This is a genomic window from Acidobacteriota bacterium, from assembly GCA_035471785.1.
Taxonomy (GTDB): domain Bacteria; phylum Acidobacteriota; class UBA6911; order RPQK01; family DATIPO01; genus JANQFM01.
Genome location: DATIPQ010000040.1, coordinates 1 through 57,671, shown reverse-complemented (window position 1 = coordinate 57,671; position 57,671 = coordinate 1). Strand labels below are relative to the sequence as shown.

The 57,671-nt window shown below is 61.6% G+C and carries 47 protein-coding genes; 15 read left to right on the top strand and 32 right to left on the bottom strand.

Annotated elements, in window-relative coordinates:
• The first annotated feature begins 22 nt into the window (after positions 1-22).
• From VLU25_06655 to VLU25_06645, 3 genes are all read left to right on the top strand, one after another.
• On the top strand, positions 23-1,678 hold the full coding sequence (locus tag VLU25_06655; GenBank protein ID HSR67605.1) for a DUF5666 domain-containing protein: 1,656 nt from the start codon (positions 23-25) through the stop codon (positions 1,676-1,678).
• A gap of 221 nt (positions 1,679-1,899) precedes the next feature.
• Entirely contained in the window at positions 1,900-2,235 is a 336-nt protein-coding gene (locus tag VLU25_06650) for a helix-turn-helix transcriptional regulator (GenBank protein ID HSR67604.1), read from the top strand.
• Positions 2,228-4,960, top strand: coding sequence for an ABC transporter permease (locus tag VLU25_06645; protein ID HSR67603.1), 2,733 nt, complete (start codon positions 2,228-2,230; stop codon positions 4,958-4,960). Before VLU25_06650 ends, VLU25_06645 begins: the two co-directional genes overlap by 8 nt.
• Positions 4,961-4,992: 32 nt before the next feature.
• Here the strand turns inward: VLU25_06645 and VLU25_06640 are convergent, their stop codons facing one another.
• Complete coding sequence (locus VLU25_06640) at positions 4,993-6,345, bottom strand: DUF3326 domain-containing protein (GenBank protein ID HSR67602.1); 1,353 nt, start codon at positions 6,343-6,345, stop codon at positions 4,993-4,995.
• A complete protein-coding gene (locus VLU25_06635) occupies positions 6,302-7,519 on the bottom strand; it encodes a hypothetical protein (protein HSR67601.1) in 1,218 nt (405 codons plus the stop codon). Before VLU25_06635 ends, VLU25_06640 begins: the two co-directional genes overlap by 44 nt.
• Positions 7,520-7,679: 160 nt before the next feature.
• Between VLU25_06635 and VLU25_06630 the strand changes: the two genes are divergently transcribed.
• Positions 7,680-9,140, top strand: a complete 1,461-nt coding sequence (locus tag VLU25_06630; GenBank protein ID HSR67600.1) for a pentapeptide repeat-containing protein — start codon at positions 7,680-7,682, stop codon at positions 9,138-9,140.
• 699 nt (positions 9,141-9,839) lie between these two features.
• Here VLU25_06630 and VLU25_06625 read toward each other — a convergent pair.
• From VLU25_06625 to VLU25_06570, 12 genes are all read right to left on the bottom strand, one after another.
• Positions 9,840-11,411: a peptide ligase PGM1-related protein gene (locus tag VLU25_06625; GenBank protein HSR67599.1), complete on the bottom strand. Its 1,572-nt coding sequence runs from the start codon at positions 11,409-11,411 to the stop codon at positions 9,840-9,842.
• Positions 11,412-11,491: 80 nt separating this feature from the next.
• Positions 11,492-13,336: a hypothetical protein gene (locus VLU25_06620; GenBank protein HSR67598.1), complete on the bottom strand. Its 1,845-nt coding sequence runs from the start codon at positions 13,334-13,336 to the stop codon at positions 11,492-11,494.
• A gap of 178 nt (positions 13,337-13,514) precedes the next feature.
• Positions 13,515-13,865 carry a hypothetical protein gene (locus tag VLU25_06615; GenBank protein ID HSR67597.1) on the bottom strand — a complete coding sequence of 117 codons (351 nt, stop codon included), beginning with the start codon at positions 13,863-13,865 and terminating at the stop codon, positions 13,515-13,517.
• 27 nt (positions 13,866-13,892) lie between these two features.
• The gene (locus tag VLU25_06610) at positions 13,893-14,054 is read right to left on the bottom strand and encodes a hypothetical protein (protein HSR67596.1); all 162 of its coding nucleotides are present in this window, start codon (positions 14,052-14,054) and stop codon (positions 13,893-13,895) included.
• A gap of 48 nt (positions 14,055-14,102) precedes the next feature.
• Positions 14,103-14,447 carry a mercuric transporter MerT family protein gene (locus VLU25_06605; protein ID HSR67595.1) on the bottom strand — a complete coding sequence of 115 codons (345 nt, stop codon included), beginning with the start codon at positions 14,445-14,447 and terminating at the stop codon, positions 14,103-14,105.
• 34 nt (positions 14,448-14,481) lie between these two features.
• Positions 14,482-14,784 (bottom strand): hypothetical protein, encoded by a 303-nt coding sequence (locus VLU25_06600; GenBank protein ID HSR67594.1) that lies wholly within the window; start codon positions 14,782-14,784, stop codon positions 14,482-14,484.
• Positions 14,768-15,187, bottom strand: a complete 420-nt coding sequence (locus VLU25_06595) for a MerR family DNA-binding protein (GenBank protein HSR67593.1) — start codon at positions 15,185-15,187, stop codon at positions 14,768-14,770. Before VLU25_06595 ends, VLU25_06600 begins: the two co-directional genes overlap by 17 nt.
• 85 nt (positions 15,188-15,272) lie before the next feature.
• The gene (locus VLU25_06590; protein HSR67592.1) at positions 15,273-16,337 is read right to left on the bottom strand and encodes a dipeptide epimerase; all 1,065 of its coding nucleotides are present in this window, start codon (positions 16,335-16,337) and stop codon (positions 15,273-15,275) included.
• A complete protein-coding gene (locus tag VLU25_06585; GenBank protein HSR67591.1) occupies positions 16,334-17,542 on the bottom strand; it encodes a DUF2252 family protein in 1,209 nt (402 codons plus the stop codon). The genes VLU25_06590 and VLU25_06585 overlap by 4 nt, the downstream gene beginning before the upstream one ends.
• Before the next feature lie 61 nt (positions 17,543-17,603).
• On the bottom strand, positions 17,604-18,674 hold the full coding sequence (locus VLU25_06580) for a calcium/sodium antiporter (GenBank protein HSR67590.1): 1,071 nt from the start codon (positions 18,672-18,674) through the stop codon (positions 17,604-17,606).
• Positions 18,675-18,727: 53 nt separating this feature from the next.
• Positions 18,728-18,988, bottom strand: a complete 261-nt coding sequence (locus VLU25_06575; protein ID HSR67589.1) for a hypothetical protein — start codon at positions 18,986-18,988, stop codon at positions 18,728-18,730.
• An 18-nt stretch (positions 18,989-19,006) separates the two neighbouring features.
• The gene (locus VLU25_06570; protein HSR67588.1) at positions 19,007-19,381 is read right to left on the bottom strand and encodes a carboxymuconolactone decarboxylase family protein; all 375 of its coding nucleotides are present in this window, start codon (positions 19,379-19,381) and stop codon (positions 19,007-19,009) included.
• A 106-nt stretch (positions 19,382-19,487) separates the two neighbouring features.
• Between VLU25_06570 and lptD the strand changes: the two genes are divergently transcribed.
• The 5 genes from lptD to VLU25_06545 all read left to right on the top strand — a co-directional run bounded on the left by lptD (position 19,488) and on the right by VLU25_06545 (position 24,958).
• A complete protein-coding gene (lptD, locus tag VLU25_06565) occupies positions 19,488-21,704 on the top strand; it encodes an LPS assembly protein LptD (protein ID HSR67587.1) in 2,217 nt (738 codons plus the stop codon).
• A 2-nt stretch (positions 21,705-21,706) separates the two neighbouring features.
• Positions 21,707-22,243 carry a 2-amino-4-hydroxy-6-hydroxymethyldihydropteridine diphosphokinase gene (folK, locus tag VLU25_06560; protein ID HSR67586.1) on the top strand — a complete coding sequence of 179 codons (537 nt, stop codon included), beginning with the start codon at positions 21,707-21,709 and terminating at the stop codon, positions 22,241-22,243.
• Positions 22,244-22,339: 96 nt separating this feature from the next.
• On the top strand, positions 22,340-23,053 hold the full coding sequence (lepB, locus tag VLU25_06555) for a signal peptidase I (GenBank protein ID HSR67585.1): 714 nt from the start codon (positions 22,340-22,342) through the stop codon (positions 23,051-23,053).
• Positions 23,054-23,071: 18 nt separating this feature from the next.
• Positions 23,072-23,872 carry a signal peptidase I gene (lepB, locus tag VLU25_06550; protein ID HSR67584.1) on the top strand — a complete coding sequence of 267 codons (801 nt, stop codon included), beginning with the start codon at positions 23,072-23,074 and terminating at the stop codon, positions 23,870-23,872.
• 75 nt (positions 23,873-23,947) lie between these two features.
• Positions 23,948-24,958 carry a DUF481 domain-containing protein gene (locus VLU25_06545; protein ID HSR67583.1) on the top strand — a complete coding sequence of 337 codons (1,011 nt, stop codon included), beginning with the start codon at positions 23,948-23,950 and terminating at the stop codon, positions 24,956-24,958.
• Between the two features lie 29 nt (positions 24,959-24,987).
• Here the strand turns inward: VLU25_06545 and VLU25_06540 are convergent, their stop codons facing one another.
• Both VLU25_06540 and VLU25_06535 read right to left on the bottom strand, forming a co-directional pair.
• Positions 24,988-25,233: a permease prefix domain 1-containing protein gene (locus VLU25_06540; GenBank protein ID HSR67582.1), complete on the bottom strand. Its 246-nt coding sequence runs from the start codon at positions 25,231-25,233 to the stop codon at positions 24,988-24,990.
• Positions 25,234-25,409: 176 nt separating this feature from the next.
• A complete protein-coding gene (locus VLU25_06535) occupies positions 25,410-27,551 on the bottom strand; it encodes a tetratricopeptide repeat protein (protein HSR67581.1) in 2,142 nt (713 codons plus the stop codon).
• A 293-nt stretch (positions 27,552-27,844) separates the two neighbouring features.
• On the opposite strand from VLU25_06535, the gene VLU25_06530 reads away from it, so the two are divergent.
• Positions 27,845-30,553 carry an ADOP family duplicated permease gene (locus VLU25_06530; GenBank protein HSR67580.1) on the top strand — a complete coding sequence of 903 codons (2,709 nt, stop codon included), beginning with the start codon at positions 27,845-27,847 and terminating at the stop codon, positions 30,551-30,553.
• Positions 30,554-30,709: 156 nt separating this feature from the next.
• On the opposite strand, the gene VLU25_06525 is transcribed toward VLU25_06530, so the two are convergent.
• The 3 genes from VLU25_06525 to lpdA form a co-directional block, all read right to left on the bottom strand.
• Entirely contained in the window at positions 30,710-31,576 is an 867-nt protein-coding gene (locus VLU25_06525; protein ID HSR67579.1) for a hypothetical protein, read from the bottom strand.
• A 182-nt stretch (positions 31,577-31,758) separates the two neighbouring features.
• Positions 31,759-34,521: an aconitate hydratase AcnA gene (gene acnA / locus VLU25_06520; GenBank protein ID HSR67578.1), complete on the bottom strand. Its 2,763-nt coding sequence runs from the start codon at positions 34,519-34,521 to the stop codon at positions 31,759-31,761.
• A 75-nt stretch (positions 34,522-34,596) separates the two neighbouring features.
• Positions 34,597-36,012 carry a dihydrolipoyl dehydrogenase gene (lpdA, locus tag VLU25_06515; protein ID HSR67577.1) on the bottom strand — a complete coding sequence of 472 codons (1,416 nt, stop codon included), beginning with the start codon at positions 36,010-36,012 and terminating at the stop codon, positions 34,597-34,599.
• Between the two features lie 739 nt (positions 36,013-36,751).
• Between lpdA and VLU25_06510 the strand changes: the two genes are divergently transcribed.
• Complete coding sequence (locus tag VLU25_06510; GenBank protein ID HSR67576.1) at positions 36,752-37,279, top strand: hypothetical protein; 528 nt, start codon at positions 36,752-36,754, stop codon at positions 37,277-37,279.
• 129 nt (positions 37,280-37,408) lie between these two features.
• Here VLU25_06510 and VLU25_06505 read toward each other — a convergent pair whose 3' ends face one another.
• The 8 genes from VLU25_06505 to VLU25_06470 form a co-directional block, all read right to left on the bottom strand.
• Complete coding sequence (locus VLU25_06505; protein ID HSR67575.1) at positions 37,409-39,673, bottom strand: von Willebrand factor type A domain-containing protein; 2,265 nt, start codon at positions 39,671-39,673, stop codon at positions 37,409-37,411.
• A complete protein-coding gene (locus VLU25_06500) occupies positions 39,670-40,224 on the bottom strand; it encodes a sigma-70 family RNA polymerase sigma factor (protein ID HSR67574.1) in 555 nt (184 codons plus the stop codon). The genes VLU25_06505 and VLU25_06500 overlap by 4 nt, the downstream gene beginning before the upstream one ends.
• Before the next feature lie 293 nt (positions 40,225-40,517).
• Positions 40,518-41,975 (bottom strand): M48 family metalloprotease, encoded by a 1,458-nt coding sequence (locus tag VLU25_06495; GenBank protein HSR67573.1) that lies wholly within the window; start codon positions 41,973-41,975, stop codon positions 40,518-40,520.
• A 12-nt stretch (positions 41,976-41,987) separates the two neighbouring features.
• A complete protein-coding gene (locus VLU25_06490) occupies positions 41,988-43,085 on the bottom strand; it encodes a VWA domain-containing protein (GenBank protein ID HSR67572.1) in 1,098 nt (365 codons plus the stop codon).
• Positions 43,086-43,248: 163 nt separating this feature from the next.
• Entirely contained in the window at positions 43,249-44,070 is an 822-nt protein-coding gene (locus tag VLU25_06485) for a TIM barrel protein (GenBank protein ID HSR67571.1), read from the bottom strand.
• Positions 44,071-44,324: 254 nt separating this feature from the next.
• The gene (locus VLU25_06480; protein HSR67570.1) at positions 44,325-46,019 is read right to left on the bottom strand and encodes a GMC family oxidoreductase; all 1,695 of its coding nucleotides are present in this window, start codon (positions 46,017-46,019) and stop codon (positions 44,325-44,327) included.
• Between the two features lie 14 nt (positions 46,020-46,033).
• Positions 46,034-46,651: a gluconate 2-dehydrogenase subunit 3 family protein gene (locus tag VLU25_06475; GenBank protein HSR67569.1), complete on the bottom strand. Its 618-nt coding sequence runs from the start codon at positions 46,649-46,651 to the stop codon at positions 46,034-46,036.
• A complete protein-coding gene (locus tag VLU25_06470) occupies positions 46,648-47,649 on the bottom strand; it encodes a DUF1080 domain-containing protein (GenBank protein ID HSR67568.1) in 1,002 nt (333 codons plus the stop codon). The genes VLU25_06475 and VLU25_06470 overlap by 4 nt, the downstream gene beginning before the upstream one ends.
• A 122-nt stretch (positions 47,650-47,771) precedes the next feature.
• Between VLU25_06470 and VLU25_06465 the strand changes: the two genes are divergently transcribed.
• Positions 47,772-48,899, top strand: a complete 1,128-nt coding sequence (locus tag VLU25_06465; GenBank protein ID HSR67567.1) for a SpoIIE family protein phosphatase — start codon at positions 47,772-47,774, stop codon at positions 48,897-48,899.
• A gap of 25 nt (positions 48,900-48,924) precedes the next feature.
• Here VLU25_06465 and VLU25_06460 read toward each other — a convergent pair whose 3' ends face one another.
• The gene (locus VLU25_06460) at positions 48,925-51,699 is read right to left on the bottom strand and encodes an ADOP family duplicated permease (GenBank protein HSR67566.1); all 2,775 of its coding nucleotides are present in this window, start codon (positions 51,697-51,699) and stop codon (positions 48,925-48,927) included.
• Positions 51,700-51,789: 90 nt separating this feature from the next.
• Positions 51,790-53,082, bottom strand: coding sequence for a serine hydrolase domain-containing protein (locus VLU25_06455; GenBank protein HSR67565.1), 1,293 nt, complete (start codon positions 53,080-53,082; stop codon positions 51,790-51,792).
• Positions 53,083-53,284: 202 nt separating this feature from the next.
• On the opposite strand from VLU25_06455, the gene VLU25_06450 reads away from it, so the two are divergent.
• Positions 53,285-54,340, top strand: coding sequence for a Fic family protein (locus tag VLU25_06450; protein ID HSR67564.1), 1,056 nt, complete (start codon positions 53,285-53,287; stop codon positions 54,338-54,340).
• 248 nt (positions 54,341-54,588) lie between these two features.
• Here the strand turns inward: VLU25_06450 and VLU25_06445 are convergent, their stop codons facing one another.
• The gene (locus tag VLU25_06445) at positions 54,589-55,746 is read right to left on the bottom strand and encodes an ATP-binding protein (protein ID HSR67563.1); all 1,158 of its coding nucleotides are present in this window, start codon (positions 55,744-55,746) and stop codon (positions 54,589-54,591) included.
• A 118-nt stretch (positions 55,747-55,864) separates the two neighbouring features.
• Here VLU25_06445 and VLU25_06440 point away from each other — a divergent pair, with 118 nt between their 5' ends.
• Complete coding sequence (locus VLU25_06440; GenBank protein HSR67562.1) at positions 55,865-56,035, top strand: hypothetical protein; 171 nt, start codon at positions 55,865-55,867, stop codon at positions 56,033-56,035.
• Between the two features lie 150 nt (positions 56,036-56,185).
• On the opposite strand, the gene VLU25_06435 is transcribed toward VLU25_06440, so the two are convergent.
• Entirely contained in the window at positions 56,186-56,512 is a 327-nt protein-coding gene (locus VLU25_06435; protein ID HSR67561.1) for a type II toxin-antitoxin system PemK/MazF family toxin, read from the bottom strand.
• On the bottom strand, positions 56,497-56,871 hold the full coding sequence (locus VLU25_06430; protein ID HSR67560.1) for a ribbon-helix-helix domain-containing protein: 375 nt from the start codon (positions 56,869-56,871) through the stop codon (positions 56,497-56,499). Before VLU25_06430 ends, VLU25_06435 begins: the two co-directional genes overlap by 16 nt.
• On the opposite strand from VLU25_06430, the gene VLU25_06425 reads away from it, so the two are divergent.
• Positions 56,870-57,490: a hypothetical protein gene (locus VLU25_06425; protein HSR67559.1), complete on the top strand. Its 621-nt coding sequence runs from the start codon at positions 56,870-56,872 to the stop codon at positions 57,488-57,490. The two genes, VLU25_06430 and VLU25_06425, sit on opposite strands and share 2 nt — an antisense overlap.
• Positions 57,491-57,671 lie beyond the last annotated feature (181 nt).

The window sequence follows — 57,671 nt, the reverse complement described above, 5'->3', positions numbered from 1 at the left end:
CCAGGGTGATGAGGAGAATTTGATGAAGCGATCAGTGCTTTTCTTGCTTTCGTTTTTCTTCACAAGTCTGGTTTTTCCAGCATCCCAGGTTGAATTTATCGCCGAAGTGCAGTCGGTTACGCCCGACGGCGGCACCACGGTTCTTGCCATGGCCTTGACGCCGTCGTTCAATATCGACGTGTTCGTCACCGCCGCTACCGAGATCAAGGACGAGTCCGACGATCCGCTGACGCCCGATCAGCTCATGGCCGGCATGGTCCTCAAGATCGAGGGACTCTTCGTCGAGGGCGGAATCCTGGCCAACGAGGTCGAGGTGACCGAAGACGAGGCCGAATTCGAGGTGAGAGGCCTCATCCAGAGCCTCACCCCCGACGGCCCCGAGAGCGGACGCATGACGGTGGCGGGATTCGACATCCTGGTACCGGTTGAAGCCGAGATCAAGAGCAGCGCCGGAGAGGTGCTGATCTTCGCCGACCTGATGGTCGACCAGTTCGTCAAGGTCGAAGGACGGGCCACCGCCGACGACCTGGTCGCCGACGAAGTCAAAGTCCGCGACGACGAGAGTCCCGGCAAGTTCGCAAGGATCCGCCTGGAAGGCGTGGTTTCCGAAATCGTCGACGAGGGCCAATTCCTCGTGGAACTGCCAGGCGAGGCCGCGGCACTGGTCAAGATCGACGAAGAAACCCGCATCATAGGCCCCGGGGAACTCGCCGTGGGCGCCTCGGTCAAGGTCTTCGGCACGCTGACTGAAGAGCTATGCGTTTTGGCCGAGCGGGTGCTGGTCAAGAAAGCCGTCGAACTGGCCCCCGACAAACTCAGGCTGGCGCTGCAAGAAAGCGGCCAGGTCTGCGTGGTCCTGCGCAATGCACGCGACGGCGACACGGTCTTCGAGATCGCCTCGCAAGACCCATCGCTGGCCACCGTTTCCACCAACATGCTCACCATTCCTGCCGGAATGCTGACCGCATGCTTCGACGTGACGGCCCTCGACCAGGAGGGGGAAACCAAGATCGATGTTGTGACAGAGGGTTTCGAAGGCTGCGTCGAAGTCGAGGTCGGAGAGCAGGAAGACGAAGGGCCCCAGGCTATCCGCTGGAATCCGCGGGTCATCCGCGCCGCTCCCGACCTGATCCGCGACGTCCGTCTGCGCCTGGCCGTTCCCGCCCAGGAAGAGACGACGGCCATGCTCTTCATCTCCGAAGGCGACATGGACCTGATCAACTTCCCCGCTGAGGTGGTCTTTCCCGCCGGCAGCCGCACCCAAACGGTACGCCTGGAGTTTCTCTCCACCCAGGTCACCGCCACGCTGACCGCCGAGCTTCCCGATGGTGAGGGCGCCGATCTCGACATCGACCTGCGTCCGCCCCAGATGGAAAAATTGCAATTGCAGTGGAGTCCCGATGAAGTCGAAGCCGGCACCGGCAAGGAAGTCACGGTCGAAATCTTCATCGACCGCCCCGCCCCATCCGACATCGAGGTGACGCTCAACCAGGTGGGCCGTCCGCTGCTGCAGGGCGTCCCCGGCTCGGTCGTGATCCTTGAAGGGACCCAGTCCGCCGAGGTCACCTTTATGACGGGTGAGCAGACGGGCAAGACCAAGCTCCGCGCCGCCCTGCCCATCGGGGTCGGCGGTCGCCACCAGGATCTCGACGTCCAAGTCGAGAAAAGCGGCGACTGAAGAAGCCCAAGCTCCAAACCCAGAGCCCCGGCGAGTCCCTCTTGCCGGGGCTTTCTTGCTTTTTCGCGCAGGCTGTCAGATTAAACCATCCAATGGCGCTATCTCGCGGCGGGCCTGCTTGAAAGGCTGGGTGACGCCCCGCTCCTGCAAGCAGCCGCGCCAGCTCATGGGGTGCGACTGCGGACTTGCTTCATATACGTTCTTGACGTATATTGTGCGGCATGACGATTGAACGGGAGTTGAAGCGGGGAAGCACCGAGATGATGATTCTGGCGCTGGTCGAAGACCGGGCGCGGCATGGCTACGAGATGCTCAAGCTGATGGAGGAGCGCTCGCGGGGCAAGCTGAGCTTTCACATCGGATCGGTCTATCCCATCCTCTATCGGCTGGAGAAACGGGGACTGATCAAGGGCGCCTGGAGGGAAGAAAAAGGCGCCCGCCGCAAGAAGGTCTATGAGATCACCCCCAAGGGACGCCGGGCCTTGAAGTCGCAAAGAGGACAGTGGGAGGACCTGGTTTCCGCCATTGGACGGGTGGCGAGGACGGGAGATGCGTGATTGGAAGCGATTCGTGGCCGGGCGCCTGAGCGGAGCGGACTGGGACTCCGCCCGCAAGGAACAGGTGGTGGAGGACCTGGCCCAGATGCTGGCGGACTGCGAGCGGGAAGCGCTGCGGGGCGGAGCCGGTCAGCGCCGGGCGCAGGCCGCGGCCAAGGCTCAGGTCCCCGACTGGAAAGAGCTGATTGAAGAGATCGAAGAGGCCGAAGCCTGGGCGCGCGGCGGTCGGCTCTCGCGCTGGATGCCTGGGTGGAATCACTGGAGAACGATGATGCTGTCAGGATTGGGAAACGACGTGAAGCTGTCGCTGAGGACGGTCCGAAAGAGTCCTCTCTTCTCGGCCGTAGTGGTGTTGACGCTGGCCCTGGCCGTAGGTGCCAACACGGCCATCTTCAGCATGGTGGACGCGGTGCTGCTGAGCCCGCTGCCCTACCCGGATTCCCAAGAACTGGTGCGTCTTTACAGCACTCATCCTAAGAAATCGATTGAAGAGGCGGGAGTCTCCACCGGCGACGTGGTGGACTGGCGCCGCCGCAACACCGTCCTGGAAGGGATCGGGGCCTGGTACGTAGCGGGGCGGACGCTGGCCGGCGAGCAGGCCGCCGAGGTGGTCAACGTGGCTCAGGTGTCGCGCGACTTCTTCCCGGTGCTGGGGGTGAGTCCTTTCAAGGGGCGCACTTTCACGCCCGAGGAGACGGCGCGGGCCGTCTTCAACAGCGCCAACTCTCATGTCGGGACTGACCCCGTGGCCGTCCTCAGCTACCGGTCCTGGCGCGACCGCTTCGGGTCGGACGGGGCGATACTTGAAAAGAGCATCGTCCTCGACCGGCAGCGCTGGCGGGTGATCGGCGTTATGCCGGCCGACTTCGACATGCCTTCGCCCGGCATCGAACTGTGGGTTCCCTGGAGCTTCGTGGGGAAGAGCACTCACGACCAGCGCTATCTCAGCGCCGTGGCGCGCCTCAAAGAGGACGTTTCGCTGGGGGAAGCCCAATCCCACATGAACGCCGTGGCCGCCGCCATGGCTGAGGACTACCCGGAGTCCAACAGTGGCTGGGGACTCTCCTTGCAGCCGCTGCATGAGGACCGGGTAGGAGACTCGCGGGCCACCCTCCTGATCCTGCTGGGGGCGGTGGCTTTGGTGCTTCTGATCGCCTGCGTCAACGTCGCCGGGTTGCAGCTTGTGCGGCTGGGCAAACGGCGCCGGGAGATCGGGCTGCGCCTGGCACTGGGGGCGTCCCGCCTGCGGCTGGCGCGGCAGTTTCTGGCTGAGAGCCTGTTGCTGGCGCTGCTGGGAGGGGCTCTGGCCGTCCCGGTCGCCTTTGCCGCGCTCAACATGGGCGGAGTCCTGCCGGCCGACGCCCTCCCCCGGCTGCACGAGGTCGAACTGAACCTGCGCGTCCTGGGCTATGCCGCCCTGCTCACCTTCGCCGCCGGCATCTTCTTCGCATTGGTGCCGCTGGCCTCGGGACTCAAGGACGACCTTTCAGCCGCCATCGCCGAGAGCGGCGGACGCACCCTGGGCGGCACGCTGCGCTGGGAGCGTTTGCGCAAGAGCCTGGTGGCCTGCGAGATCGCCCTGGCGGTTGTGCTGCTGGCCTGCGCCGGACTGCTGGTGCGCAGCTTCGTCCACCTCATGCAGGTGGACGTCGGCTTCCGTCCCGACCGGGTGGCGGTGCTGCCCATCACCCTCGACAACCACGAATACGACAGCGGAGCCAAGTCGCGCGCCTATTACGCGCGCCTGACCGAAAAGCTGGCTAGCGTCCCCGGCGTGGAGTCGGTGGGAGCGGTGACGGCCCTGCCGCTGAGTCCCATCGGACCCGACTTCGACCGTCCCGTGTGGGCCGAGGGGGAGACGCCTTCCGCGGCAGGATCGAGCCGCGCCGACGTGCGCATGGCCACTCCCGGATACTTCCAGACCATGGGCATCTCGCTGCTGCGGGGACGCACCTTCGAGCCATCCGACGCCCCTGACGCGCCCCGCGTAGTTGTCATCAACGAGAGCCTGGCCCGCCAAGCCTTTGCGGGACGAAACCCCGTGGACCAGAACCTGGTCATCGACTACAGCACGGCGGGCACCTATCCCTATCGGGTGGTCGGGGTGGTCAACGATCTGCGCTTTTACGGCATCCGCTCCCAGCCGCGGCCCGAAGTCTATCTGCCTCACGCCCAGCGCTCTTACCTGATGATGAACATGGCCGTCCGCACCGCAGTGGACCCCCAGGCGCTGGTTGCCGACTTGCGCCAGGCCGTCCTGGACGTCGATCCCATGCAGCCGGCCTACGGCGTGATTCCCTTGAAAGACCTGGTCGCCGACTCCGTCTCCCGCGACCGCTTCGCCCTCATTCTCATCGGCGCTTTCGGAGTGGTGGCCCTTGTTCTGGCCCTGCTGGGGATTTTCGGTGTCCTCTCCTACCACGTCGGCCAGCGGACGCAGGAAGTCGGCATCCGCGCCGCTCTGGGAGCCACCCGCCGCCAGATCATGACCATGATGCTCTCGGCCGGCCTGCGCCTGACCCTGACCGGCATCGCCCTGGGCTTGCTGCTGTCCCTGGCCTCCACCCGCCTCCTCACAAGCCTGCTCTACGGCGTAACCCCCTTAGACCCCTTAACCTTCCTCGCCGTGACGCTCCTCCCGGCCCTGGGAGCCCTGTTAGCCTGTTACCTGCCCGCCAAACGCGCCGCCCGCATCAACCCCGTAACGGCCCTCCGTCACGATTGAGCCAGTTTGTCACTTTCTTCTCCAAACGCTCCTCAGACGCATATCGGAGTCTGTTGCAGGGGTCTTCGAACGGAATATGGGTCTACGCCAGCCCGTAGGGCCGCTATTACCCCAGCTGCATCCCAGTAGTTCTCGACTTCAATCATCTGACCCCTTCCCCAGGGCAACAGATCCAGAGTGTTTCGCATGAGCGAAGTATTCTCCCGGACAACGATCACTCTTATCCCTTGGTAAAGGGCCGCCAAGGTAGCCAATCCTAGACAGCCCGCCGGAACGACGATTGCGGTTATGTCCTCCGCCGTAAGACTCTCTACAGAACCCGCATCTACACTGCTAGTGACAAGTCCCGGTGAACGCACAAGTCCTTTGAGCACACACTGAAGATAGGAGGAAGAAATCACTTCTGCGGCCATTCTCTCATCGACAACTCCAAAATCCGTCTCTGCAAGCTCAGGCGACCATTCGATAGGCGCATGGGCAGTGGGTAGGTTATGGATCAAGGATATGGCGTGAGTAAGGAGAGCCTCGGCACCCCCCCAGGGGTTAACCACCTCACCGCGGCTTTGAAAATACTCCTTATAGATTTTACCGCTTACTTCTACAGGCGAGGCTATCGCAACGGCATCGAACAGATCACGGTGCTGCGCCAGATGGGAGATCAACGGCGACAATCCACGGACTGTCCCGCTGGCGCGGCCGCTGTCAGTCTTTTCTGCGACGATCCTCAGTTCTGGAAAGCTGTAAATGCCCACGATTTCCGCACCGTAGCAGCTCCTAGCCGCGTTGACGGTATTGACAGTCAAAGCACGAAGAGACTCGTCCCTGGTTGAACCGATGATGACCACTAAGCGATTTCGGGCGGTAGGTATGAGCTTAGCCGTTCCCATAAGCAACTTAGTCAGCGTGCTTCCTTCAACATAGAGACCATTTGACGGAAGTTCATTTATGTCTGATCCGTTCACGACATTCGGATGCGTAATCAGACGGTCGCATACCCCTCCAAGAAGTTTTGCGACCGGGCCCGCATCACCTGCGTGCCCGCCGATAGCGGCCCCCACCCCCGTCGGGACGATTAGAACGATATTCGTTCTTTCGCCGCCTCGACAGGTCCTGCTCCGATACTCAAAGATACTTGGCGTCGAGTCTTCGCCTTGCCCACAAAGGTCGCGACAGATTGCGATCTCCGCGGAGAATTCCTCCTGCTTTCTCTGGAGCAGAGCTAGACGGAGAGGGAACTCGTTTGCCCCGCAGGCGCGCTCTACCTTCGATTTCAAGAAGGCGAGGGAAAAGGAATTGTCTTCAAGTTCCCGTCTGGAAATCGAGATTGCCCTTTCATAAACGTCAACCTGATGTAAGGTGCTTGTATCGGCGGAGCCAGTCGTCATAATCGTACTTCTTTCTAAGTTCAATCTGTCCATCTTCGTGGGCTATATAGATGCTGGGGAGGTTGACGCCGTTGAAATAGTTGGCCTTGACGAGACTGTAGGCGCCGGTTTCCAGGAAGCACAAGACATCCCCAAGGCGCAGCTCATCTTCAAAGTTGTAGATTCCAAAAACATCCCCGGCTAGGCATGTACAACCGGCTAGAAGGTAGCTCTCTCCCAACGGAACCTCGGAGAGTAGGGGATAGGTTATCCCATACTCGAATGCTTCCGGCAGGTGATTGACGGTCGTATCCAGGACAGCGATTGGAATAGAACTGGATGTCACGATGTCGGAAACAGTGCAAAAGAGTGATCCGGCGGATTCAATGAGTCCGGCGCCAGGCTCCATGAAGAACCTCTCGATGTTAAAGACAGAACGGTATTCATCTAATAGATCGCCCAATTGTGTTTGCCCGCTTGCTCCCGGCAGTCGATAGCCTCCACCTAAGTTGATCCACCTAGAGATCTCGAAGAGCCAAGGTGACCTGGATTGAATGGTTAGAAGCGTCTTGACGATCTGACCGAGATCAGTGGAATCACAGTTGTTGTGGAAATGAAAGCCGGTGATTCCTTTTCCCAGGGACTTTAGGAACGGCGGTGTCAAAACATCAACCGGGATCCCCAGCTTGGAATTCCTGCAGCAGGGATCATAGCGATCATCAAGGAGAAAAGAATGCCTTGGATTCACTCTTAAGCCGAGATTGGTAGACGTCAAACAGTGCGAATAGCGCTCGATTTGGGAGGGCGAGTTGAAGCTGAGGAAATCTATCTCATTAGAGGATGATAAGAGGCTATCGCTCAAGATCGGAGCCGTATAGTGGAGCGAGCCGTCGTTTCCTAGAATCTCTCTGGCGTAGCGGGCCTCGAAGGGAGAGCTGGCGGATAAGCCGTCGACGATCTCTGCAAGAACGCGCAGCGGATCCTTGGCGGCCTGGGCCTTGAGCGTATAGAGTAGTTCGATTCCCATCTCGGCCAGGATTTGACGGCTTTCGAGGGTCACCCGTCGGAGATGAGGAAGGTCGAAGACATAGGCGGGAGAGTGGAAGGGAACCTCGTCGGCTTGCAGCGCGGAAACCAGCTCCCACCAGCGCTCCTTATTCGCAGGACGCGAAGGGTTCTCCAAAGAACTGCTCATTTGGCGCGCGATACCTCTGAAGCTAGGTCCACGAAGCGGATCTCCAGTGTCCTCCTAATTGCCCACGACAAACTATGTTGCAGGCTCGCAAAGAAGTTGAACGGCGAAGGCAGATCAGGTACCATAACCGGAGGTTATCGCTTACTGGAGGGCAGTTAGAATGACGAAAAAGAGGGACACTGAATCCAGTGGCCCCGATGAAGAGGTCCTCGCCAAGCTGCGGGATGCCCGCCACCATGACTTCGAGCTCCTAAGTCTGGCGAGTTCAGAGCTCGCGGACATTCGAGTTTCTAACAAAACCTTCAAGCAGGTCGAGTTCGAATATTCCTATATCGATAACGTCGTCTTTACTGGCTGCAAATTTGAAAACTGCAACTTAAGTATGATTGACCTTCGAAACTCGACCTTCGCAGAGTGTGTTCTGACAGGGTGCGCTATCGACGAGTCTCTGATCGATAAGTGCTCCTTCGAGCATACGTCGGTGAATGAGTGTAGCTTCAAAGTAACCTCCCTGACTGAGTGCAGCTTCTCCAATTCTACTATTTGGAATGCCTTTCTCCAGCTAAGCACCTTCCTGCACAATGATTTTGAGCGCAGCCGCTGGGTCCAAATCGACTGGAGCGATTGCACCTTCTTGTACACGGTACTGCGAGATTCGGAGGTCGAGCGAGTTACCGTGAGCAACACCTCCTTCCGCAGCATATTTGGTCTCTCTCTGGCACACCTTGGCCAAATCAAGGTATTGACTGAAAATGGCAAGACGGCTGAAGAAATCGTCACCGGGGAATTAGCGACTAGAAAGGATCTGACACCGATTGATTCCCTTGTTCTTGGGATGAACTTCTGGGACGAGTCGAGACTCGGTGCCATATCCAAATTTCTTGTCCGCATGTCCAGGGAAAGAGAGCGCCGTCGCTACCGACAAGATGACTGGCGGTTTTTCCTTAAGATCCTCTTTCACCTCGCTCAGTCGGAACGGCTCCCTGTCCTTGCTGGAATCCAGGTCGGGGATTGGGTCATGCACGAGGTTGAGAAAATTGCGGAGGATAGTGCAGCCATGCTGAGCCGGAAGTTATTGCTGACGGAGATATCTGGCACTGTCATGCATCTTCTGATTGAGTTATTCCAAAACTTCGAATCGCGGTGTATTCCCATCTCAGAGTTTTCGGAGGACGAGCGCTGCACGGCGACGCTGCGATTCGCCAGGCCGCCGAACATTGAGTTGACCAAGTTCCTGAACGAGATAGCTGAGGCCAGTGGATTGGAAGTCGCTGGGGAGACTCGACTTCTGAGTCGGGCAAGCGGTTCATACTTGGAAGTCATCGAAACGTCGATTACGACTTTGTTTGGTCTTCAGATCGTTCTTTTCTTGCTGGACGGAGTTATTCTCCAGATTTCCCAGATCATATCGAGGCTCAGTCACCTACGAAGGGGAGCGATGCCAGTGAAGATCGAAACCAGCAGCCCCCTGGGTCGCCTTTTTCTTCCCGAGCACCTGAGAGAGCCTGTCCGCAAGCTAACCAGCTTCTGCAATCACTTACCGTGGGCTCACAAATCTGACAAGGTGGGCTTTTCTGGCGAAAACCTTAAGGAAATCGTGGCGAACATGGAAGACGGGTAGGGAGAGCACGACCACAAGGTTGGTTCCAAGATTCTCGTGAGGGAATAAGGCAATGATTTGTGGCCAGGAGGTTGATTTATGCAGCCGGTGCGTGATAACCTCCGGTTATCAACGGCCATTGTGAGTCCTCTGAGGATGGTTATCCTGGGTCGCGTCCGGAGTCCGGGGTGCAGGGAAAAGGGTCGAGGGGTTATTGGTTCTTGAGGGTATGGGAGTATGAGTCGAAGGCTTGGTCTATATCTCGGTAATCACAGGTTAACTCCTCCCCCGCTTCTATGTCTCGGAGTGCATTATAATACCATTGATCGCCGTCCCAAGCGATGCGGGTATTAGGCCGAAAGGAATGGTTCATGAAACGACTGTCGTCCATTGCGAAGGATAGCTTATCATCCCATACTGTACCGTAGGTATCAAAGAAATCCCGGATTTCTCTCGGGGCGCCCAAGAGCCTGCTCAAGGGAATTTCGAGGTCAATCAAAGCATGGGGTCGAAGGAGAACTTCGCCTTTTTCAATCGGTACTGACGCGAAGAGTCCGATGCCATGGATCGGACTGGCCCGCAATTCGGTTTCTACGACAATCATCACTCGCTACCGGCTCTGAGGCGCTCGCCAACCTAGCGTAAACTGGAATCGACCGGCGGTTCTGAGTGTAGGTTAACGCAGGCTGGGTTGCTTCGTCAATCCTCGAATTACAGGGGCTACTCTATCCTCCGCAGGCCTTTGTCGAAGGGGCGGTGGGGGACGGAGAGGGTGGCGCCGTCGGCTTCTTTGTCGAGCACTTCGACGGTTTGCTGGAAAAGTTCGTTGGCCTCTTCCCGGGAGTTGCCGATGCAGGTGACGCCGACTTTTCCGAACTCGCTCAAAGCGCCGATCATGTGGAAGATGACGCCGGTTTCGGTGGAGGGCATGAAGTGCAGGCCGTGCAGGGTGAGGATGTCCATGAAATCCTCGGGCAGCAGGCCCCGGTAACGGGGCGAACGCAGGCTGTCGGTGGCATAGTAGTACTTCTTTTGTCCGTGGTCGGAAATGAATTCGCCGTCGCCGCGCAACTCGCCGCCCGTCAAGAACTGCAGGGCCAGGAAGGGCGGGGTCGTCCCCCCCATGCGCAGGTTGATCTCGATGGCGCGGGCCTGCCATTGGGAGGGGTCGTCTTTGTCGGGAAAGACCACGAAATCGATGGCGAAACGGCTGATGACGCCTTTCTCCCTCAGCACTTTGCCGATCTTGCCCGCTTCCTCCTGGATGAGGCTGCGGTAGTCGTCCCAAGAGGGGAAGCGGCAGCCCTGGTAGGCCTGTCCCGTGGGTCCTCCCAGGACCTGGTCGTGAGAGGAAATGAGCTCCAGCGTCCCGCCGGGATTGATGCGCATCTGCACCGAAGGCGAACGGATGTCCTCGGCTTGCAGATACTCTTCGACAATCCCGCCCATCTCCTTGAGCTTGCGCAGGAAGTCCTCATAGGCTTCTTCGGCCGACCATTCCAACTGATGCAGGACGGCGGTGATGGAAGCCCGGGCGAAGCGCTTGTCCGAAGACAGGCCGGAGGGAAAGTTGAACATGGCGTTGCCGGCGCCGGCGAAGCTCTCGTTGAGCTTGATGACGGCACGCTTGAGTCCGGGACGCTGCTGGGACAGCTCAACCAGGGCCTCGATGATCTCCTCCTCGGTGTGGACGTCCTCGAATCCCAGCGGCAGGCCGACCCCGGCCTCCTTGAAGATCTTGCGAGAGCCCGACTTGCTGCCCAGATGAAGCACGTCGGGGTCGACGCCGTTGAGCGGTATGCCCAGTTCCATGGCCAGTTGCCGCTCCAGCCGGGTGGAATTGAAGCAGGTCAGGTAGGCTCGTTCGGGATCTCCGATCTCGTCGCGCAGCCGCTGCATCACGCGCGGACGCTCCAGGATTTTCTGGGTCAGCGGACGGTTGCTGGCGTCATAGACGCACATCAGCCGCAGCCGCGCCCGGGCGTGCGAGGACGGCACCCCGTAGAGATGCTGCAAGTAGTAGTCGACGATGTCGGGGTGGATGGGCTGGCTGGTCAGGTAGATGACCCGCGCACGGGGGTGGCGCAGCCTGATCAGGCTGAACAGCAGCCGCTCTTCGTAGAAAGGCCCTCCGGGGATCTTCTTGAGTTCCTCGGGATGGAAACTGAGCGAGGGCACCACCACCGAAGTGTGATCCCAGGGCAGTCCGCTTTCCAGGGCTTCCCAGATCTTGGGCAGGTGTGCCTGCAGTTCCTTGAAATAGGCCTGGCCGTCCGAGTCAAGTGGCGCCATCAGGCAATTGTAGCCTGAGAAACCCCGCCACGCAGCAAGAGGACCTCTCGGGCCTTAAGAGAATCTCTGGGTGACGGATGCTACTTGGCCCAAGGGTCCATGGACCGGAAGGCCTCCCGCAGTTGGTCGTCGGTGAGCAGATCCAGTTGCGGCAGGACGGGGCGCGACTGATCAAAACCCTGGATGCCGGCTTGGTGCTCCGTCATCCACTTGACCAGGCCCTTCATGATCCGCAGATTGGCCTGACCATGTGAGGAATCATCGCCGATATTGGCGGTCAGAATGCCGCCGGTCAAAGCGATTCGCGGATCTGGAGCCAGCGCCACTTCAGAGAGTTTGGCCCGGAACTCCTTCTCGGCCCCCGAGCGGAAGAAATTACGCATCGAATCCCGGAAGTCAAGGGCATGCCGTCCCTCGTGGGCAAAGATGGAAGAGGCCTGGATGCGCCGGTTCAGTTCATTGATGAAGGCCAACTTGAGATCGGGACCCTTCAGACCGCGCGAGCGCAGTTCGGTCAGCAGCTTCTGGCCCGCCTGCCGTCTCAACCGGAGTGCGAGTCCGGGCAGATAAGCGAATCGGTCGGTACGGGCCCTGAGGTCGTCCTCGCTCGTTTGTTCTTTGATCCGTTTGTCGATTCTGCGCCGCTCTTCGGGATCGGTCAGGCGGTTCCAGGCCCGGAGAGGACCGTCGGCATAGGACGGGCGGACTTGAACGATCGCCCCCTCTTCATCGACCCACCCTCCCGCCGCGGCCTCTCCGTCCCAAAACCAGGAGTTGTAACCGTTGGACACCATGGAATCGAGTACGATCAGGCGGACCTCCGCTTTGTGTCCGTACTGCTCGACAAGCTGCCGACTGTCCACGATGCGGTGACCCATGTTGAGCGACCGGATGTCGCCGTGGGTCTGGAAATAAATGTAAGCGCCAAAACGCTCGCCGATCTTCTTAACCAACTGCCCAAGGCTGAGGCGCGCTGGCGAATCATCCCCGTGGAGACTCTGCCAGAGCGGTCGTGCCGCTGCCATCAATCCGTCTTGAAGCTCGCGGTTGGCCCCCTTACCAAGGGCGCGTCGCCGATAGTACTCGTTTGCACTTTCTTCAACCGCCGCCAGGAACCGGTGATAGGCGACGACCTCAGAGAAGTGGATGCTCTCCTCAGGGGGCAGGCGCGGGTCGGTGGCCAGCCACGCCGCTTCATGAAAGAGCCTCGCATCTGCAAGCGCTTTAACCACCGCAGCGCGGGCGTGTAGGGGAGAGTCCGGCCCAGCCCAGTGGGGGAGTTGCTTTGAAAGCACCGAATGGGCGCCAGACAGCAGGGGGTAATCCCAATCGGTTGTCGCCCCTTCATTATCCGGTGAAGCCTTGAAGTTGGCGGGAACCCAGTAATAGGAACGCCAGGCATCCAATGCGGCGGCTCCGTCGTCGGAACGCAGAGCCAGACCGAGTACCAGGCGGGAGATTCCCAGACGGCCCCGGTTCTCTTGCATGAGGGGCGACAACTGGGCAAGGGTCTCCTCCACGGCTCTTTGGGACGCCCGGAACTCTGGCCCTTGATCCCCTTTGCCCTCTGGTGGAAGCAGCAACAGCCGACCAACCATGGTAAGGGCTTCGATTCGGTTTTCGCTCGTCTCGGCTTGGGAAAGAGCCTGTCTGGCGGTAGCGAGAGCCTGCTTGAGGTGCTGCTGGCGCCGCAAGATTTCAGCTCGTTCCAGGGTGGCGGAAAAGGTTCGGCCATCCAGCGTCTCAGCTTTCTCGAGATAGGAGTGGGCCTGCTCCCAGTCACGGTAAAAACGCCATTCGATTCTGGCCAGGGCGAGGGCAGCCTCAGCCCTCTCTCGATCCGGCGAGCCGACGTGTTCCAGGGCTTTTTCGAATGCCTGCCTGGCGGCAGCCAGGTCGCGCCTGAAGTAAAGGTCTTTTGCCACCTGCAGGGGAGACGTCTGGGTTGCGTCCGCAGTTTGCCCGGCCTTCGGCATACAGGCCACAGAGGGAAGAGCCAGACCTAGGATAAGCAAAGCCCGAACTGCCTGAAGCAGGGTCGCGCAACCCATGTCAGAGCGCAAGCCTTCCCGCTGATGACCCGAGTCCTGACGGCATTCCTTATTACCTCGCAGCATGATTTCGGAGCAGCCGGGTCAAGTTCTCTTTTAATTCAGCCCGGGTGGATACGATGGTCCGGCCCCAACTGATCATTTCTGCCTCGCCGTCCCAGACGGCGTCTGAACCGTAGAGAAAGTAGGCGTCCCACTCGACGTGCCCTTGCTGTTTCTTGGTAACGTTCTCTCCATACCAGAGACCTGCGATGCGGGACTCATCCCAGAAATGCTGCACGCGAGGATCGGTAAGCAAATCCTCGGGCCAGCCGGAACGGGAGTCGCTGGACAGCATGTTGAACCAGACGGCGTAGACCTCAAGTTCCTCCTCGGGATGCTCTTCTAGAATCTCTGTTTGCACCCACCGGGCGCCGGCAACGCAAACCGGTCAGGTGGGGGAAAGCAACAGTACAACTCGGGGTTTGCCCCGCCCTTCGTTGAAGGTGGCGGCCAATTGGTCGATCTCGGTCAAGTCGCGCAGATCTCCCGATTCCGCCCCGGTGCTGGATGCGGCACCGCTCGAGCAACCTGCCAAGATTGCCAAAACCATCCCACTTGCCATTGCAGTCTTCATTGTCCTTGCCTTTGTCGAAGGTTCTTAAAGGGCCCAATAGATCACCCAGTGGCCCCAATAAGGAACTGTAATCATCCCCAGCGTAATCAGGGCGGCCACCCAAAGGGTAATTCTCCGTCGGCGTAGACTCCTCCGGGAGGCGCATCTCCCTTCGGGGCAGGAACGCTCGGGGCGGTACAAGGCGTAAAGAGCCAGAACCCAAAGGACGATGCTGAGGCCTATCAGATAAGGCCGCAGCGGGCCCAGCGTCGAGGCCAGGGCTCCGCCGGCCCCCAGTGCCCCCAGACCGAAGGGAAGACAGCAGAACCATGCCGCCGCCGATCCCACCGATGCCGCGATGGAACCCGAGATCGAAATCTTGCTGTCCATGTCAGCGACCCACTCTCCCTTTCCGCCGGGCGGCTCACTCCAGAGCCTCTCGGATGGATTTCACCGAAGGAGCCCCGGCGAGCCGTCCGTCCTCGTCTTGGTAGAGACGACATTGCTGCGTCTCTCCAGGTGAGGCCTCCGCAACATCATGGCCGTTGATCAGAATGGTCGGCGAGCCGCACTGCCGGGCATGGGGAGGGACCTGTTGCGATCCCCGGTCCCATTCGCGCCAGACTGCCGCCAATCCGGCTGAGGCCAGGGCCTGCCTGAGATGCTTCCTGGCCAGCTCGGCGTTGGGGCAGTCCGGGTCGAAAATGAGTTCAATGTCGGGCTTCATGCTCCTCCTCGCACGCCAACGCTTCCAACAGGGGACATTCCTCCGTCGGATCGCGTTGCCCGCAGGACTCAACCAGCTTGGCCAGAGCCGCTTTCACGCTGGCAAGATCCCGAATCCTTGCCTCGATGTCCTCGATTCTTTCTTGGCCCAATCTCCGCACTTCGTCGCAGTTGGTTCCGGGACTGACCCGCAGCGTCAGAAGGCTGCGGATCTCTTTGAGGGAAAAGCCCAGTTCCTTGGCACGTTTGATGAACTGAAGCCGGGCTACTGCCTTTGCTGGATAAATGCGATAGCCGCCCCGGGTTCGTGGCGGATCCTCGATCAGCCCCACACGTTCGTAGAATCTGACCGTCTCCCGCCCGACTTCGGCCGTCCGAGCCAGTTCCCCGATGGTTAACGCCATTTGGCCTCCTCATCTTACATCATGCACCCTGTACCCTACTACAGTGTCAAGAGCTTTTTTGCTTTTGGACGATGGGTAGCGGTCATCATGACGCGGTGCCGAGGCCGGAGTGCGGGGACGGGTAGAGGACGCCGTTACTCAGGGTCAGGCAATTGGGAAAGGGATCGTTTTGGAGGCCGATGTGGCCGTCCAGGTCGGCGTAGTGGACGTTGGGGCGGGCCAGGGCGAAGGCCAGTCCGGCGGCGATGCCCAGAGCCGACTCGTCCATGCAGCCCACCATGCTCTCCAGCCGGGCCGAGCGGGCCACCGAGTCGATGTGGAGGGCCTCGCTGATGCCCCCAGCTTTTTGCAGCTTGATGTTGACCATGTCGGCCTGCCCCCGGCGGGCCAGGCGGAAGGCGTCGCGGTGGTTGATGAGGCTCTCGTCGGCCATCACCGGCATGGAGGGAGCCCCCCGCGAGACCTCGCCCAGCAGGTGGGGATGAGCCTTGGGAGTCGGCTGCTCCAGGATTTCCACCCGGGCCGGACGCACGGCCCCGACGAAGTGCAGGGCCTCCTCCACGCCGTAGCCCTGATTGGCGTCGAAGCGCAGCTCCACCTCGTCGCCCAGCTCGCGCCGCACCGCCAGCACCCGGGCGATGTCGGACTCGACGTCCTTGCCGCCCTTGAGCTTGAGGCTGGTGAAGCCCTGAGAACGCCAACAGCGGGCCCGTTGCAGCGTCTCCCGCTTATCCAGGATGCCGATGGTGATGCTGGTTCGGATGCTCTGGCGGTAGCCGCCCAGCAGCCTCCACAGGGGCAGTCCGGCGGCTTTGCCCATCAAGTCCCAAAGCGCCATGTCGAGCGCCGCCCGGGCGGACCGTTGGTCGCGGATCGAGGGAACGATGCGGTGCAGCAAGCGGGCCGGACGCAGCGCGTCCTGGCCGCTGATCTGGGAAGCGACTGTGTCTTGCAAGGCCTCCAGCACGCCTTGCGGAGTCTCCCCGGTGACGTTGGGATCGGGCGCCGCGCATCCGGATCCTTCGATTCCGCGGTCGGTTTCCAGCCGCAGCATGACGTTGACGGCCGTATCGAAGCTCTGGTAGGCGACCTCATAAGGTTCGTCCAGCGGCATCTCCACGATCCAAGCCGACAGCTTCTTGATGATCATGGCTGCTCGGACTGCAGGCGGCGGTTGAATTGCTTCCAGGCCAGGACCACCGACTCGCTCAGTTGTCGGCGGGCCGTGCGGATGGCGGTGAGGCGCCGGTCCAAAAAATCGAGCATGGTACGGCGCACTTGCTCGTCAAAGGGCGCCGCGATCATCTTGGGATGCCCCAGCCCCAGTTGGAGGCCCACGTCATAGGCCAACTCGCTCAGGTCGCGGGGACGTTTCAAGGTGTCCCGGATGTCGACCTCGCGGTAATTGTCCACCCAGCGGTGGGCCCACAGAGTGCGCCGTCCCATCTGAGCGTATCCCAGCAGATCGAAAGGACGGTAGGCGATCCGCGCCTGGCTGACCAGAATGCGGAAGGGGTCGTTCTTAGCCGCCTGAATGCAGGGAATGCCCGTCAGGTTGCGGACTTCCTTGAGTTCCACGATGACGTCGTCGAGGGGACCCTCTGCGGGCCCGGCGAAACGGATCAGGTATTTGACGTCGAGGGCGCTGCCGATGCCCATGCGCAGGCGTCCGGCTTTGACCACCTCGAAGTACTCTCGGCCCTTGGACGGGTCGGCCCGCAGCATCGACTGGGTATAGGGTTCGATGGATGCCAGCAGCTCCGTTTCCGTGTCCGAAGTCAGCGGATCCATCATCTCCCCCACCCCTTCCAGATAGCCCTGGCGGTCGTCGCTGAAGCCGTCGCGCAGGCGCTCCACGAAGGCGGGTTCGGCCGCTTCGCTGTCAGGATCGCTCAGTCCCTTGCGGTAGCCGTCCAGGAAGGTCTCGAAGATCTTCTCCGAGCGTCCGTCCCAGCCGTGGGCGCGGGCGGCCAGGTCGAGAGACACGCCGAAACGCAGCAGGTCGATGAGTCCCGGACCCTTGGCCGAGTCGTCGAAGTCGGTGAGTCCGCGGCCCAGGTCGGTGACGGCGTACTGCTCGACATGGGCGTCGCCGTGCAGGTTGACGGGAGGCAGTCCCACCATCAGTGCGTCGTAGTGCTCGCACACGTAGCTTCCGAAGGGGATGTTGATGAAGCGGAAGTAGCCGTGCGGTCCGCTGCGGATGCGCTCCAGCAAGGCGGGGTTCTGGCTGAAGTCGTAGGACGCGGGATCGACGAAAAGCGCCGAGTCCTGGGCCGCCAAGCGGCCGCCTCCTGCCCCCACGAGCAGGAAAACCAGCCCCTTCACCGCCGCGCTCCCGACGAACCCTTGCATGACCTTCGATTTTAGCAGTTTCCAGAAGGGGACGACTGCCGGCTCGGCATCCAAGCTGACGTCAGCGGCGTCGCGCCCTGACGGAGGGTGCCAGCGAGGCCCCGGCCAGCAAGGCAGGAGCGGCGATGAGAAGATAGCGGACGTATCCCAGATTCGAAGCGTCCCCGTCTGAGGCCAGCAATGCCGCGACATAGGCCAGGTAGAGGAGCAGCAGAGCTCCTCCCTCCCAGCGATCGATCTGCCAGGCGGTCAGGAAGATAGGAGTGCAGACAAGAGCCGTGGCCACCACGAAGGGGAGGTCCAGCAGCAGCGCCGAGGGTGCCACCTGTAATCCGCCGGGAGCCAGCACGGCAGTGGGGCCGAGGACGCCCAGCAGGTTGAAGAGATTGCTTCCCACCACGTTGCCCACGGCAATGTCGCGCTCGCCCCGCAGGGCGGCTATCAGCGAGGTGGCTACCTCAGGCAGAGAGGTTCCGGCGGCGATGATCGTCAATCCGATGGTCAGTTCGCTCAAGCCGGCCCAGCGGGCGATTCGGATCGATCCGTCCAGCAGCCACTGGGCGCCCACCAGCAACAACAGCAGCCCGACAGCCGCTACCGCGATTTGCAAAAGGGCGCCGGAGGCGGTGGGAGGAGGGGGGCCGAATTGCTGGGCGTACTCAGCCTTGACCTTCTTCGATTCGCGACGGCTCTGCCAGACCGCGAAGGCGATATAGGCCAGCAGTCCGCTCGACAGGATGCCGCCCTCCAGCCGCCCCAGTCTTCCGTCCCAGGCCATGACCAAAAGCAGCAGGGAAGCCCCCGTCATCAGGGGAACATCGATCCGCACCAGACGCTGGTCGACTTTGAGCGGAACGATGAGGGCGGACAAGCCCAGTATGAAGAGGACGTTGAAGATGTTGCTGCCCAGTACGTTGCCCACTGACAGGTCGGCATGTCCGGTCCAGGCTCCCCGCATGCTGACAGCCAGTTCGGGAGAACTGGTGCCGAAGGCCACGACGGTGAGTCCGATGATCAGCGGCGAGATGCCCAGCGCCGCCGCCAGACGCGAGGATCCTCGCACCAGCAACTCGGCTCCTCCGAGAAGCAGCAACAACCCCAGCAGGAAGAAGACGACAGACCAAGCCTCCATAAGGGCAATGATACAACGGAACGGCGACCGGCCAGCCACGGTAGAGCAAACCTTCAACGGGCCAGGCCGCCGCGACGGTGGGCGGTGAGCTGGTCGAGCAGGAACTCCTCGGTTTCCTCGGGGGAAGCGGCCAGACGGGCCAGTTCGGCTGGGCCGAGAGCGAAGCTGAAGTCGTGGACGCGGGAATGGCTCAGGCTCACCTCCACGCCTCCGTCCTGCCCGGCCTGGAACTCAAGCTGGGCGTCCACTCCCAGGTGGAAGAGGAGGAAAGACTGCAGGCGGCTGCGAAAAGTCTGCTGATCGTCGCTGGGCATTCTGTGAGGATGGCGGGCTCAAGGGAAGTGAACCAGTTTGAGGGCCTCCGAGGCCAGGTCGGTCTGGTCGACGGCGGAGGCGGCGGCCACGCCCATGGTGATGGCGATGGCTTCGCTGATCTCCTCTTTTGTGGCGCCGTACTCGATGGCCTTCTTGATGTGGCCTTCCAGGCATCCCTTGCACTGGTAGCCGAGCGAGGCTCCGATGGCGATCAGTTCCTTGGTCTTGCGGTCGATCTGGCTGGAGCGGTAGGTCTCGCGGTAGAACTGAAAGTAGATCTTCCGCATGCGCGGCTCCACCATGGTGTAGGAGGGCCACTTGTCGTCCCTGTTGCGGGACGGCGTTTTAGATTCCTTCTCGGTCTTAGATTCTTTCTCGCCTTTATCCGACATAGCTCACAGCGATGTTAGCACCATTGAACTGGCAAAGTCCAAACGCGCTTGGCGGGCCTCGGCGAAGAAGCTTGGGCTTGAGCCGGGACTCTGCTATCTTTACGCGGTGTTGAAGCCCGCCACCATCGCTCTCCCGGTCCTCTTCCTTTGCCTGTGCGTGGCCACGGCGCAGCAGCGCCCCCGCTCCGAGCTTCCCACCGATGAGGGAGTGGTGGTGCTGGAAGCCGACACCATCGACGTGCAGGGAGACGTCTACCGTGCCGTCGGCCAGGTCGTGATCACCTACCAGGACCTGACGCTGAGGGCCCACCAGGTCATCTACGATCCCAACACCCGCATGGCCCGTCTGGAGAGCCGCCCGGGAGCGGGCCGCGAGGTGCGCTTGACGCGGCCCGGCAAGGAATTCCTCAACGCCGTGCGGGGCGACATCGACGTCGAAGCCAAGACCGGCACCCTTTACGACGTGGACGGATTCACCGAGCAGGAACTCTTCATCCGGGCCGCCTCCTTGAGCAAGACCGGACCCGACGAATGGGTGCTTCGCGACGGCGTCATCACCTCCTGCGACGAGGCCGTCCCCAAGTGGAGCTTCACGCTGGACCGGGCCCGCATCATGGTCGACTCCTGGACGCGCAGCAAGAACACCATCTTCAAACTCAAGCAGATCCCCGTCTTCTATCTGCCCTATTTGCAGTTCCCCTCCACCAAGAGGGAGCGCCAGAGCGGGTTCCTGCTGCCCTCGCTGGGCAACTCCAACAACAAGGGGAGGCGCTTCAGCCAGAGCTTCTACCTGACCCTAGGACGCAGTGCCGATCTGGTCTACACCCAGGACTATTTCTCGGAGCGAGGATTCGGCTTCGGGGCCATCTTCAGGGCCCGTCCCAATCAGTTCACCCGCCTGGAACTGGACGCCTACGCCGTCAACGACCGGCTCGACCAGGGAGGCGGAAGCCTCAACGGCGAAGCTGAAACCCGCTTTGGCGGCTACCGCGCCGTAGCCAAGTTCAACCTGGTCTCCAGCTTCGACTTCCGCCAGGTCTTTTCCGACAACTTCTTCACCGCCGTACGCTCTACAGAGGCCTCTCAGGTCTTCATCAGCAAGAGCGTCAAGACCCGTTCCGTCAACTTTCTGGCCTCGCGCGAAGAGACCGCCTTTCCGGGTCCCAATGCCGTGGTGCGGGCGCTGCCCTCATTCTGGTTCCGGGTCAGCGGTCATCGGCTCTTCGACAGTCCTTTCTTCGCTGATTTGGACGCTTCGGCCACGGGGTTGAGCCGCTCCGACAGCCAATTGGAAACGCCCGGACTCACCCAGCGTCTCGACCTTTTCCCGCGCTTGTACTTCTCCGTCCCCCTGGGGCAAGGACTCAAACTCACGCCCAGCCTGGGCTTGCGGGAAACCTTCTACAGCAACAGCCTGCTCCAGGATGAAGAAGGCAACCTCTCAGTCAGCGGCCAAGACTTCAACCGCGAGTACCTGGAGTTCACTCTCGACGTGAAGGGATGGGGACTCTCCAAGATTTACCGCGACAAGCAGGGAACTCCCACCTGGAAACACGTCGTCGAGCCCTCCCTGCGCTACCGCTACATAGGCGGCATCGGCCGCGACTTCGCCCGCACCCTGCTCTTCGATGAGAACGACGCGGTGGCCGACACCAACGAGGTGGAGGTGAGTCTCACAAACCGCTTCTTCGTCAAGCGGCGGGGTGAAACCCGCGAATGGCTTTCCCTCAAGGTGGCCCAGAAGTACTTCTTCGACACCGACTTCGGGGGCGCCCTGGAGAACGGAGAGGTCAACCAGTTCTTTCCGCTCTATTCCTTCACCGGCTTCCAGTATCTGGCCTTTGCCCGCAACTCCTCGCCGGTCACGGCGCTGGCCCGCATCACCCCCTTCCGGCGCGTCAGCTTCGACGTGCGCACCGACTACGATCCCGATTTCGACCGCTTCCGCAATTTCTCCATCACGGGCAACCTGGCCGCGGGACCGCTCTACCTGGGAACCACTTACTTTAAAACCCAGGAGCTCGAGATCGGCACTTTTCGACGCAATCAACTGCAACAACTGTTTGCCTGGGGCGACCTCCAGGACGGGCTGTCCTTCTCGGGACGCTACAGCTACAATCTTGAAAGCGACCGCTTCCTCAACTGGCGCGTCCGCCTCAACTATTTCAAGGGATGCTGCGGCGTTTCCGTCCAGTACGAAGGCTTCAACCTGGTAGGCGACGACGGCCGCCGGCTGCGTGACGAGCAGGCCTTGCTTTTCTCCTTCTACCTGAAAGGACTGGGCTTCTTCGGCAACATCGAGCGTCCCGACCGGATTTTCTGAAGATGCCTCCTGAAGAGCTTTCTGATCGAGAGGCCGAGCGGCCCAACCGGGGCGACGAAGCCATCTTCCTGGCCTTCGGATCGAACCTGGGCCGCCGCCGGGGCTGGATCGAGCAGGCGGCTCAGGCACTGCTGCGGCGGGGAGTGGCATTGCAGCGCTGCTCCAGCCTCTACGACACCGCTCCCCGCGAGGTGACCGACCAGCCGCGGTTCCTCAATCAGGTCTGCCGGGCCGCCTCCGCGCTCTCGCCGTTAGGTCTGCTGGAAGTCTGCTTGCAGGTCGAGCAGGCCTTGGGTCGCCGTCGGCGGCGCGATAAGGGGCCCCGCAACATCGATATCGACATCCTCTACTACGGGGGACGCAAGATCGATCATCCCCGCCTGCAGATTCCACATCCCCGCTTGGCCGAAAGGGCCTTCGTAATGGTGCCCCTGGCCGAGATCGCTCCCGATTGGGTCGATCCGACAAGCGGCCTCGCCGTGCGCCGGATGCTGGAGCGGCTGGGTCCCCAAGACGAGACGCTGCACCGCCTCGACTGAACCCCTTCCCCCCTCTCGATTCGCCCTGCGATTCGTCATACGGGGGGTGCGCCGGTTCTGATATCCTATGGTCTTTCGGCAGGGATGTTGAAGGTCATGGCCAAGAAGAAAAGAAAAGCGGAGGCCGACGCCCAGCAAGAGGGGCAGGAGCAGAAGAGCAAGCACGGCGTTTTCCGCGAGAATGCGGTGAGCCTGATCATCTGCAGCATCATCGCCTTCTTCATCACAACCTACGTCGTCCATCCCATGACCGTGCCCACCTCCTCCATGGAGCCAACCATATTGGTGGGAGACAGGGTACTGGTCGACAAGTTTACGGTCAGGGCCGATTTCGGGATGGGTGTTCCCGGAGTTCCTCAGCATGAAATCCGGCGTGGCGACATCGTGGTCTTCAAGCATCCCGTGCAGACCGACGTGCTGTGGGTGAAGCGCGTCATCGGGCTGCCCGGGGAGCAAGTGGAAGTCCGCGGGCATCAAGTCTTCGTCGATGGCCTGCCGCTGGAGGAGCCCTACGCCCAGTGGTCGAATCCCTACTCGAAAAGCGATTTCTACGGCCCCGTGACGGTGCCGCCGGGCAGCTTCTTCGTAATGGGCGACAACCGCGACAACAGCCAGGACAGCCGCAGTTGGGGTTTCCTGGAGCGCAAGTATCTGGTGGGACGTCCGCTGATCACCTTCTGGTCTTACGAAGACGCTCCCAACGCCCACCAGATCACGGGACTGGGACCCCGCCTCAAGCTCTATGCCGAGCGGGTCTTTTATTTTTTTCCCCGCACCCGCTGGGAACGCATGGGACGCATCATCCGCTAGTTGAGGAGAGCTTCGGATTTGGCTGAAGAACGCGAACTGACGGAAGCAAGCGACCTGGTCCCGAACCAACAGGACCAGGACTCGCAGCAAAGTGCGGCCCACGGCGATGAAGCTCGGGAGCCGGATCAGGCCGAGGCCATTCAGCACAGCACCCTGCGCGAGTACTTCATCACCATCGTGGTGTGCGTCATCTTCGCCCTTTTCGTGACCACCTTCGTCGTCCACCCCATGACCGTGCCCACCCCTTCCATGGTTCCCACCATCCTGGTGGGAGACCGGCTGCTGATCGACAAGTTCAGCTATCGCAACCACTTCAGGGAGGGCTTGGGGCTGGCCGCTTCGCGCCTGATCGAACGGGGAGACGTGGTGGTCTTCAAGTACCCTCAAGATCCCCAGGTCCTCTACGTCAAGCGGGCCATCGGCCTCCCCGGCGAAACCGTCGAGATCCGCGACAAGCAGGTCTTCATCGACAATCAGCCCATCGACGAGCCCTATAAGTATCACTCCGAGGGAGATGTGCGGACGGGCGGCTTTCACAGCTTTTCAAGCCGCGACAACTTCGGCCCGCTAACCGTGCCGCAAGGTCAGTATTTTGTCATGGGCGACAACCGCGACGACAGCCGCGACAGCCGCTACTTCGGGACGCTGGAAGAGAGCATGATCGTGGGGCGTCCGCTCTTTGTCTTCTGGTCCTACGAGGACGACGCCGACGCCTACCAGCGCAGCAGTCCCAGTGAACTTGTCAAGCTCTACGGCGAGCGCATCATCTACTTCTTCACGCGCACCCGCTGGAGCCGTTTCGGTCACGTCATCCGTTGAAGATGGCAGCCTCGGCACCGAACCCCTCTCTCTATCGATTTCGATGAGCAATTGAGACAGACAGGAGTCCGATATATGAGACGCACGCTTTTCTTTATCTCGACCTTTTGGTTCTTCAGCGCATGGGCTTGGGCCGACCAGGTCGTCCTCAAGAACCAGGACCGCCTGACCGGAACGGTGGCGTCTCTCAAGGACGGCAAGCTCATGTTCACGACCTCCTACGCGGGAGAAGTTGCCATCTCCTGGGCCGAGGTGGCCTCGCTGCAGACCGATCAGCCCCAGGAGATCGTTCTCAGCGACGGGCGGGAAACAACCGCCTCGGTCGCCCCCGCCGGGGAAGAGGGATTGGCCCGCTTGCAGGTTCCGTCGCGGACCGACCAGGTGGCCTTGGCCGACATCGTCTCCATCGGCATCGAATCGCCGGAACCGCCCACCTGGTGGGAGCGCTGGGACGGCACCGCCAACTTCGGCTTCGACCTGTCGCGCGGCAACACCGACCGCGAGAACCTCAGCCTCAGTTTCCGTCCCCGCCGCCAGGGCGAGGACTATCGTCTGCAGGCGGCCTATCAACTCGACTTCAGCATGGAAACCGGCGTGGAAGACAACCGCATCCAGGACGGCTCGGCACGTTACGACCGCTTCTTGGGGGAGAAGTTCTTCTACTACTTCCTGGGCGGATTCACCACCAACCAGCGACAGGAACTCGACCTGAGGACCCGCGAAGGGGCCGGGTTTGGATACGAGTTCTCGCGCGGGGCGGCCTCCCTTTCCGTCTTCGGCGGCCTGACCGCCGTGCAGGAGAAGTTCGAGGGCCTGCAACGCAGCAACGACCTCCAGGGCCTGGCCGGCATCGAAATGGCCTCGCCCGTCCTGGGAGGAGGCGAAGTGGCCACCAAGTTCGAGTACGAACCCCGCCTGACCGATTCCGGCCGCTACCTGATGCGCTGGATCGCCCAACTCAACTACCCCCTCTTCCGGGGCCTGACGGTAGGAACCGAGCTTTTCGACTACTTCGACTCCGACCCCTCCTCCGGCAACGAGCGCAATGACTTCGGCCTCAACATCGTCTTCGGATGGAAGTTCTAACTCGGCGACCCTGGTATCGACCTCAAGAACTACTCTTCGTCGGCAAGCTCACCGAGCCGCCGTTGACGTTGCATGCGCCGGCGGTATTCGACCAGGTCCCCGAAACGCCTTGAAGTCTCCTCCAGGGCCTCCCTTCGGCTCATTCCGTCCTTGATGAGTTGATTAATGCTGTCTTCGAGGTGGGATGCCAACTCGGCATCGATCTCTTCGATGATCGTTCTATCATCCTCAGGCTGGGCGAACGCCCGCTTCAGACGGGGGAAACGGTCCCGCATTTGACAGTGCTCCCGCGAGTCAGTTCAGTCCCCCAGAACTCCCTTGAGAATGTCGTTTAAGCCTAGCAATCAACATCAAAGATGTCAAGTTTCTTACTCACTCAATTTCAACGCGGTTAGTCCCTCAGCGATGTAATCGGTTCTTCGATATTCTCGGAAAGAAAAGACTTCTTTCGTTACTTGGCCTTCTTATCGTGCAGGTCTTTCAACAATGATTGAACTCTCTCGCGCATGGGCGACCCCAGTTCTGTGAACAACGCCAGGGATCTGCGGAACATTTTTTGGGCTCGGCCCAGCTCGCCTCGATTCTGGTGCACCACGCCCAGGTTACCGTAGGCGCTGGCCATTCCCTCCTTGCGCCCCAGCGCCTCTTCAATGGTCAACGCCTTGCGGAACATCTCTTGGGCGCGGTCCAACTCGTCTCGGGTTTGGTACACCACGCCCAGGTTACCGTAGGCGCTGGCCATTCCCTCCTTGCGCCCCAGCCCTTCTTCGATGGTCAATGCCTTGCGGAACATCTCTTCGGCGCGGTCCAACTCGTCTCGGGTCTGGTAGACGATGCCGAGATTTCCGTAGGCGCTCGCCATTCCCTCCCTGCGGCCCAAGGCTTCGTTGATGGCCAACGACTTGCGGAGCATTTCTTCGGCGCGTTCCGACTCTCCCCGGTTCTGATGCAGGAGGCCGAGGTTACCGTACTGGTTCGCCATTCCTTCTTTGCGGCCAAGGTCTACTTCGATGGCCAGCGCCTTGCGGAACATTTCTTCGGCGCGGTCCAGCTCATCTCGGGTCTGGTAGACGAGGCCGAGATTGCCGTAGTCGCTCGCCATCCCCTGCTTGCGTCCCAGGGCTTCTTCGATGGCCAGGGACTTGCGGAGCATCTCTTCGGCGCGGTGCAGGTCGCCTCGGGTCAGGTACAGGTTCCCAAGGTTGCCGTAATGGTCCGCCATTCCCTCCTTGCGGCCCAGCACATCGTCGATGGCCAGGGCCTTGCGGAACATCTTTTCGGCGCGGTCCAACTCCCCTCGGGTCTTAAGCACGAGGCCCAGGTTGCCGTACTGAATCGCAATTCCTTCCTTGCGTCCCAGAGCTTCGTTGATGGCCAGTGCCTTTCGGTACATCTCTTCGGCGCGGTCCAACTCCCCTCGGGTCTCGTACAGGTTCCCTAGATTGCCGTATTGATTCGCCACTCCTTCCTTGCGGATCAGCGCCTCTTCAATGGCCAGTGCCTTTCGGTACATCTCTTCGGCGCGGTCCAACTCCCCTCGGGTCTGATACAGGACGCCGAGATTGCCGTAGGTTCTCGCCATCCCCTCTTTGCGGTCTAGCGCTTCGTTGATGGCCAGCGCCTTGGTGTACATCTCTTCGGCGCGGTCCAACTGCCCTCGAATGCGATACACACTACCCAAACGGCGATACGCTCTAGCTTTTTGCGAAGGGCTCGCCTCCGAATCATAGATCGTCAACCATCGTTCTATTGACTTCTGGGCCGAATCCAAGTCGCCGGTTCGATAAGAGAATTCATAGGCGAGTTGAAGGACCTGCGGGTCTCTGGCTTCCACCACTAAGGTCGCAAGTTTCTGGCGGGCGAACTCGATCTTGCCCTCCATCGACAAGGCGACGGCGTCTTGAGCTATCTGCAGTTGCATCTCCTCGATTTTGAGTTGAGCTGCTGCTTCCCTGTCGCGGGCCTTCTTGGCCTCTTTCACTCTTTTCTGCGCCTCTTCCTTAGCCTTTGCGACCTCTTCGACTGCCTCAACAGGAAAGACGATCATCTCGCGCTCCCGGTCCGCCTCGGGCAACCTGCCTTTCACATAGTCTCTCAGATGCCTGTCCACTTCGTCCTTGAAAGAGTCTTCATCGTCAAAGTAGCGGAACAGCACCTTCCTGCTTTCTTCCAACTGTCTCCTGAAAGCCATCACTTTTTCAAGCTGCTTGCCGGGGTCTGCTTCCGACTCGGCATCCACACGCTTGAAAAAAACGAAGATCTCAGGCGCCCCTTCCTTCTTCCAGCGCTCCAGCGCACGGTGGAACTCTTCCTCGGTGTAGGAGGAATAGGGCTTCGCGTCGGGCGCATCCTGCCCCCATCGCCGGTACAGAGCCAGAATAAAAACATCGCAGCGGTCAATGTCTGCGTTGACTGCGGCCTGGCTTCGGCGCCCCGTAACGGCCAAAGCATCTTCCCAGCCTAGAGGCTCGAATTCGACGCCGACGCCATCACCAAAGCCGATGTTCAGTAAGTCAATCGTCTCGCGGAAATGGCGGCGTTCTTGGGCAAGGTCACCTGGTGAAGCGATAAAAACGGATACTTTTCTCTTCATTGGTACAGTGTTCTCTTCGTCGGCTACCCAGCGCTCCAGAGTCAAAGCTGGAATTTGAACGCAGTCTGCGGCCAGAATCTTAGTTGCGCAGCGCACATCTGTCAACAGATTTGCAACAGTGATTGCGGGCTGTGGATTCTGTCGCTCGCGTGATGCAGGCGGCCAAGTTGCGCGCTACCCGGGGTTGTGCGCTGGTGCCCGTGCCCAGTGAACAGTTGCGAGAAGGGGCGAGCAGTTTTTTGGGGCAGGGGTTGACAGGGGTGGCGGGGGGTGGTGTGTAATCGAAGTGTTGAATGAAGGTTCGGCTGAAGCATCGCAAGCTTGCCGCCGCATTGGCAGAGTCCTCCATCAGCCTTAACCGGTGGGCTCAGAAGATCGGCGTCTCCAGCGGCCACTTGTCTCAAATGGTCAATGGCCGCAGGGTCTATCTGCGCGCTGAGACGCGGCGCAAGTTGTTGGATGCGCTGGGGTTGTCCTTTCAAGAGCTATTCGAAATCGAAGAAGAGCGTCGTCGCCACGGGCTGGGTGGCTTGCGGCGGGGACGCTTGAGCTGGTCGCGCGGATGGGGCCCGCTCATTCCCGAGGAAACGACGGCTATGAAATGGATTTCCCACTTCCGCTTCGCGCTGCGCCAGATGAGGCGCCGCAAAGGATTTACCGCCGCGGCGGTCTTGACGCTGATGATCGGCATCGGGTCGGGAACGGCCCTCTTCAGTCTGGTCAATACGATTCTGTGGAAGCCCTTCCCCTATCAGGACCCCGAAGAGATCGTGCGCGTTCTCGGCACCGACCAACGGAACGACCGCCTCAACTTTTCCTATCCCGACTTCGAAGAACTGCGGGACGGCTCTCAGGCCGTTTTCTCCCACGTGGCCGCTCATGATTGGGAACCTTTCAGTCTGGCAGGAGGCGATCAGCCCATCCGGGTGGGCGGCGGACAGGTTTCGGCCAGCCTCTTTCAAGTGCTGGGAGTGCAGCCGATAGTCGGCCGAGTCTTCGGACCCGACGAAGACCGTCCCGGAGCGGCCCGGGTATTGGTGCTCCGTGAGGCCCTGTGGCGGACTTACTTCGGCGCCGATCCCGACATCGCGGGCAGGACGGTTCAGCTCAACGGTCAGCCGGCGACGATCTTGGGCGTGTTGCCCGATGAAGCTCAATATCCCCACCGCGTCGATCTCTGGATACCTTTGGGGCAAGTGGCGGGGGAATCCACGCGCGGGGCCACATTTTTGCAGGTCACGGCCCGCCTCAACGAAGGGGTGTCTCCCCAGCAGGCCGGTCAGGCTCTGGAGTCCATCGCCGCCTCCTGGCGGGAGCGCTTTCCCCAACTCCATGAGAACCGCGGAATTTGGGTGCAGCCGCTGCGCGAAGAGCAGGTGCGCAACATGAAGGACATGTCGGCGGCACTGCTGGGGGTGGTGGTTTTCGTGCTGCTCATCGTCTGCGCCAACGTGGCCAACCTGTTGCTGGCGCGGGGAGTTTCGCGAGAACGCGAGTTCGCGGTACGCAGCGCCTTGGGGGCCGGACGCATGAGGCTGGTCCAGCAGCTCTTCTGCGAAAGCCTGTTGCTGGCCGGACTGGGCGGCTTGCTGGGCTGTCTGGTGGGCTTGGCGGGCGTACGCCTGATGATGGCCGCCATCCCCGTCTACATCCCGGCCTGGGTGAACGCGAGCATGGATTGGCGCATCTTGGCCTTCGTGCTCTCGGCCAGCCTCTTCTCGGCCCTGGTCTTCGGACTCTTGCCGGCCCTGCAGGGCACCCGCCAGGACCTCATCGCGCCCTTGCGCGGGGAAAGAGCCTCAGGCGGCGGACGCAAGCGGCTGCGCTCCATGCTGGTGGTGGGCGAGGTGGCGCTTTCAGTGGCCTTGTTGGTGGGAGCCGGACTGATGATCCGCCAGGTGCAGCAGCTTTCCTCAATCGATCCCGGATTCGAGACGGATGGGCGCCTGACGGCCGGGATGGATCTGCTGACCTGGCTGGACCGCAGCGACGAAGAGCGTACGGCGCACGTCCACCGGCTGATAGAGCGGCTGCAAGCCCTGCCCGGAGCCGAGGCCGTGGCGGCTGTCGACCGCTTGTCCTTCAAGGGCTCTACCAACATGCGCAGCATCTGCGCCCAAGGGCAGAGCAGCGAAGAGTGCGATGACAATCCCGGGCCGATCGTGCAGGTGGTCAGTCCTGATTATTTCAAGGCCATGGGAATCCCCATCCTGCGCGGACGCACCTTCGACGGCTCGCTCAATCCCTCGGGCCGGGAAGCGATCGTCAGTCAGAGTCTGGCCGAGGCCCTGTGGCCGGACGAAACGGCCTTGGGACAGAGTCTGCGGATGCGCGGGAGCGGGACGGAAGACGAATGGATGACGGTGGTGGCCGTGGTGCAAGACAGCCTGCAAATGCAGGTCCTTCAGCGTCCCTGGCCACTGCTTTACCTGCCCTACCAGGACAATGCGTTGGGCCGCATGAGCTGGGTCGTCAAGGCCCGTCCGGGCGTCGATCCGCTCTCTCTGTCCGAACCCTTGCGGCAGGCGGTGGCCTCGGTGGATCCGCTGCAGCCCGTGCACGAAGTGATGACCCTGCAGGAGGTCTTCGATGTGTCGATCTGGAGCTGGCGGTTCTTCGGCTCGCTTTTCCGGGCTTTTGCGGGGGTGGCTCTGATCTTGGCCGCCGTGGGACTTTACGGCGTCATGGCCTACTCGGTCAGCGAGAGACGCATGGAGATGGGCATCCGCATGGCTCTGGGGGCCAAGCGACGCCAGGTCATCACCCACGTCCTGCGCCAGGGGGGGATTCTGGTGGCTGTGGGTTCGGTGCTTGGCCTCTTGATGGGATTGGGGGCCGGGACGCTGCTTTCCAATATTCTCTATCGTGTGGCTGCCTTTGAGCCGTGGGTTTATCTGGCGGTGGTCGCGGTGATGTTCTTTACTGCCTTGCTGGCGTTGTTTTTGCCGGCCCGGCGGGCTTCTCGCTACGACCCGGCTGTGGCGCTTCGGGCGGATGGGTGAGGAGTTGCCAGGTTCGGGGCGGGAAGGCGGCCTTCCACGAGCTCAGAATCGCCGCAAGGATGCGCCTCCCACCAGACGTGGGGCTTTCCGCCATTGTGGACCACACTAGAAACTGGGGGCCATAACAGAGATGAGGCCATGCCCGAGGTGGGATTTTTAGAGCAGGAGGTAGGAGAGGGCTGCTAGCAGGAGGGTGGCCCAGGCGGCGATACGCAGGGGGGAGCGCGGGACTTCGGCTTGCAGGCGTCCGCTTTGGGCGTCGACCAGGGCTCGCCAGTGGCCCTCGCCGTAGGGGAAGGCCAGAATCCACACCGGCATCAGCAGCAGCTTGAAAGCCACGTCGGAATAGGTCATGTGCAGTTGGCCGGGCAGGGCGTAGCTGCCTGAGGCCTCGCGCTGGTCTCTCTCCAGTCGCCTCTGCGCCACCCGGCCGGCTTGCTGGAAAGCCTCTTCCCAGTCGAGGGAGTAGTGCTCCTGGTAGAAGTGAGAAAAGTGATGCCCGCTGAAGGGCTGGACGGATTCAAGCGTCAGCGGCCGCAAGTGCTGCAGTTCTTCCTGCGAGAGGGCCTGCGAAGCGGGCACCAGGAGATCCTTGAAATGCCGCTGCACGGTTCCGCCCGGCGCCTCTGCGTGAGATGGATAGCGGGCGGCGGCGGTGAAGTCGAAAGTCCAAAAAGGGATGAGGACGCCCCGCAGGTTGTCTTCCCGCCGCCCTTCCCGGCGAATTCGGCCGGGAGCCAGCCAGGACCAGCGCAGACGCTTGCCCACGATCTCCAGGGCCTGAGCGCGTGAAACGCGGGGCGGGACTACAGCATAGGGCCGCAGCACCTTCCCGTGGGCCCGCCGCACCTCGGTGCTGCCGGTGAAGGGATCGACCATGGGCGACCCGTTGAGCGACAACGTCCGGTAGTCCGATTCGGGGCGGTAATAGAGGTCGGTTTCGCGGAATCCCTCGGCCTGGGCCAGACGGGACAGCAATTCCCCGACCTCGCCGTGCGCGGATTGAGTCGTTTCTTCGCCCATCTGCCCATCGCTCCGCCGCTTAATGGCTTAGAGCCTTGAAAAGGTAACTTCTAGGCGCGGCCCCTGGCGGCCGGTCTCAGCGTTGTTCCTCCTCGACGTAGCCTCGACTATGCCTGCGTCGGCGGCCTTGATCTCGACCACAATGGCCTGCCTATAACCAAAATCCCCCAGCTCACAAAGCCCTAGCTGTCAAGAAGACTGCGCAGGACGTAGTGCAGGATGCCTCCGTGACGGTAGTACTGCATTTCATTGGCCGTATCGATGCGGGTCACGACCTTGAAGCTCTTTTCCTGACCGTCCTTTTCGGCTGTGACGGTCAGTTCGCGGCCCGGCTTGAGGCCGTCGTCGAGTCCGCTGATGGTATAGCTTTCCGAGCCGTCCAGCTCAAGGCTCTTGCGTCCTTCGCCCTGCTTGAACTGCAGGGGCAGCACACCCATGCCGATCAGGTTGCTGCGGTGGATGCGCTCGTAGCTCTCGGCGATGACGGCCTTGACACCCAGCAGAAGGGTACCCTTGGCTGCCCAGTCGCGGGAAGAGCCGGTGCCGTATTCCTTGCCGGCGATGACGATCAGCGGGATGCCGCGCTCGCGGTAGCCGTTGGCGGCCTCGAATATGGAAACGGGTTCCTCTTCCCAGTCGACCTTGGTCCAGCCGCCTTCCTTCTCCACCAGCAGGTTGCGCAGGCGGATGTTGCCGAAGGTGCCCCGGACCATCACTTCGTGGTTGCCGCGGCGCGACCCGAAGGAATTGAACTCGTGGGGCTTGACGCCGCGCTCGATCAGGTACTGCCCGGCGGGACCGTTCTTGGGAATCGATCCGGCCGGAGAGATGTGGTCGGTGGTGACCGTATCCCCCAGCAGGGCCAGCACGCGCGCGTCCTTGATTTCGCTGACGGGTTCGGGCTCGGGTCCCATGTCGGCAAAGAAGGTGGGCTGACGGATGTAGGTCGATTCCTCGCTCCATTGGTAACGGTCGCCCTCGGGGATGGGAAGCTGTTTCCACTCCTCGGTTCCGCCGTAAACGTCGGAGTACTTCTCGGCGAACATCGAGCTGTCGAGGCTGCTCGCGATCGTCTCCTGAATCTCCTTGAGGCTGGGCCAGATGTCCTTGAGATAGACGGGTTGGCCGTCGCGGTCGTTGCCCAGGGGTTCGTTGTAAAGGTCGATGTCCATGCGTCCGGCCAGGGCGTAGGCCACCACCAGCGGCGGCGAGGCCAAGTAATTGGCGCGGGTGTCGGGATTGATACGTCCTTCGAAGTTGCGGTTGCCCGAGAGCACCGAGCAGACCACCATGTTGTGTTCGCGCACGGCTTTTGAGATGGGCTCGGGAAGGGGGCCGCTGTTGCCGATGCAGGTGGTGCATCCGTACCCCACCAGGTCGAATCCCAGCAGTTCCAGGTAATGCGTGAGTCCCGATTTGTCCAGGTAGTCGGTGACCACCTTCGATCCGGGAGCCAGGCTGGTCTTGACCCAGGGCTTGCGGTTGAGGCCCTTTTGGGCGGCTTTCTTGGCCAGCAGTCCGGCGCCTACCATGACGGTGGGGTTGGAGGTGTTGGTGCAACTGGTGATGGCCGCGATGACGACGGCGCCGTCCTCAAGCTCGAACGAGGCTGGCTGGCCGGCGTTTTCCTCGGCGCTCAGCTCCACCTTCGTGCAGGTCTTGACGGGAGATTCCATGACGGCCGTTCCTCCGCCGTCGCTGCCTTCTCCCACGGCGATGCGGTAGGTGTCTGAGAAGGTGGTCTCCAGTTCCTTCTCGAAGGCCTGTTTGGCCGAGCTGAGTGCGATGCGGTCCTGGGGACGCTTGGGTCCGGCGATGCTGGGGACCACGTCTTGCAGGTCCAGTTCCAGGCTGTCGCTGTACTCGGCGTCGGGACTGTCCTCGGTATGAAAGAGTCCTTGAGCCTTGCAATAGGCCTCGACCAGCGCAATGCGGTCGTCGCCCCGGTTGGTCAGGCGCAGGTATTTCAGGGTTTCCTCATCGACCGGAGAGATGGCGCAGGTCGATCCGAACTCGGGGGACATGTTGCCCAGGGTGGCCCGGTCGGCCAGCGAGAGCTTGGGCAGGCCCTCTCCGTAGAACTCCACGAACTTGTTGACCACGCCTTTCTTTCGCAGCATTTCGGTGACGGTGAGGACCAGGTCGGTGGCGGTGGCCCCTTCGCGCAGCTTGCCGGTCAGCTTGAATCCCACCACCTGGGGGATGAGCATGCTGATGGGCTGTCCCAGCATGGCGGCCTCGGCCTCGATTCCGCCCACGCCCCAGCCCAGCACTCCCAGGCCGTTGATCATGGTGGTGTGGGAGTCGGTGCCCACCAGGGTGTCGGGATAGGCCAGCCATCCGTCCCCGGTGTCCTTGCCGAAGACCACGCGGGCCAGGAACTCCAGGTTGACCTGGTGGACGATTCCGGTGGCCGGGGGAACCACCTTGAATCCCTCGAAGGCGGTCTGGCCCCAGCGCAGGAAGGCATAGCGCTCGCGGTTGCGCTCGTACTCCCGCTCGACGTTGCGCAAGAAGGCTTCGGTGCTGCCGAAAACGTCCACCTGCACGGAGTGGTCGATGACCAGCTCGGCGGGAACCATGGGGTTGATCTTGGACGGGTCGCCTCCCAGGTCGTCCATGGCATCGCGCATGACGGCCAGATCGACAACGGCGGGGACGCCCGTGAAGTCCTGCAGGAGCACCCGCGAAGGGGTGAAGGCGATCTCGCGGTCGGGCTTGGCCTTTGGATCCCAGTTGATGACGGCTTCGATGTCTCCCCTACTGTCCTCGCCCCCCTCGTGACGGAGCAGGTTCTCCAGCAGGATCTTCATGCAATAGGGCAGGCGCGACACCTTGCCGCCGGTTTGCTGGTCGAGGGCCGTCAGGTCGTAGTAATGGTACTTGCGGCCTGCCGCCTCCAGGGTCTTTCGGATGTTGAAACTGTCTTGGCTTGCGGTTTGCATATTCAAACTCCCTTAAGAGACGGTAAATGCGCGCCGGCGGCAGATCTCTCAGGCCGGCGCGGGATCAGGATTCGATTACTTGCGGCGGTAGATGTGGGTGGCCTGTCCCATGAAGGACTCGGCGGCTTCCATGATCGTCTCCGAGAGGGTGGGGTGGGTGTGGATGGTGGCGGCCAGGTCTTCGGCCACGGCGGCCATCTCGATGGCCAGCGTGCCCTCGGCGATCAGTTCGCCGGCGCCCCGGCCGCAAATGCCCACGCCCATGACGCGTCCGCTCTCGGGCTCGAATATGATCTTGGTGACGCCGTCGGGCCGTCCGATGCTGTGGGCGCGTCCCGAGGCGGCCCAGGGGAAGCGGCGGACTTCGATCTCGATGCCTTCTTCTTTGGCTTCCGTCTCGGTGATTCCCGCCCAGGCCAGTTCAGGATCGGTGAAGACCACCGCCGGAATGGCCACGTTGTCGAAGGCCGCAGGTTCGCCGGCGATGACGTCGGCGGCCACCAGGCCTTCGCGGTTGGCTTTATGGGCCAGCATGGGTTCTCCGGCCACGTCGCCGATGGCGTAGATCTTGGGATCGGACGTCCGGCAGCGGTCGTTGATCTTGATGAAGCCCTTGTCGTCGACTTCGACCTCGGTGTTGTCCAGGCCGATGTCTTCGGAATTGGGCTTGCGTCCCACGGCCACCAGCACTTTCTCGAACTTTTTCTTGCCCTCAACCTCGCCTTCGAGCTCGACTTCGATGCCGCCCTTGACCTCTTTCAAGCCCGTCACTTTGCTCTTGAGGTGGATGGCTTCGAATTGATCGTCGAGGGCCTTCTTGAGGGGCCGCACCAAGTCCTTGTCCACGCCCGGCAGAATGTTGTCCATGAATTCCACCACCGTCACCTTGCTGCCCAGCGAGGCGTAAACCGAACCCATTTCCAGCCCGATGTAGCCGCCTCCAACCACCAGCAGCGTCTTGGGGACATCGGCCAACTCCAGAGCCTCTTTGGAGGTCATCAACCGGTCGCTCTCCAGTTCGATTCCGGGGACCATGGCCGAGCGCGACCCGGTGGCCACGATGCAGTGCTTGTACTTGACTTCCCGCGTCTTGCCCTCTTCGTCTTCCACGGCCAACACATCGGAACTCTTGAAGCTGCCCCGTCCCAGAATCCATTCCACCTTGCGCGACTTGGCCAACTGCTGGGCGCCGCCGGTCATCTGGGTGACCACCTTGTCCTTGAATTCGCGCACCTTGTCGATATCGATCTTGGGCTTGCCGAACTCGACGCCGAAAACCTCTCCGGCATGCTTGGCTTCGTTGATCAGCTCGGAGATATGCAGCAGCGCCTTGGAGGGAATGCACCCTTCATATACACACACCCCGCCCGGCTTCTCGCGCAATTCCACCACCGCCGTCTTGAGCCCATGATCCGCTGCCCGAAACGCCGCCGCATACCCCCCTGGCCCTCCGCCCAAAACCACCACATCGAATTCCAACGTCTCTGCCATCACTTCCGCATCCTTTCCACTCGTCTCTCGAATATGTCTCTCAGCCGCCCAGCCTCCCTCGGAGCGCTAGGCCGCCTGTCGATTTTCCAACCAGGGACCGCACCGACAAAAAAGCGCAAGCCCCCGATTTTCCAGCATTTGCGCGGCCTAGTGTAATACATAAAAGCCGCTTTTTACCAGCCGGCACGCTGCGGTAATAAGTGGGGAATTGACGGTATCCGGCAGACCGGCTCCGACTGGTAACCGGAGGGTTGCAGGTTCGAGTCCTACCTGAGGAGCCAATTCGAAGTTCGAATTGCGAAATTCGAATTTCGAAGTGGCGACCCTTCGCACTTCGCATATCGAACCTCGCACTTTCTCTTCGTCCCCATTCTCTCAAGCAAAATGTCCTGAGTTTTCGCAGTTCTACCTTCTGACAACGTTATAGAAGGCATGAACAACCTACACTCCCAAGACCTGATCGCCCGCGGACTCGGTGCAAGTAAGGAACCCACCGGCAGACAGCGGTTTGGGCGGGGGTGGTACGCCTGCTGGCGGAACGCCAAATGGCGTAGCAAGCAACTGGCCTTGCCACACGTCGAAGCGTACACGCCGCGGGAATAGGTCGGACTCGATTAGCGTAAGCTTGGGTCGTCAGCCGCAGCATCGTGCGGATTGCTGACCTATCCGGAGGGCGAGAGCCAGTCTCTTGGACCCGGTGACTTTTCCCCAAGGCCCACTGGCGTGTTCTAATCGACTAATGAAGCACACGATTGAAGCGGCGTTGAGCGGGCGGGCCAAGTGCAGGGGGTGCGCCCGCAAGATCGAGAAAGACGAGTTGCGGCTGGGCGAGCGGCTGCCCAATCCCTACGCCGAGGACGCCGACATGACCGTGTGGTTTCACGTCGACTGCGGCGCATTCAAGCGGCCTGAGGTGCTGCTGGAGGCTTTGCAGGAGTCCGAGGCGGAGGTCAAAGACAGCAAGCGGTTGCGCGAGGTGGCCCAAGAGAGCGTGGAACACCGTCGCCTGCCGCGGGCCGACGGGGTGGAGCGCTCGCCCACCGGTCGGGCGCGCTGCCGCAGTTGCAGCGAAATGATCGCCAAGGACTCATGGCGCATCCGCCTGGCCTTCTACGAGGAAGGGCGTTTCAATCCCGGGGGTTTCGTGCATCTCGGCTGCTGCCAGGAATACTTCGGCACCACCCACATCCTCGACCGCCTCCTGCACTTCTCAGACCCGCTCGATCCAGATGAAATCGCTGAAATCAGAAGCGGGCTTGCTGATTGAGTTCGATGAAGCCTGCATCGGCGATGTGGCGGCAGGAGGCACAAGTCGGATCGTGTCGAAGCTTCGCCGCATTCGATTTAAGCCCGAGGGCAACCCGCACTGCGGAGTCTTGACTATCCTCTCCAGCACCTACTGGCCTTGGGGCGGGGCCAGCAGGTGCTTGGAGGTGCGCAGGAGGGAGAGGAACTCGGCGCGGTGGCCGTAGGGATCGTAGCCGATGGATGAGCCGGCCAGTTCGTCGGCCAGGTTCCAGTCGGCTTGGCCCATGTGGGGCGATTGGCGCAGGAGCATGCCGAAGACGGCCACCGAGGCGGCGAAGCGCGATTCGGTGTCAGCCGCACGCCAGTCCAGCGGATAGGCGGGGACGATTTCTTGCAAGAGCAGGCTGCTGCTCTCCTGCGGACGCTTGTAGCGCAGCTTGACGGTGGCCAGTTCGCCCGCGGCCGCCTCCGCCGTGGGGACCGTGGGGCGCTGGTAGCGCAGGCCGTCCACCGAGGGCAATTCGGACTCAAGGCCCGCCGGGACGATCTCGTAGAGAGCGGTGACCGAGTGTCCGGCGCCGATCTCTCCGGCGTCCTTGCGGTCGTCGTTGAAATCCTGGGCCTGCAACTGGCGGTTTTCGTAACCGATGAGACGGTAGGCGCCGACTTCCAGGGGATTGAACTCGACCTGTATCTTGACGTCCTTGGCGATGGTCATGAGGCTGCCGCCCATGTCTTCCACCAGCACCTTCTGGGCTTCGCGCAGGGAGTCGATGTAGGCGTACTGGCCGTTGCCGTGGTTGGCCAGTTGCTCCATCTTGGAGTCCTGCAGGTTGCCGCCGCCGAATCCCAGCACGGTCAAGAAGACGCCGCTTTCGCGCTCGCCTTCGATCATCTCGACCAATTCGCCCTCGCTGCTGATGCCGACGTTGAAATCGCCGTCGGTGGCCAGCAGCACACGGTTGATTCCGTCTTCGATGAAATGCTGGCGGGCCGTCTGGTAGGCCAGGCGGATGCCGCTGGCCCCGGCGGTGGAGCCTCCGCTGCGCAGCCGTTCGATGGCCTGCGCGATCTGCTCGCTGCGGGAGCCCGGAGTGGAGGGAAGCACCAATCCGGCCGATCCCGCGTAGGTGACGATGGCCACCCGATCTTCAGGACGGAGGCGCTGGGCCAGGAGGCGGAAGGCCTGCTGAAGCAGGGGCAGCTTGTTGGGCGAAGCCATCGATCCCGAGGTGTCGATCAGGAAAACCAGGTTGGAGGCGGGACGCTGCGATTCGTCGACGCTATAGCCTTGCAATCCGACCCTGAGCAGATAGTGCCGGGGCTGCCAGGGACAGGTCATCAGCCTGGTGTTGACCGAGAAGGGATGCTGGCCGGACGGCTGCGGGTATTCGTATCTGAAGTAGTTGATCAGCTCTTCGATGCGCACGGCGTCGCGGGGCGGGCGGCGGCCCGCCTGGAGAAAGCGGCGCACGTTGGAATAAGAGGCCGTGTCGACATCGATGGAGAAGGTCGAAAGCGGATTCTCCACCGCCCTCTGGAAGGCGTTTTCCTCGATGTGGGAATAGCTCTCGCGGTCGACCGGGGCCGGCTGCGGCGAGTCGGGCAGTGTGGTTATGATCCCGCCCGGCACCCCTCCTACTACCCCGGAGGCGAGATCGCGTACTTCCACGGGGCCGTCGAAGCTCCGGCCACCGACAGGCCTGACCATCAGCGACTCGGGGAGCTGCGAAAGCGAGGCCGAGTCTTGGTCCTTTTTGCGGACCACTTGACGGAACCGTTCAGCCGTGTCAAGGGCCGTCTCCGCTTCTCGTTCCTCCGCTTTCGGCTCACTGGGCGCAGAAACCTTCCTTGTCAGGCGATCTCCTTCGTCCTCAGTCCGCAGTTTGGCAGGATCAGGCTGGGATTCGGCGATGCGCCTCTCATCCTGGCGCTGGGGAAAGGGGCGGGCGGAATCATCCGAGGCAGGGATCGTGCGCCGGGCTTCCTGGGCCATCTGTTCCGCTACCTGAGCCGGAGGCCGGGCTTCGTTGGAGTTCGCGCTCTGGGTTGTGTCCAGAAAGCCGTCGACCTCACCCGCGGGCTCCTTAGTCGAGGGCAGGGCTACAAAAAGCCCGAGGGCTATGACCAGAGAGGCCGCCAACGCCATAGCCTCCTGCCGGTACCGTAAGATGAACCAGGGCTGGTCGGGGGCCGCCGATTCCAGAATCTCTTCCCGGCGCTCCGGGTCCAGCCGCAGTTGAGGGGGATCGGCCAGTTCCTGGGAGAGCAGGTCGGAAGCGGCGCGCAGGGATTCCAGCTCGGCTCGCAAGCCGGCATCCTGCTCCAGCAGGCGCTCGAATTCCCGTCGTTGGTCGTCTTCAAGTTCGCCCAGGATATAAGCGGTCAGGCGGGGGTCGTCGTATTTATTCATTGAACACTCCGGATCTGCGGTCGAGGCGAGGCAGGCGCAGCAAGCTTGCTGCGGACGTCTTTGAGAACGGTGTGAAGGATGAAACCCACGTTGCTTTCAGAGAGCCCGGTGATGGCGGCGATGCGCCGGTAGCTGAATCCATGCTCGTATTTGAGCAGAACCACCTCGCGCTTGCGGCGGGGCAGCTTCTCCAGCAGGCTTTCCACCTGGGACAGCCCCTCGCGCACCTCCAGGCGGCGTAAGGGGGAAGGTTCGCCGGCGGGGTGCTGATCGAGGGGCTTGTCCTCATCCCGGAAGCGGCTCTCGGTTCGAATCACGTCCAGCGCGCGGTTGCGGCAGACGGTGTAGAGCCAGGGAGCCAAGTGCCCGTTGAGGTGGGCCGGGTCTTCCCGGCACAGTCGGAAGAAGACTTCCTGAACCACGTCGCGGGCTTCCTCCGGGTCTCCCAGCAAACGCCAGGCGTAACGTATCAGACGTTCTTGATAGCGTTCAATCGCTTTCTCGATCCAATCAGTATCGGACTTGCGTGTCTGGGAGAGGTCTCTTCTCACGGCCTTTACGTCCTTTCCTGGGCATAACGCGGCAGCGGAGAATTTCTTAGAGACTTCGACCCTCTGGACGGGAAAAAGTTCATTTTTGGGGAGGCGCATCCTCTGCGGCGACGGCCGCGGCGGTGTGAAGTGGCTGGATGCCGCCCCTTGGCAGGATTCGCCGGCGGACGCAGAAAAGCCCGAGCAACGCCAGGAGCCGCATGGCCAAGAGCATGTCGGCAAAGGGGCGCCGCTCGGGCGCGTAAGGCGTCACCGCGACGGGCAATGACCGCCTCGCCAGGCTGCGGATGGTGTCAGCAGGCTCCGGTGGTGCTGACCGCTTCAGACTCGGACTCGTCTTCCATCTGGGGGCAGTTGTAGACGCGTTTCAGGGTGGGCGCGTCTTTATCCTGCTCGCTCATCTCCTCGATGATCTGCCCCAGGCGTTCCTTCATTTCATGAAAGGCGGGACGGTCGACGATGACCTCTTGCTTGTCGGGAAGGATGGTCATCTCGCGGAACGTCACCGACATGCGTTTGTAAAAGGGCGGATGGGTGCGGAACCAGCTCAGGCCGGTGATGTAGCCTTCTTCCTGGGCGATGCGGCTGAAGAAGCTGACAAATCCAGAGGTGTCATAGCCGGCGTCCCACAGGTACTGGGTGCCCAGTATGTCGGCCTCCTCCTCGAAGTCTCTGGAGACTCCCAGCAGCGTCAGGTTGAGAACCAACCCCAAACCCACGAATCCGTACTGGAGCGCGTAATAGGTGGCGATGGAGGAGGCTCCTCCGGTCAGAACCAGGGCGGCCACCTGGGCGGCCTGCAGGATGATGTTGGCGATCTGCGCGTCCGACATGAGACGGTTTCCGTGACGAGCCGCGGCGTGGGCGATCTCATGGGCCACCACGCCGGCCAATTCGGACTCCTTTTCGGCCTTCGTGATCAGTCCGCTGTTGATGAAGAGGAAGCCGCCGGGCAGGGCGAAGGCATTGATCTCTTCGCTCTTCAGCACGTGCAGCTTGAGGGGGACGCGCAAGTCGGAATGGCGGGCTATGCGGTTGGCCAGGTCGTTCATGTAGGACATGACCTCGGAATCTTCCACTTCAGGCGGCAGAAGGTCGCGTTCTTTAAGCCGCTGAATCGCTTCGCGGCCGGTCTCGACGTCCTCTTTCTGGTTCTCGAAAGGCCCGGAGCGGAAACCGATGTCGCGGAAGGCGGAAAACTTGCGTTCCACGACCTCGCCGCTTTCGATCTTGGCTTGAAGTTGGCGGTACTCCTCGGGCCATTCCCTGAGGACCTTGACCTTGGCTTTTTTGTTGTCGTATCTGACGTCCAAGCCTTGGTCGAGGGCTAATTCGATCTCGTTGAGTTCCTTGCGCAGATGCTGAATCTTGCAGTGCAGCCGGTGCCGTTTTTCGGAAGCCTGCGGCGTCTCCTCGGTGTTGCGGTTCATGTCCTCAAGCTGCTCTTGAGCGTTGTCGATCTCGTCCTCGATGCGGTCCTTTTCGTCTTCGAGGCGGTCTTTTTCGCGGTCCTTTTCATCTTCCAACCGCTCTTCGAGTTCCTCCAGCGGGCGCTGAGGGAAGTTCCATTCAGGCGCATTCCTGAAGAGTTCGAGGTAAGACCGGTCCAGATACTGGCGCAGGTCCTCCGCCGAAGGGGCGGCCTCTTGCTTTCCCGAGCCCGCCAACAACAGGGAAAGCGGGCTGTAGACGGGAAAGAGGATGAGCATCAGGACGGCTGTCGCTTTTCTGAAATTGAATCTACGTAACATGGTTTTACTCTCTTATTGGGAACTGGTGGGAAGGTATTCGACTTCTTCGCCGATCCAGTATTTCTGGCGGTACTGCAACTCGACGCCATCCTCGTCCGGCTGTCCGTCTCCGTCCAAATCGACTAGGACCTTGATTTTTCGTTCCACCTCGTCTTCGTCGGTTGTCAGAGGACGGGTCGGCAGGTAGCCCAGGGTGTACTGGAAGCGCAGCATGGCCGCGATGGACTCCAGGACGCTGTCGTAGGCGCCCTGAAAGCGCACGCTGTAAAAGCGGCCTCCCGACTCCTCGGCCAGCACCCGCAGTTGATTCTGGGCCTGGCGGAATCTGATTCTCTGAGCCCCGCTCATGTATTGCGAGTAGCGGACGAAGAGGCTTTCGCCGACTCCAAGAGCGTAGATGGGAACGCCTGAATTAGCGGCGATGCGGCGGGCTTGACCGTAGTTGATGCGGCTGAAGCCGTCGATGCCCGAGGCGATGAGAAGCACGGCCGTGCGGCCTTCCACATTGGCCAGGCCTTTGTACTGGACGTTATCCAGAACGCCGCCCACCAGCGTGAACTTGACGGCGTCGAAGAGGGCCCCCTCGCTCAGCGCAGGCGGGTTGCGGGCGATCACGCGGACCTGGTCGAGCAAGGCTTGTTCATTGCGGGTGAAGTCGGTGAGCAGGTGAGGCTTGCGATCAAAGGCGATGATGGCGGCGTAATCGTCATTGCCCATGATTTGGGAGACGAACATGCCGGCGGGCCGGTAGACCTCGCGTTTGAGGTATTGGACGGTCTCGCTGTCTTCCAGAAGCAAGACTATCGTCAGGGGCTCCTCGGTTCCCCGGGTGAAGCTGGTGACCTCCTGGCGTTGGCCGTCTTCATAGACGATGAAGTTGTCGCGGCCGAGGTCGGTGACAAGGCGTGTCTCGCCGTCCTCGTCCTTCAAGACCACTACAGGCACCCGCACCGTTTGGGCTTCGACCCGGATGGGTTGCTGATTCTCCGGCATCGGGGCCGGCTGCTCAGACTGGGCGACGCTCCAGCAAGCGAATCCTGTAGTGAAGGTCAGCAGCGCCAGCCAGAAGGTTGCCGGCCTCAGTCCTGATCGGTCGTTTAGTAATCGCATTTGGAACCGTTCACGCAAGTGTCGTTCCAAACGCTGAACGGCCCGCCATCCGTCACGAGTGTCCTAAAGTATTGCCGGCAAGGGAAAAATGTCCTAGGTAAAGATTACGCATAAGCCAGCAGAACAATAACTGAGTCGAACCAAGAGGCGACCGCTGAACTTTTCAGAACTCCAGATCCCTCAGGTACTGGTAGCTGGCGCGGATGTCGGCCAGGGGGTCGTCGCCGGGTTGGTCGTTTTCGACGAAGTAGTGGACCGTGCCGGCTTGGGGGATTTTTTTGAAGATGCGCGGGAAGTCGATGATTCCTTGGCCGACGGGGGTGAATCCCTGCTGGGGAGTGTCGTCCATGTCCTTGACGTGGAAAAGCTTGAAGCGGCCCGGGTAGCGGCGGAAGTAGTCGAGGGGGTCCTTGCCGGCCTTGGTGATCCAGAAGAGGTCGAGTTCGATGTCGACATAGTCGGGATCGCATTCCTCCAGCATCAGGTCCATGGGGATCTTGCCCTCGACCGGCTCAAACTCGAAGTCGTGGTTGTGGTAGGCCAACCTGAGGCCTTCTTCGTTGCAGGTCCGGCCGGCCTGGTTGAGGGTCTGGCAGACCTGGCGGAAGCCCTCCAGAGTGCGCAACTCCTCTCCCAGCCAGGGCACCACGAGGAAGCGGCTTCCCACCGTCCTGGCGAACTCCATCTCATCAGAGAGGTTTTCCTGGATGCGTTGCAGAGGCACGTGGCTGGAGGGGCCGGTCATCCCCACTTCATCGAGAAGGGCTTTCACCTGGGAGGCCTCACGGCCGAAGAAGCCGGCGAACTCCACTTCCTGGTATCCCACCTGGGACACCTTGCGGATAGTCCCTTCGAAGTCATCCTTCATCAGATCGCGCACGGTGTAGAGCTGCACTCCGATGGGACGCAGCATCTTGGCCGGCGAGGGGAGGAAGGGAAGGGCCGAGGCTACGGCGGTGGTTTCCAGGAATTGTCGTCGGTTCATGGCGTGGTCCTTCTCTAGGGCCACCAGGTGGCCAACAAGTTCACACAAGTGTCAAGCTTCAGTGACCGCGGTGAAGGCCCAATTGCTCTCGGCGGTCTGAGGCTGCTCGCTACTTTTATCTCACGCTTTTCAGCGTTCTTTGCTTGCCCTGTCAAAACCCAGGGTGACGCCCCGTCTCGCTGCGCTCGCCTGGGCTTAACGTGGGCTAGCGAAAGGGCTAGCGAATCTGTCCCTTTCAGATACTATTCCAGGCCTTAGACTTCTCCGTTGGCCAGCGCCTTTGCAGCGTAGTCGGCCGCTCGGGCCGTCAGCGCCATGTAGGTGATGGACGGGTTCTGGTTGGCGGAGGAGGTCATGCAGGCGCCGTCGGTGACGAAGACGTTGGGGACGTCGTGGCACTGGTTGTAGGCGTTGAGCACCGAAGTCTTGGGATCGCGTCCCATGCGGGCGGTTCCCATCTCGTGAATGGTCAGCCCCGGCGCATTGTTCTCGAGGAAGGGAACGATGCCCTTGGCGCCCGCGGCATCCAGCATTTCGGCAGCCGACTCGCGCATGTCGTTGAGCATGGCGCGTTCGTTCTCGCGCCATTTGCAGGAGATCTTGAGGACGGGAATGCCCCAGCGGTCCTTCTTGTCGGGATCGATGGTGACCCGGTTGTCGGGATTGGGCAGGCATTCTCCGAAACCGTAGAGGCGCATCTGCCAGGGACCGTATTCCTTGAGGCTGTTCTTGAAGTCGACGCCGAATCCGGGCGTGACCAGGCCGCGCTCCCAGCGGGGACGGAAGGCTCCTCCCTGGTAGGCGTATCCTCTGAGAAAATCGCCGTGAGGACGGGTGACGTTGCGGTAGCGGGCCAGGTAGATGCCGTTGGGCCGCTGAGAAAAGTACTCCTGATCTTCCCAGCCTTCAATGGTGCCCACGGCTCCGCCGCCCATGATGTGGTCCATCAGGTTGCGTCCCAGTTGACCCGAGGAATTAGCCAGGCCGTCGGGGAAATGGCTGTCGGCGGAATTAAGCAGGATGCGGGCCGATTCCAGAGCCGAGGCGCAGAGGAAGATGATCTTGCCGCGGATCTCGATGTCCTGCATGGTGATGCCGTCAACGATGTTGACGCTTGAAGCCTTGCCGCTCTCAGGATCGAAATTGAGGCTGCGCACGACGCTGTAGGGACGCAGGTTAAGGCGTCCGGTGGCGCGGGCCGCGGGAAGAGTGGAACTGAGGCTGGAGAAGTAGGAGCCGGTGATGCATCCGCGGTGGCAGGGGCCGCAATAATGGCAGGCGGCGCGCCCGTTGTGGCTCTGGGTGATGATGGCGGCGCGTCCGATGGTGAGCAGCCGCTCGCCGCCGTACTTGTCCAGCAGTTGCTCGCGCACGTGGTGCTCGACGCAGTTGAGGTCCATGGGAGGCAGGAACTGCCCGTCGGGAAGATGGTCGAGTCCTTCGGCGGCTCCCGTCACTCCGATGAAGCGCTCCACGTGGTCGTACCAGGGGGCGATGTCCCGGTAGCGGATGGGCCAGTCGATGCCATGTCCGTCTTTGGCGTTGGCTTCGAAGTCGAGGTCGCTCCAGCGGTAGACCTGGCGTCCCCACATGATGGAACGGCCGCCTACCTGGCGTCCCCGAATCCAGTGAAAAGGCTCGTCCTCATCGAAGCTGTAGGGATTCTCGAGGTCGTTGACGAAGAACTTGGAGGCCCAGCCTTCGCAGGCGCCGCAGAGGCGCTGGATGTGACGGGTGCGGGCGTCCTCGGGGCTGAGCATGCCCCGATAAGGCAAGTCCCAGGCAGGCAGGTGCTCCACGTAGTCGCGTCCCGGGTCGATGGGGGGGCCGGCTTCCAGGACCAGCGTTTCCAGTCCTTTTTCGGTGAGTTCCTTTGCCGCCCATCCGCCCGAGATACCCGAGCCGACCACGATCGCGTCCCATACCTTCGGCTGCATAACATTGGCCATGAACTTCTCTCCGGCTATCCGTTTTGACGGCACCCGATGTACTGCCCGGGTATCACTTTCCAGCCCAATTCCTCCACCATCCCCTCCTGGGAGGTGTAGTAGGCGAAAAGGGTCATCCACTTGAGCATGTGAAAATAATGACGAATGGGAGGCGAGAAGACGCCCCAGCTTATGGAGCCGCTTCCCGCTTCTTTGGAGAGGCGGATCGCTTCCGCCTCTTCTTCCTGCAGGATCTCGATCTGCGCGTCTTCCTGGCAGTCGATGAAATCGGCTGAGAAGCGTTGCTGACACTTGGCGTCGAGGGAGGCCAGCCCGCGCAGGAAGAAATCTTTCTGGTTCTGGGGGTACCATTCGCTGAGCAGGCGGTCCATGAACTCGTTGGCACCCACGTCCAGGGCCCCCGCCGTGTCGGTGGGCGGGATGATCATGTCGGCGATCTTGCTCACCGTGCGGTCCTGGTGGGCATCCAAGGTGCGGAACACGTGCAGGGCCTGGGGCGCGGCGGCGGGCGCCGAGGAGGCCGGCCGATGCAGAGCGTGCCCCAGAGCAAGCAATTCGCTGGAAGAAAGTCCGGCCAGGGCCGGGACGCCCAAAGCCGCCCCCATTTGCTTCAAAAGGTCTCTTCGCTTCATTGTTCCTCCTCGTCCGCTGCCGGCTGGCCCTCCTCTTGGGCGGGCCAGACAAGCAGGTTGCGGTAGCGGATGGCCTCGTGATCGCCTTGCAGCATGATCGGTCCGCGGCCGTCCTCGGCGCTGCTCAGGGCGCCGCCCGTAATGCCGGGGATCTCTTCGTCTTCGATGATGGTGACCCCGTTGCAGACGACCGTTACGGTGCGTCCGACCAGCGTGATCTCGTAGCGGTTCCACTCTTGGGGCGGCCGGCAGGCCATCTCGCTGGGCGTGATGAATCCGTAGAGTCCGCCGCACCGGTGGCTGTCCGGCTCCTTGCCGTGATCGTCCTGAATCTGCACCTCGTACTGTCCCCGCAGATAGACTCCCGAGTTGCTGCCTGGAGGCATCCAGAACTCCACCTGGAGCTTGAAGTCGCCGAATTCGCGCCGGGTGATGAGGTCGACGCTGGGGGGCTGATTGGATAGCACCCCGTCTTCAAAGCTCCATCCGTCGGGACCGTCCTCCACGCGCAGCGTCCATCCCTCGAGTCCCTGGGCCAGCAGATCGATGGGCTCTTCCGCAAAGGACACCGGCCCCGGACGGTCCAGTTCCGGCGCCGGAACGGCCCTGAAGGGCACCATGCTGCCGTCGGCGGCGTTGGTTTCACCTATGATCTTCCCATCTTCAGGGCGTCCCTCGAAAACCATGTCGCTGGAGTGGGATTCCCACTGGACGGGCAGGGAAAAGCGCAATTGCTGTTCGCCGACTTCCAGTTGCTGGATGGGCCGGGCGCTGCCGAACCGTCCCACGAAGCGGCCGCTGGGACCGTCCTCTCCGGCAGTGATCTCGAACCATGAGGGGTAGGAGCCTTGAGGATGCTGGACTTCAACGTCCCAACGTCCGTAGGCCCAGGCGGCGGAGTCTCCGGCGCTGTCTGCGGAACCGTCCTCCGGTCCCGCTGCGCAGCCTGCCGCCAATAAACCTAGAGCGATCAAAAGAATCTGGCGGATGTAGTGCATCGTGTTTAAAGGTCTCGAGGGTGAAGAGACGGTCATCTTCTACCACAAAACGCCGCATAAGGAAAGAGATTAGCGGGATCTTGCCGAGCGGCTCGACGTGTATAATCGAGGACTTTCAGGCGATGAACAAACAGAACATCCTGGTCGTCGACGACGAACTGGCCAACCTGCAAAAACTGAAACGGACCTTCATGCGGGATTTTGCCGTCCAGGAGGCCAAGAGCGGTGAGGAAGCCCTCGAGTTTTTGAGGCGCGACCGCTTCGACGTCATCATTACCGACCAGCGAATGCCCGGCATCAGCGGCGTCGACCTGCTCAGGGAATCGCTGAGCCGCTCCCCTCAGGCCATCCGCATCATCCTTACGGGGTATGCCGACGTCGAAAACCTGATGGAGGCCATCAACCTGGGCCAGGTGCACCGCTACGTGACCAAGCCCTGGGAACCCTTCTCGTTGCGGCAGACGGTTTTGCAGGACCTCGACCACTGGCGCCTCAAGCGCGAGAACCAGCTTCTGGCCGAACAGTTGCGCATCGCCAAAGAAGTCCAGCTCCAGCTCTTTCCTCAGCGTTATCCCAGCCTGCGTTCACTGGAATACTACGGCGTCTGCCACTCGGCCCGCGAGGTGGGAGGCGATTATTACGACTTCCTGCGCCTCAATCCCGAGGAATTGTGGATGGCAGTCGGCGACATTTCGGGAAAGGGCATTTCGGCCGCGCTGCTTATGGCCAACCTGCAGGCTCTTCTGCGCAGCCGGGCTCCCTTGCATGGCTCCTCTCAGGCCAAGCTGGTTGACGACGTCAATCGAGCCCTCTACGAGACCACCGGGGACAGCAAGTTCGCCTCGCTCTTCTGCGGTCTTTACGACGGACTGTCGCGGCGCCTGCACTACGTCAACGCGGGCCACTGCCCGCCCATCCTGCTGAGAAAGCGGGAAGGGAGCGCCAGAGAACCTGAGTTGCTCGAAGCCACGGGAACCTTGTTGGGCCTTTTCTCCGAGTCGCGCTATGAGCAGCAAACCGTCGAGCTGCATCCCGGCGACGTCCTGCTCGTTCACACCGACGGCGTCACCGAGGCCTTCGATCATCAGTTGCAGGAATTCGGCGAAGAGCGCTTGCGGCAGTTGGCCCTGGAGCACGCCGATCTGCCTCCGGCTGAGCTGGCTCAGCGCATCGTCGATGCCGTCAACGGCTTCACCGGCGATCCTGATCACCGCGACGACTTGACTCTGGTGTTGGCGCGCGTGATTTGAAACAGGCCCCACAGCGCTACTCGCACTATTCGGCTCGCAAGGCCTGGATCGGCTCAACCTGGACGGCCCGGCGGGCGGGAAGAAAGGCGGCGGCCAGGGCGGCGGCAGGCAAGCCCACTGTCATGACGGCGAAAGTCCAGGGGTCGAGGGGGTTGACGCCGTGCAGAGAAGCACTCAGTGCCTGGGTGGCGATGAGCGCGCCCGCCACCCCGAGGAGCGTCCCCGCCGAGGCCATCGCCAGCGCCTGGGACAGCACCTGCCGCAGGATGCGTGCGCGTCCGGCGCCCAGGGCCATGCGCAAGCCGATCTCCTGAGTACGGGCGGCCACGCTGCAGGAGATGACGCCGTAGAGTCCGATCAAGGCCAGAGTCACTGCCAGAGCCGCGAAGACACCGATCAGCGAAAGGCTGAAGCGGGTGTGGGTGAGGGAGCGGTCCACGTAGTGTTGCAGAGGCAGCACGTCGGCCATCCCCAAATCGGGGTCGAGTTGGTTGAGGGCCTGGCGGACGGCTACCCGCAAGTCGGCTCCGGGAGGCCCCTTGACCGCCACGTCCATGAAGCTGGTGAAGACGCACAGTTCGGGAGCGAAGTAGATGGTGGGCCGCTCTTCCAGGGTGGGAAACACGTTGCGGACGTGCTCGATCACTCCCACAACCCGCATTTGCAGCGGATTGGCATGAGGCGGGCGCTGCTCGGGCAGGATGCTCAGGGTGCGTCCCAGCGCTTCCCGCGGGTCGCTGCCGGGCCAGGCTTTGCGGGCCAGGGCCTCGTCGATGACGGCTACCGTGAGGGCCTGCCGGTACTCCTCGCCGCGCAGGGTGCGCCCGGCCAGGAAACGGGCGCCGACGGCCTGAAAGTAACCGGGAGTGACGATGCGGTAATCGGCCGAGAGGGAAGGCTTGAGCGGATCGTCCTGCAGCCGCCAGATAGGGCCCGTCCACCAGCCGCCGCTCATGGGGATGTGCAGTATGCTGCCCGCGGCTTCGACTTGAGGCCGCCGTTCGAGTTCCTCCTCCAGGCGGTGGAAGAAGTCGGCTTGCTGGCGGGGTTGGGTGTAGCGGCCGAAGGGCAGTGAGATGTTGAGCGTGAGCACTCCGCGAGGTTGGAATCCCAGGTCGGCGGAGCGCAGGCTCTCGAAGGTTCGCAGCAGCAATCCCGCCCCCACCAGCAGGATGAGCGATAGAGCCACCTGAGCGATGACCAGCAGCCTCTGCAGGCGTCCCCGGCCTGTTCCCGTCCCGCTGCGTCCGCTGCGGCGCAGCACTGAAACCAGGTCGGGACGCGAGACGCGCATGGCGGGGAGCAATCCGAAAAGCAGGGCCGACCCCAGGCACAAGGCCAGCGTAAAGGCCAGCACGCGGCCGTCCAGCGACACCTCTTCCACCCGCGGCAGGTTTTCCTGATTGAGGTAGAGCAGCCCTTGCAGCCCCCACACCGCCAGCAGCAGACCGCCCGCTCCGCCGGCCACGGCCAGCAGCAGGCTTTCGGCCAGCATTTGACGCAGGATGGCGATGCGTCCCGCGCCCAGCGCGGCCCGGATGCTGATCTCCCGCCGCCGTGCCGCCGAGCGCGCCAGCAGCAGGTTGGCCACGTTGGCGCAGGCGATGAGCAGCACGAAGAGGACGGCGCCCTGCAAGGCCGTCAGGGCCGGCTGCACTTCCTCCAGAAGATCGTTGCGCAGGGGCGCCAGTTCGAACTCGAATCCGCTTTGCTCAAGCACCTGATGGGTCTGGCGGAGGTGCTGCGAGAGGACCTGGGCCTGCTGCCGGGCTTGGGCCAGCGAGATCTGCGGCTTGAGGCGTCCCACGATGCGGATGGTGCGCAAATCGCGGGGCCAGGCGGGCACGTCGGTGACCAGCGGCCACCAGGCGTCCAACTCGACGCTGATGCCCAGATCGGCTTGCCTGAGCAGGCGGAAGAAGCGGAAATCGGGCGGCATGACGGCGACCACCTGCATGGGCGCCCCGTTCACCTCCACCTTGCGTCCCAGGATGGCCGGGTCGCCTCCGAAGCGGCTCTGCCACAGGCCATGGCTGAGAATCAGCGGAGCCACCAGACGCAGCCGCTGCTGGCGGGCCCTGGTCAGAAGTTCGACGTCGCGGCGGGTGAACTCGCGGCCCATCAGCGGCTCTACCCCCAGCACGGAAAAGAAGCCGTGGCTGATGCTGGCCACCTTGATCTGGCTGGGCGGACCGTCTCCCGTCAGGTTGACGCCGAAGGGATAGGCCAAGGCCGCCACCTCCTCCAGAAAGGTGTTGTCGTCGCGCAAGTCGCGGAAATTGGGCATCGAGGTGGAGTCGCGCTCTACGTTGTTGCCCGTCAGCCGGGTCCAGATCAGGACCAGCCGTTGGGGATCGCGAAAGGGCAGGGGATTGATCAGAACGCTGTTGACCACGCTGAAGATGGCGCTGTTGGCCCCGATTCCCAAGGCCAGGGTGAGGATCATCACCAGGGTGAGTCCGGGACGCTTGAGCAGGACTCTCCAGGCGAAGCGCAGGTCGCGCGCGAAGGAACGGGGCTGCCACTCGGCCGAGCCTGAAGGAGCCTCTTTGCCCTTCGCGGCGAGCGCTGTCTCCCGCCGAGGTTGCGGCGGCTCGCGGACGAACAGCTCGTCGAAAGCGAGAGCGAGTCCACGCGTCAGTTTGCGACGCGTCCGCCGGGTGGGGTAGGGCCGCTTGCCCGACATCAGCATCGACAGATGAGGAGCGCTCAAGCCCAATTTGGCGGCCAAGTCCCTCTGAGACAGTCCGCTGCGGGCGGCCTCCTTCTGCAGTCGCTGATGGTCCAGGCGCGGGCGCATGACGACTAGCGTAGCCCCCGCGGACCCGTTTCCGTCAAGCCCCCGCCGGAAAATCTGTTTACGGCGGTTAACAGAGGCTCGGCCGCCACTTCAGTCGACCATGGCCTGGTAGACCAGAGCGCGCAGCTTGCCATGGTCGTAAATGCGTCCGGCGGGTATGAGCTGAGTGAAGTAGACCACCACCAGATCTTCCTGGGGATCGACCCAGTAGGAGGAGTGGTAGGCTCCGCCCCAGCCGAACTCGCCCAGCGATCCCGTGACTCCGCGGGCGCCCAAGTCTTTGACGACGGAAAAACCGAGTCCGAAGCCGACTCCTGGCGAGATTTCCATATCGTTCAAATGATCGACAGTCATAAGCTGTACGCTCTTGCGGCTGAGGATGCGGGTGCCGTTGAGTTCACCGCCGTTGAGCATCATCTGCAGGAAGAGCGCATAGTTGTCTGCGGTCGAGAGCAGTCCCGCGCCCCCCGAGAAGCTCTTGCGGGGGCCGTCGAGGTAAGCTCCCTGACCCACCATTCCGCCGGGATCAGGAGCCCTCTCCAGTCCATTCTCGGTGGCTGAATAGACCACGCTGAGGCGATCGCGCTTCTCTTCCGGAAGGTAGAAATGAGTGTCCTCCATTCCCAGCGGATCGAGGATCTTGCGACGCAGGAATTCGTCCAGGCCGAGTCCGCTCACGCGCTCGATGAGCGCTCCCAGAATGTCTGTGGAGTAGCCATAGACGAAGCGTTCGCCGGGCTGGGCGTCGATGGGCAGCTTGGCCAGTCGGGAGACGGTGTCGCCGATAGGTTCGTCACGGTCGGCGAAGTACCATCCCTGGATGCCGGCCTCCTGCCAAAGATCTTTTGCGGGGCCGTATCCGTAACCGATGCCCGCCGTGTGGGTGAGAAGGTCGCGGATGAGGATGGGCCGTTTGGCTTTGACGATCTCGTAACCAGGCTCTCCTTCGGCTTCGCCGTCCTGGGGCTCTATGGCCACGGCCACGGTGGTGTCTTTGAATTCGGGAAGGTAGAAAGCCAACGGCTCAGAGATGACCAACTCGCCCTCTTCCTGCAAGATCATCACCCCCGCGCTGACCAGCGCCTTGGTCTGGGAGGCAATGCGGAAGACGGCGTCGCTTCTCATGGGATCGGAGGCTTCCAGGTCGCGGTAGCCGAACGCTCTCAGGTAGGCCACCTTGCCATGGCGGGCCACCAGCGCCACCCCTCCGGCCAACTCGCCTTGCTCAGCGTACTCCTCCAGAGTCTCAGCCAGCCTCTCCAACCGTTGCGACGACAGCCCTACCTCTTCAGGACTCTCAGCCCGGGGAAGCTGGGCCCAAAGAAACGGCTGAAGCAACAGGGCCAGGCTCAGCCACAAAACTTTCAAGCGCGCGTGAATCATGGTCATTCCTTCTCCTTCGAGGGGATCTTAGCGGAAACTGTTGCTGCACGCGTTGGACTCTTGCACTCAGGCCTTCCGGCCAGCATGAACATCCGGCTGACGCTAAGTTGACCCTGAGAATCGAATGCCTCCGCGGTTTAGGTGAGTACCCCGGCAGCTTGGGTCCTTGTATTCTGGAGCGGGTCAGAGGATCATGAAGGCTATGAGCGATAAGGGTGCATATCGGCCACCTTATGATCTCACTCCGGCTCTTCTGCGCTTGGTGGGTGAAATCGGCGAGGAGATTGGGCGCTACAGCGCTTTGGCTGAGAGTCGCCTGACGCCGCGGCTTCGCAGGGAAAACCGCATCCGTACCATTCAGGCTTCGCTTGCCATCGAGAACAACACCCTGACAGTGGAGCAGGTCTCGGCCGTCATCGAGGGCAAGCGCGTGCTGGGCCATCCACGCGAGATTCAGGAGGTTCGCAACGCCTTCGCCGCCTATGAGGCGATGGAGAATTGGAAGCCTGCTTCAAAGGATGATCTCTTGACGGCTCACCGCATTCTGATGAGCGGATTGGTGGATCATCCTGGGCAGTTTCGCAAGGGCGGGGTGGGCATCTTCCGAGGCCGGGAACTGGTGCACATGGCGCCGCCTGCTCAACGAGTGCCGCAATTGATGGCCGATCTGCTTGGATGGCTTGAAGAGACGGAAGAGCATCCGCTAGTGGCCAGTTGCGTCTTTCATTACGAGGTTGAGTTCATTCATCCTTTCAGCGACGGCAATGGACGAATGGGGCGGCTCTGGCAGACGCTGATCTTGCGCCAGTGGAAACCTCTTCTGGCCTTCTTGCCGGTTGAAACCCTGGTTCGTGACCGACAAGACGAATACTATCGTGTGCTGGCCGTGTCGGATGAGGGAGCCGACTGCACGGTTTTCGTTGAGTTCATGCTGACCGCCCTGCTTGATTCCCTGCGAGAAGCCTTGGCCGCCGAGCCGAGCCCCCTAAGCGGGCGCGAACCGACCAAGTACCGACCAAGTACCGACCAAGTAGCACAACTCATAAGGGCACTTGGAGAAAGCGACTTAGGGGCGGGCGAACTCATGGCTAAGCTAGACCTTTCTCACCGCCCCACCTTCCGGGAAAACTACTTGAACCCGGCTCTTGAGGAAGATTGGATCGAACGCACTCAACCCGCCTCGCCCCGCAGCCCCACCCAGCGCTACCGCCTCACCGACAAAGCGCGCCGCTGGCTCGACGCACCAGGTCAGAAATGAATCTCCCCCTCTTTCGCGCACCTGCGGGACGAACCTCAGTTGAGAAGTACCGAAGCTCTCTCGTCGACGAGCTTAAAGAGAGCCTGCCGCCCCACGCCCAGCCTCCTGGCACCCTCGGTCACGGACAGCTTCCTGCGGCTTGAGGCAGTCCTCGCGCACGATTGCGCCCGGATGGACAGGGTTCATGATCGCCAAGTCAGCTTCCCGACGGTCCTCAAGGCCGACAACATCCGCCCCCCATTGGAGGCTCAGAGGGACTTCACGTCCTTGTAAAGACGTTTGAAGGCGACAGCGCGGATAGACTCGGTGAGGGGGAAGGTGTGTTCTCCGGCGTGGATGACGTCGAGGGAATTCAGTCCTAGGGATTTGAATGCCGAATGCATCGAGCGGGTCGATTTGGGTGAGGTGGTGCGTTTGAACTCGAATCCCAGCCGGCGCTGGCCGCGGATGACCAGCAAGTCGAGTTCGGCTCCGGAGTGGGTGGCCCAGAAGTAGCACTCCTCGCGCCGGGCGCCCAGGCGCCGCACGACCTGCTGCAGCGCGAATCCCTCCCACGAAGCGCCCACCTTGGGATGCCCCCCCAGCTCCTCCTGGTTTTCCAGGCCCAGGAGGGCGTGAAGCAGTCCCGAATCTTCAAGGTAGATCTTGGGTGACTTGACCTGCCGCTTGTCGATGTTCTCGAACCAAGGCGGCAGTTGGCGCACGACCAGCGCCCCCGAGAGCACGTCGAGGTAGCGCCGCACGGTCGTCGCCGACACCCCGAATGCACGCGCTAGTTCGGCCCCGTTGAAAACTTGGGCATGGTAATGAGCCAGCATGCGCCAAAACCGGTGCAGGGTCGAGGAGGGAATCTGAATTCCCAGTTGGGGGATGTCTCTCTCCAGGAAGGTCTGGACGAAGCCCCGCCGCCATTCGGCGCTGCCCTCCTCGGATTCCGCCAGGAAGGAGCGCGGAAACCCGCCGCGCCGCCACAGCCTGTCGCGCTGGCTCACTCCGACCTCGTCCAAGTCGAAACCGTCCAAGCGATGAAAGACGATTCGACCGGCCAGCGATTCAGACCCCTGGCGCAGAAGATCCGGCGAAGCGCTGCCCAGAATCAAGAACCTCGCCTCTGAATCCGGTCTGTCCACCAGCACCCTTAGGACAGGAAAAAGATCGGGCCGCCGCTGGACTTCGTCGATGACCACCAACCCCCGCAAGCCCCCTAAAGCAAGCTTAGGCTCCTCCAACCGAGCCAGATCGTCGGGATCTTCCAGATCGAAGCGCACGGTTTCCCCTTCGAATCCCGCCATGATCTGCCGCGCCAGGGTGGTCTTCCCCACCTGCCGAGCCCCTAAAATGGCCACAACCGGATTCCGCTCCAACCTCCCCCGAACCTCCCGAAGATGCCGCTCCCGATCAATCATGCTTCCAGTTTACCCTGAAAATCAAACGCCGCCCGCTCGATTTTCGAGGTTGACCCAGACTTCCTAGGCGAACGCCCATTCTTTTTGACCGCGTGGCTACATGAGGCTACAGTGCGGTATGGACACAGTCGGCATCCGGGAATTGAAGGACCGTCTCAGCCAGTACATACGGCTCAACACGGCCTCGCTGATCCCGGAAACCGCCATTCTCGCCCTCGACAAGCGCCTGCGCCGCTGCGCCCTGGCCTTGGGCCTCCAGTTGCTCCCTCCGGCTAGGCAGCGCCGATGACGGAGGCCCTGAAAATCTGAACGCCGACGGCTCGATTTTCAAGTTTGCGAGCGCCCAGAACATCCGGCTGACACTAAGTTGACACAGTTGACACTGAGAATCGAATGCCTCCGCGGTTTAGATGGGTAGGCGCTGACAGACGAGTCGCTCCTAGTCGCACCCGGTGGCAATTGCCAAGGCCAGGCAGACCTCCTCCATCTTTTGGCGGTCAAGCGAGCCGAGGAAGTTTCGCAGTTCTTGTTTGGGGACCGTGAAGAGATTGCAGAGGTTCACGCAGGAAACCTGCTTGAGGCCCTCGTCGGGGCCGACCTGCACTTCAGTCGGCGAACCGCGCAACGTCGACGTGACTGCCGCCACCGTGACCGTGTGCAGCACGTCGATCAAGCCTTGCCGACTGATTACCAGCAGCGGGCGCCGTTTCTCTGGCCTGGGACGGTCCAGAAGCCAGATCTCTCCCCGGTTCAATCTTCGGGCCATGCCTGCGCTCCCACCAGGTCAGAGATCTCGTCAAGCATGCCGTCGGCTTGGCCCGAATAAGCCTGGGAGATTCTCTCGTCAACGCGGCGCCGCTCTTTAGCGCTCAAATAGAGCCTGACGGCTGATCGAATAAACGCCGACCGCCCCTTCTCACGGGCTTCCGGGTCCGCATCCACCTTGCGCAACAACTCCCCATCCATCGAGATCTGCACTGGTTTCACTGCCATGATGGCATTATGCAACAAGTTCTTTATGGTGTCTACTGTTGGGTAGCGGATGCCCTTTGGTCGAGTGTGACCGGGCTTTTCACTGTGCTCGCCCCCGCGCGCCCGCATCGACTGCGCTACACTTGCTTTCATGAAGATCCACACCCGTTTCCCGGTAACCGTGTGCTTGATGTTGCTCGTGGTCTACGGTTCGCCGCTTTCAGCCAGCGGGCCGCCGACGAGCGTTGCTCACCAGCAGCGGTCTGGCCTTGAAGATAACGCCGAATTGCGCCGGATGTACGAGGCCGATCAAAGTGCCCGGCAATCGGTCGACGACATCGATTGGACGCAGTTGATGGCTGAAGACGAAAGGCGCCGCCAGCGGGTGATGGAAATGGCGGAAGAAGGCTTGATTAAAACCGCGGCAGATCATTATCACGCCGCCATGATCCTGCAGCATGGAAACGGGTCCGAAGACTACAAGATGGCTCACGAATTGGCCTCCGAGGCCGTCCGCATGGATCCTGCTCACAAGTCGGCCCGCTGGCTCTCCTGCGCCGCCGAAGACCGCTGGCTGCACAGCTTGGGCAAAGCCCAGATCTGGGGTACTCAGTTCAGACGCGAGGACATGGACAGCCCTTGGACCATGGAGCCTTTCGACCGCGACGCCAAGACCGACCAAGAGCGCATCGCCTGCGGAGTCCGCACCTTAGAGGAGTCCATGCAGCGCCTGGATGAAATGAACCGCCGGCTAGAAGAAAAGAAGCCCTAGGCAGCAGGCTGGGTCGCGATCTCGTTCGACCAATTGACCCGATTGAAGAACTCACGCCAAACTGCCTGATGGCTAGGCAGCGTTGATGCGGTCGACTTTGATCTCGTCTTCCAGGTGCCTTGAGGCGGCCAAGTCGTAGGCCATCTGCATTCCGAGCCAGGTTTCCGGAGTCGACCCGAAC

Bases quoted from the DNA above. Each gene is read 5' to 3' on its own strand.
- VLU25_06655 (HSR67605.1), top strand. From the start codon at position 23: ATGAAGCGATCAGTGCTTTTCTTGCTTTCGTTTTTCTTCACAAGTCTG.
- VLU25_06650 (HSR67604.1), top strand. From the start codon at position 1,900: ATGACGATTGAACGGGAGTTGAAGCGGGGAAGCACCGAGATGATGATT.
- VLU25_06645 (HSR67603.1), top strand. From the start codon at position 2,228: ATGCGTGATTGGAAGCGATTCGTGGCCGGGCGCCTGAGCGGAGCGGAC.
- VLU25_06640 (HSR67602.1), bottom strand. From the start codon at position 6,345: ATGACGACTGGCTCCGCCGATACAAGCACCTTACATCAGGTTGACGTT.
- VLU25_06635 (HSR67601.1), bottom strand. From the start codon at position 7,519: ATGAGCAGTTCTTTGGAGAACCCTTCGCGTCCTGCGAATAAGGAGCGC.
- VLU25_06630 (HSR67600.1), top strand. From the start codon at position 7,680: ATGACGAAAAAGAGGGACACTGAATCCAGTGGCCCCGATGAAGAGGTC.
- VLU25_06625 (HSR67599.1), bottom strand. From the start codon at position 11,411: ATGGCGCCACTTGACTCGGACGGCCAGGCCTATTTCAAGGAACTGCAG.
- VLU25_06610 (HSR67596.1), bottom strand. From the start codon at position 14,054: ATGGTTTTGGCAATCTTGGCAGGTTGCTCGAGCGGTGCCGCATCCAGC.
- VLU25_06605 (HSR67595.1), bottom strand. From the start codon at position 14,447: ATGGACAGCAAGATTTCGATCTCGGGTTCCATCGCGGCATCGGTGGGA.
- VLU25_06600 (HSR67594.1), bottom strand. From the start codon at position 14,784: ATGAAGCCCGACATTGAACTCATTTTCGACCCGGACTGCCCCAACGCC.
- VLU25_06595 (HSR67593.1), bottom strand. From the start codon at position 15,187: ATGGCGTTAACCATCGGGGAACTGGCTCGGACGGCCGAAGTCGGGCGG.
- VLU25_06590 (HSR67592.1), bottom strand. From the start codon at position 16,337: ATGATCATCAAGAAGCTGTCGGCTTGGATCGTGGAGATGCCGCTGGAC.
- VLU25_06585 (HSR67591.1), bottom strand. From the start codon at position 17,542: ATGCAAGGGTTCGTCGGGAGCGCGGCGGTGAAGGGGCTGGTTTTCCTG.
- VLU25_06580 (HSR67590.1), bottom strand. From the start codon at position 18,674: ATGGAGGCTTGGTCTGTCGTCTTCTTCCTGCTGGGGTTGTTGCTGCTT.
- VLU25_06575 (HSR67589.1), bottom strand. From the start codon at position 18,988: ATGCCCAGCGACGATCAGCAGACTTTTCGCAGCCGCCTGCAGTCTTTC.
- VLU25_06570 (HSR67588.1), bottom strand. From the start codon at position 19,381: ATGTCGGATAAAGGCGAGAAAGAATCTAAGACCGAGAAGGAATCTAAA.
- folK (HSR67586.1), top strand. From the start codon at position 21,707: ATGCCTCCTGAAGAGCTTTCTGATCGAGAGGCCGAGCGGCCCAACCGG.
- lepB (HSR67585.1), top strand. From the start codon at position 22,340: ATGGCCAAGAAGAAAAGAAAAGCGGAGGCCGACGCCCAGCAAGAGGGG.
- VLU25_06545 (HSR67583.1), top strand. From the start codon at position 23,948: ATGAGACGCACGCTTTTCTTTATCTCGACCTTTTGGTTCTTCAGCGCA.
- VLU25_06540 (HSR67582.1), bottom strand. From the start codon at position 25,233: ATGCGGGACCGTTTCCCCCGTCTGAAGCGGGCGTTCGCCCAGCCTGAG.
- VLU25_06535 (HSR67581.1), bottom strand. From the start codon at position 27,551: ATGAAGAGAAAAGTATCCGTTTTTATCGCTTCACCAGGTGACCTTGCC.
- VLU25_06530 (HSR67580.1), top strand. From the start codon at position 27,845: ATGAAGGTTCGGCTGAAGCATCGCAAGCTTGCCGCCGCATTGGCAGAG.
- VLU25_06525 (HSR67579.1), bottom strand. From the start codon at position 31,576: ATGGGCGAAGAAACGACTCAATCCGCGCACGGCGAGGTCGGGGAATTG.
- acnA (HSR67578.1), bottom strand. From the start codon at position 34,521: ATGCAAACCGCAAGCCAAGACAGTTTCAACATCCGAAAGACCCTGGAG.
- lpdA (HSR67577.1), bottom strand. From the start codon at position 36,012: ATGGCAGAGACGTTGGAATTCGATGTGGTGGTTTTGGGCGGAGGGCCA.
- VLU25_06510 (HSR67576.1), top strand. From the start codon at position 36,752: ATGAAGCACACGATTGAAGCGGCGTTGAGCGGGCGGGCCAAGTGCAGG.
- VLU25_06505 (HSR67575.1), bottom strand. From the start codon at position 39,673: ATGAATAAATACGACGACCCCCGCCTGACCGCTTATATCCTGGGCGAA.
- VLU25_06495 (HSR67573.1), bottom strand. From the start codon at position 41,975: ATGTTACGTAGATTCAATTTCAGAAAAGCGACAGCCGTCCTGATGCTC.
- VLU25_06490 (HSR67572.1), bottom strand. From the start codon at position 43,085: ATGCGATTACTAAACGACCGATCAGGACTGAGGCCGGCAACCTTCTGG.
- VLU25_06485 (HSR67571.1), bottom strand. From the start codon at position 44,070: ATGAACCGACGACAATTCCTGGAAACCACCGCCGTAGCCTCGGCCCTT.
- VLU25_06480 (HSR67570.1), bottom strand. From the start codon at position 46,019: ATGGCCAATGTTATGCAGCCGAAGGTATGGGACGCGATCGTGGTCGGC.
- VLU25_06475 (HSR67569.1), bottom strand. From the start codon at position 46,651: ATGAAGCGAAGAGACCTTTTGAAGCAAATGGGGGCGGCTTTGGGCGTC.
- VLU25_06470 (HSR67568.1), bottom strand. From the start codon at position 47,649: ATGCACTACATCCGCCAGATTCTTTTGATCGCTCTAGGTTTATTGGCG.
- VLU25_06465 (HSR67567.1), top strand. From the start codon at position 47,772: ATGAACAAACAGAACATCCTGGTCGTCGACGACGAACTGGCCAACCTG.
- VLU25_06460 (HSR67566.1), bottom strand. From the start codon at position 51,699: ATGCGCCCGCGCCTGGACCATCAGCGACTGCAGAAGGAGGCCGCCCGC.
- VLU25_06455 (HSR67565.1), bottom strand. From the start codon at position 53,082: ATGATTCACGCGCGCTTGAAAGTTTTGTGGCTGAGCCTGGCCCTGTTG.
- VLU25_06450 (HSR67564.1), top strand. From the start codon at position 53,285: ATGAGCGATAAGGGTGCATATCGGCCACCTTATGATCTCACTCCGGCT.
- VLU25_06445 (HSR67563.1), bottom strand. From the start codon at position 55,746: ATGATTGATCGGGAGCGGCATCTTCGGGAGGTTCGGGGGAGGTTGGAG.
- VLU25_06440 (HSR67562.1), top strand. From the start codon at position 55,865: ATGGACACAGTCGGCATCCGGGAATTGAAGGACCGTCTCAGCCAGTAC.
- VLU25_06435 (HSR67561.1), bottom strand. From the start codon at position 56,512: ATGGCCCGAAGATTGAACCGGGGAGAGATCTGGCTTCTGGACCGTCCC.
- VLU25_06425 (HSR67559.1), top strand. From the start codon at position 56,870: ATGAAGATCCACACCCGTTTCCCGGTAACCGTGTGCTTGATGTTGCTC.
- VLU25_06430 (HSR67560.1), bottom strand. From the start codon at position 56,871: ATGAAAGCAAGTGTAGCGCAGTCGATGCGGGCGCGCGGGGGCGAGCAC.